The 53,696-nt window shown below is 59.4% G+C and carries 57 protein-coding genes (2 of these 57 only partly in view); 29 read left to right on the forward strand and 28 right to left on the reverse strand.

Features of this window, described 5'->3' with window-relative positions:
- The 5 genes from ACYZTZ_RS01250 to tldD form a co-directional block, all read left to right on the forward strand.
- Window positions 1-455, forward strand: partial view of a Maf family protein gene (locus ACYZTZ_RS01250; RefSeq protein WP_461996974.1) — the 3' portion only. Its footprint begins 142 nt before the window's first position; 455 of the gene's 597 nt are visible here — the last part of the coding sequence; the start codon falls outside the window, past its left edge; its stop codon occupies window positions 453-455.
- A 57-nt stretch (window positions 456-512) separates the two neighbouring features.
- Window positions 513-1,970: a ribonuclease G gene (gene rng, locus ACYZTZ_RS01255; RefSeq protein WP_033058026.1), complete on the forward strand. Its 1,458-nt coding sequence runs from the start codon at window positions 513-515 to the stop codon at window positions 1,968-1,970.
- 75 nt (window positions 1,971-2,045) lie between these two features.
- A complete protein-coding gene (locus ACYZTZ_RS01260) occupies window positions 2,046-5,849 on the forward strand; it encodes a YhdP family protein (protein WP_461996975.1) in 3,804 nt (1,267 codons plus the stop codon).
- An 89-nt stretch (window positions 5,850-5,938) separates the two neighbouring features.
- Entirely contained in the window at window positions 5,939-6,787 is an 849-nt protein-coding gene (locus ACYZTZ_RS01265) for a carbon-nitrogen hydrolase family protein (protein WP_461996976.1), read from the forward strand.
- Window positions 6,788-6,805: 18 nt separating this feature from the next.
- Complete coding sequence (gene tldD, locus ACYZTZ_RS01270) at window positions 6,806-8,248, forward strand: metalloprotease TldD (RefSeq protein ID WP_461996977.1); 1,443 nt, start codon at window positions 6,806-6,808, stop codon at window positions 8,246-8,248.
- Between the two features lie 48 nt (window positions 8,249-8,296).
- Here the strand turns inward: tldD and yjgA are convergent, their stop codons facing one another.
- Entirely contained in the window at window positions 8,297-8,821 is a 525-nt protein-coding gene (gene yjgA, locus ACYZTZ_RS01275) for a ribosome biogenesis factor YjgA (RefSeq protein WP_046045847.1), read from the reverse strand.
- A gap of 108 nt (window positions 8,822-8,929) precedes the next feature.
- Between yjgA and pmbA the strand changes: the two genes are divergently transcribed.
- The 6 genes from pmbA (at window position 8,930) to ACYZTZ_RS01305 (ending at window position 14,169) form a co-directional block, all read left to right on the forward strand.
- Entirely contained in the window at window positions 8,930-10,276 is a 1,347-nt protein-coding gene (gene pmbA, locus ACYZTZ_RS01280; protein WP_123365273.1) for a metalloprotease PmbA, read from the forward strand.
- Between the two features lie 135 nt (window positions 10,277-10,411).
- On the forward strand, window positions 10,412-10,819 hold the full coding sequence (locus tag ACYZTZ_RS01285) for a FagA protein (protein WP_461996978.1): 408 nt from the start codon (window positions 10,412-10,414) through the stop codon (window positions 10,817-10,819).
- The gene (locus ACYZTZ_RS01290) at window positions 10,800-12,176 is read left to right on the forward strand and encodes a class II fumarate hydratase (protein WP_461996979.1); all 1,377 of its coding nucleotides are present in this window, start codon (window positions 10,800-10,802) and stop codon (window positions 12,174-12,176) included. Before ACYZTZ_RS01285 ends, ACYZTZ_RS01290 begins: the two co-directional genes overlap by 20 nt.
- A gap of 27 nt (window positions 12,177-12,203) precedes the next feature.
- Entirely contained in the window at window positions 12,204-12,632 is a 429-nt protein-coding gene (locus tag ACYZTZ_RS01295) for a hypothetical protein (RefSeq protein ID WP_461996980.1), read from the forward strand.
- A 1-nt stretch (window position 12,633) separates the two neighbouring features.
- Entirely contained in the window at window positions 12,634-13,245 is a 612-nt protein-coding gene (locus ACYZTZ_RS01300; protein WP_309676064.1) for a superoxide dismutase, read from the forward strand.
- Window positions 13,246-13,275: 30 nt separating this feature from the next.
- Window positions 13,276-14,169, forward strand: coding sequence for a ZIP family metal transporter (locus ACYZTZ_RS01305; RefSeq protein WP_461996981.1), 894 nt, complete (start codon window positions 13,276-13,278; stop codon window positions 14,167-14,169).
- 7 nt (window positions 14,170-14,176) lie between these two features.
- Here the strand turns inward: ACYZTZ_RS01305 and ACYZTZ_RS01310 are convergent, their stop codons facing one another.
- The 10 genes from ACYZTZ_RS01310 to ACYZTZ_RS01355 form a co-directional block, all read right to left on the reverse strand.
- Window positions 14,177-14,452: an HPr family phosphocarrier protein gene (locus tag ACYZTZ_RS01310; protein WP_033058002.1), complete on the reverse strand. Its 276-nt coding sequence runs from the start codon at window positions 14,450-14,452 to the stop codon at window positions 14,177-14,179.
- 15 nt (window positions 14,453-14,467) lie between these two features.
- Window positions 14,468-15,325: an RNase adapter RapZ gene (gene rapZ / locus ACYZTZ_RS01315; protein ID WP_461996982.1), complete on the reverse strand. Its 858-nt coding sequence runs from the start codon at window positions 15,323-15,325 to the stop codon at window positions 14,468-14,470.
- Between the two features lie 2 nt (window positions 15,326-15,327).
- The gene (gene ptsN / locus ACYZTZ_RS01320) at window positions 15,328-15,792 is read right to left on the reverse strand and encodes a PTS IIA-like nitrogen regulatory protein PtsN (RefSeq protein ID WP_056742951.1); all 465 of its coding nucleotides are present in this window, start codon (window positions 15,790-15,792) and stop codon (window positions 15,328-15,330) included.
- Between the two features lie 12 nt (window positions 15,793-15,804).
- Entirely contained in the window at window positions 15,805-16,113 is a 309-nt protein-coding gene (gene hpf / locus ACYZTZ_RS01325) for a ribosome hibernation-promoting factor, HPF/YfiA family (RefSeq protein ID WP_007941242.1), read from the reverse strand.
- Between the two features lie 74 nt (window positions 16,114-16,187).
- A complete protein-coding gene (locus ACYZTZ_RS01330) occupies window positions 16,188-17,681 on the reverse strand; it encodes an RNA polymerase factor sigma-54 (protein WP_046045855.1) in 1,494 nt (497 codons plus the stop codon).
- 184 nt (window positions 17,682-17,865) lie between these two features.
- A complete protein-coding gene (gene lptB, locus ACYZTZ_RS01335; RefSeq protein ID WP_033057997.1) occupies window positions 17,866-18,591 on the reverse strand; it encodes an LPS export ABC transporter ATP-binding protein in 726 nt (241 codons plus the stop codon).
- On the reverse strand, window positions 18,591-19,139 hold the full coding sequence (gene lptA / locus ACYZTZ_RS01340; RefSeq protein WP_150658802.1) for a lipopolysaccharide transport periplasmic protein LptA: 549 nt from the start codon (window positions 19,137-19,139) through the stop codon (window positions 18,591-18,593). Before lptA ends, lptB begins: the two co-directional genes overlap by 1 nt.
- Window positions 19,126-19,698 (reverse strand): LPS export ABC transporter periplasmic protein LptC, encoded by a 573-nt coding sequence (lptC, locus tag ACYZTZ_RS01345; RefSeq protein WP_129438478.1) that lies wholly within the window; start codon window positions 19,696-19,698, stop codon window positions 19,126-19,128. Before lptC ends, lptA begins: the two co-directional genes overlap by 14 nt.
- Before the next feature lie 7 nt (window positions 19,699-19,705).
- Complete coding sequence (locus tag ACYZTZ_RS01350; RefSeq protein ID WP_033057989.1) at window positions 19,706-20,230, reverse strand: KdsC family phosphatase; 525 nt, start codon at window positions 20,228-20,230, stop codon at window positions 19,706-19,708.
- Window positions 20,230-21,204 carry a KpsF/GutQ family sugar-phosphate isomerase gene (locus ACYZTZ_RS01355; protein ID WP_461996983.1) on the reverse strand — a complete coding sequence of 325 codons (975 nt, stop codon included), beginning with the start codon at window positions 21,202-21,204 and terminating at the stop codon, window positions 20,230-20,232. Before ACYZTZ_RS01355 ends, ACYZTZ_RS01350 begins: the two co-directional genes overlap by 1 nt.
- A gap of 276 nt (window positions 21,205-21,480) precedes the next feature.
- On the opposite strand from ACYZTZ_RS01355, the gene ACYZTZ_RS01360 reads away from it, so the two are divergent.
- The 10 genes from ACYZTZ_RS01360 to hisC all read left to right on the forward strand — a co-directional run bounded on the left by ACYZTZ_RS01360 (window position 21,481) and on the right by hisC (window position 29,434).
- Complete coding sequence (locus ACYZTZ_RS01360; RefSeq protein ID WP_056742959.1) at window positions 21,481-22,290, forward strand: ATP-binding cassette domain-containing protein; 810 nt, start codon at window positions 21,481-21,483, stop codon at window positions 22,288-22,290.
- Window positions 22,290-23,087 carry a lipid asymmetry maintenance ABC transporter permease subunit MlaE gene (gene mlaE / locus ACYZTZ_RS01365; protein ID WP_008150745.1) on the forward strand — a complete coding sequence of 266 codons (798 nt, stop codon included), beginning with the start codon at window positions 22,290-22,292 and terminating at the stop codon, window positions 23,085-23,087. The genes ACYZTZ_RS01360 and mlaE overlap by 1 nt, the downstream gene beginning before the upstream one ends.
- The gene (mlaD, locus tag ACYZTZ_RS01370; RefSeq protein WP_046045861.1) at window positions 23,087-23,554 is read left to right on the forward strand and encodes an outer membrane lipid asymmetry maintenance protein MlaD; all 468 of its coding nucleotides are present in this window, start codon (window positions 23,087-23,089) and stop codon (window positions 23,552-23,554) included. The genes mlaE and mlaD overlap by 1 nt, the downstream gene beginning before the upstream one ends.
- 11 nt (window positions 23,555-23,565) lie before the next feature.
- The gene (locus ACYZTZ_RS01375) at window positions 23,566-24,222 is read left to right on the forward strand and encodes an MlaC/ttg2D family ABC transporter substrate-binding protein (RefSeq protein ID WP_056742961.1); all 657 of its coding nucleotides are present in this window, start codon (window positions 23,566-23,568) and stop codon (window positions 24,220-24,222) included.
- Window positions 24,219-24,524, forward strand: a complete 306-nt coding sequence (locus ACYZTZ_RS01380) for an STAS domain-containing protein (RefSeq protein ID WP_056742963.1) — start codon at window positions 24,219-24,221, stop codon at window positions 24,522-24,524. The genes ACYZTZ_RS01375 and ACYZTZ_RS01380 overlap by 4 nt, the downstream gene beginning before the upstream one ends.
- Window positions 24,525-24,637: 113 nt before the next feature.
- The gene (locus ACYZTZ_RS01385; RefSeq protein WP_046052891.1) at window positions 24,638-24,877 is read left to right on the forward strand and encodes a BolA family protein; all 240 of its coding nucleotides are present in this window, start codon (window positions 24,638-24,640) and stop codon (window positions 24,875-24,877) included.
- Window positions 24,878-24,899: 22 nt separating this feature from the next.
- Entirely contained in the window at window positions 24,900-26,165 is a 1,266-nt protein-coding gene (gene murA / locus ACYZTZ_RS01390; protein ID WP_046045865.1) for a UDP-N-acetylglucosamine 1-carboxyvinyltransferase, read from the forward strand.
- 126 nt (window positions 26,166-26,291) lie between these two features.
- Complete coding sequence (hisG, locus tag ACYZTZ_RS01395; RefSeq protein WP_007901570.1) at window positions 26,292-26,927, forward strand: ATP phosphoribosyltransferase; 636 nt, start codon at window positions 26,292-26,294, stop codon at window positions 26,925-26,927.
- Between the two features lie 126 nt (window positions 26,928-27,053).
- Window positions 27,054-28,379: a histidinol dehydrogenase gene (gene hisD, locus ACYZTZ_RS01400; protein ID WP_461996984.1), complete on the forward strand. Its 1,326-nt coding sequence runs from the start codon at window positions 27,054-27,056 to the stop codon at window positions 28,377-28,379.
- 2 nt (window positions 28,380-28,381) lie between these two features.
- The gene (gene hisC, locus ACYZTZ_RS01405) at window positions 28,382-29,434 is read left to right on the forward strand and encodes a histidinol-phosphate transaminase (protein ID WP_046045867.1); all 1,053 of its coding nucleotides are present in this window, start codon (window positions 28,382-28,384) and stop codon (window positions 29,432-29,434) included.
- 124 nt (window positions 29,435-29,558) lie between these two features.
- On the opposite strand, the gene algW is transcribed toward hisC, so the two are convergent.
- Complete coding sequence (algW, locus tag ACYZTZ_RS01410) at window positions 29,559-30,719, reverse strand: Do family serine endopeptidase AlgW (protein WP_046045868.1); 1,161 nt, start codon at window positions 30,717-30,719, stop codon at window positions 29,559-29,561.
- Window positions 30,720-30,821: 102 nt separating this feature from the next.
- On the opposite strand from algW, the gene ACYZTZ_RS01415 reads away from it, so the two are divergent.
- The 3 genes from ACYZTZ_RS01415 to cysN all read left to right on the forward strand — a co-directional run bounded on the left by ACYZTZ_RS01415 (window position 30,822) and on the right by cysN (window position 34,541).
- Window positions 30,822-31,580: a Nif3-like dinuclear metal center hexameric protein gene (locus tag ACYZTZ_RS01415; RefSeq protein ID WP_134421999.1), complete on the forward strand. Its 759-nt coding sequence runs from the start codon at window positions 30,822-30,824 to the stop codon at window positions 31,578-31,580.
- Between the two features lie 135 nt (window positions 31,581-31,715).
- Window positions 31,716-32,633: a sulfate adenylyltransferase subunit CysD gene (gene cysD / locus ACYZTZ_RS01420; RefSeq protein ID WP_131061189.1), complete on the forward strand. Its 918-nt coding sequence runs from the start codon at window positions 31,716-31,718 to the stop codon at window positions 32,631-32,633.
- 9 nt (window positions 32,634-32,642) lie between these two features.
- Window positions 32,643-34,541 carry a sulfate adenylyltransferase subunit CysN gene (gene cysN, locus ACYZTZ_RS01425; protein ID WP_461996985.1) on the forward strand — a complete coding sequence of 633 codons (1,899 nt, stop codon included), beginning with the start codon at window positions 32,643-32,645 and terminating at the stop codon, window positions 34,539-34,541.
- A 165-nt stretch (window positions 34,542-34,706) separates the two neighbouring features.
- Here the strand turns inward: cysN and ACYZTZ_RS01430 are convergent, their stop codons facing one another.
- Genes ACYZTZ_RS01430 through ACYZTZ_RS01440 form a run of 3 tightly spaced genes read right to left on the reverse strand, consistent with a single transcriptional unit; the run spans window position 34,707 to window position 38,111 of the window.
- Complete coding sequence (locus tag ACYZTZ_RS01430; protein WP_461996986.1) at window positions 34,707-35,612, reverse strand: acyltransferase; 906 nt, start codon at window positions 35,610-35,612, stop codon at window positions 34,707-34,709.
- Window positions 35,613-37,712 carry a phosphate acetyltransferase gene (pta, locus tag ACYZTZ_RS01435; RefSeq protein ID WP_008150719.1) on the reverse strand — a complete coding sequence of 700 codons (2,100 nt, stop codon included), beginning with the start codon at window positions 37,710-37,712 and terminating at the stop codon, window positions 35,613-35,615. It lies immediately after the preceding gene.
- A 60-nt stretch (window positions 37,713-37,772) separates the two neighbouring features.
- Window positions 37,773-38,111 (reverse strand): DUF3565 domain-containing protein, encoded by a 339-nt coding sequence (locus tag ACYZTZ_RS01440; protein WP_056742973.1) that lies wholly within the window; start codon window positions 38,109-38,111, stop codon window positions 37,773-37,775.
- On the opposite strand from ACYZTZ_RS01440, the gene ACYZTZ_RS01445 reads away from it, so the two are divergent.
- The 3 genes from ACYZTZ_RS01445 (at window position 38,080) to ACYZTZ_RS01455 (ending at window position 40,432) form a co-directional block, all read left to right on the forward strand.
- Entirely contained in the window at window positions 38,080-38,565 is a 486-nt protein-coding gene (locus ACYZTZ_RS01445; RefSeq protein ID WP_007901600.1) for an FKBP-type peptidyl-prolyl cis-trans isomerase, read from the forward strand. The two genes, ACYZTZ_RS01440 and ACYZTZ_RS01445, sit on opposite strands and share 32 nt — an antisense overlap.
- Window positions 38,566-38,689: 124 nt before the next feature.
- Window positions 38,690-39,172, forward strand: a complete 483-nt coding sequence (locus tag ACYZTZ_RS01450; RefSeq protein ID WP_056742975.1) for a glutathione peroxidase — start codon at window positions 38,690-38,692, stop codon at window positions 39,170-39,172.
- Between the two features lie 156 nt (window positions 39,173-39,328).
- The gene (locus ACYZTZ_RS01455; RefSeq protein ID WP_461996987.1) at window positions 39,329-40,432 is read left to right on the forward strand and encodes an NADH:flavin oxidoreductase; all 1,104 of its coding nucleotides are present in this window, start codon (window positions 39,329-39,331) and stop codon (window positions 40,430-40,432) included.
- Window positions 40,433-40,549: 117 nt separating this feature from the next.
- Here ACYZTZ_RS01455 and ACYZTZ_RS01460 read toward each other — a convergent pair whose 3' ends face one another.
- Window positions 40,550-41,749 carry a glycosyltransferase family 4 protein gene (locus tag ACYZTZ_RS01460; RefSeq protein WP_461996988.1) on the reverse strand — a complete coding sequence of 400 codons (1,200 nt, stop codon included), beginning with the start codon at window positions 41,747-41,749 and terminating at the stop codon, window positions 40,550-40,552.
- 40 nt (window positions 41,750-41,789) lie between these two features.
- Window positions 41,790-42,542: a sulfate transporter CysZ gene (gene cysZ / locus ACYZTZ_RS01465; RefSeq protein ID WP_461996989.1), complete on the reverse strand. Its 753-nt coding sequence runs from the start codon at window positions 42,540-42,542 to the stop codon at window positions 41,790-41,792.
- Between the two features lie 316 nt (window positions 42,543-42,858).
- Between cysZ and trxB the strand changes: the two genes are divergently transcribed.
- Entirely contained in the window at window positions 42,859-43,815 is a 957-nt protein-coding gene (gene trxB / locus ACYZTZ_RS01470; RefSeq protein ID WP_008150707.1) for a thioredoxin-disulfide reductase, read from the forward strand.
- A gap of 194 nt (window positions 43,816-44,009) precedes the next feature.
- Here the strand turns inward: trxB and ACYZTZ_RS01475 are convergent, their stop codons facing one another.
- The 11 genes from ACYZTZ_RS01475 to ACYZTZ_RS01525 all read right to left on the reverse strand — a co-directional run bounded on the left by ACYZTZ_RS01475 (window position 44,010) and on the right by ACYZTZ_RS01525 (window position 52,531).
- On the reverse strand, window positions 44,010-45,296 hold the full coding sequence (locus ACYZTZ_RS01475) for an NAD(P)/FAD-dependent oxidoreductase (protein WP_461996990.1): 1,287 nt from the start codon (window positions 45,294-45,296) through the stop codon (window positions 44,010-44,012).
- A gap of 63 nt (window positions 45,297-45,359) precedes the next feature.
- Window positions 45,360-46,187, reverse strand: a complete 828-nt coding sequence (locus ACYZTZ_RS01480; protein WP_461996991.1) for a transporter substrate-binding domain-containing protein — start codon at window positions 46,185-46,187, stop codon at window positions 45,360-45,362.
- A 46-nt stretch (window positions 46,188-46,233) separates the two neighbouring features.
- Window positions 46,234-47,025, reverse strand: a complete 792-nt coding sequence (locus tag ACYZTZ_RS01485; protein WP_056742988.1) for an amino acid ABC transporter ATP-binding protein — start codon at window positions 47,023-47,025, stop codon at window positions 46,234-46,236.
- Window positions 47,026-47,031: 6 nt separating this feature from the next.
- Window positions 47,032-48,006, reverse strand: a complete 975-nt coding sequence (locus tag ACYZTZ_RS01490) for an amino acid ABC transporter permease (protein ID WP_461996992.1) — start codon at window positions 48,004-48,006, stop codon at window positions 47,032-47,034.
- A gap of 131 nt (window positions 48,007-48,137) precedes the next feature.
- On the reverse strand, window positions 48,138-49,388 hold the full coding sequence (locus ACYZTZ_RS01495; protein WP_461996993.1) for a 2-aminoadipate transaminase: 1,251 nt from the start codon (window positions 49,386-49,388) through the stop codon (window positions 48,138-48,140).
- Between the two features lie 123 nt (window positions 49,389-49,511).
- Complete coding sequence (locus tag ACYZTZ_RS01500; protein WP_461996994.1) at window positions 49,512-49,850, reverse strand: HopJ type III effector protein; 339 nt, start codon at window positions 49,848-49,850, stop codon at window positions 49,512-49,514.
- Window positions 49,843-50,139 (reverse strand): DUF1244 domain-containing protein, encoded by a 297-nt coding sequence (locus ACYZTZ_RS01505; RefSeq protein WP_008150700.1) that lies wholly within the window; start codon window positions 50,137-50,139, stop codon window positions 49,843-49,845. Before ACYZTZ_RS01505 ends, ACYZTZ_RS01500 begins: the two co-directional genes overlap by 8 nt.
- Before the next feature lie 67 nt (window positions 50,140-50,206).
- Complete coding sequence (folX, locus tag ACYZTZ_RS01510) at window positions 50,207-50,578, reverse strand: dihydroneopterin triphosphate 2'-epimerase (protein ID WP_129438421.1); 372 nt, start codon at window positions 50,576-50,578, stop codon at window positions 50,207-50,209.
- Between the two features lie 2 nt (window positions 50,579-50,580).
- Window positions 50,581-51,156, reverse strand: coding sequence for a GTP cyclohydrolase I FolE (gene folE / locus ACYZTZ_RS01515; protein WP_461996995.1), 576 nt, complete (start codon window positions 51,154-51,156; stop codon window positions 50,581-50,583).
- A 22-nt stretch (window positions 51,157-51,178) separates the two neighbouring features.
- The gene (gene folM / locus ACYZTZ_RS01520; RefSeq protein WP_461996996.1) at window positions 51,179-51,889 is read right to left on the reverse strand and encodes a dihydromonapterin reductase; all 711 of its coding nucleotides are present in this window, start codon (window positions 51,887-51,889) and stop codon (window positions 51,179-51,181) included.
- Window positions 51,890-51,961: 72 nt separating this feature from the next.
- Window positions 51,962-52,531 carry an antibiotic biosynthesis monooxygenase gene (locus ACYZTZ_RS01525; RefSeq protein WP_461996997.1) on the reverse strand — a complete coding sequence of 190 codons (570 nt, stop codon included), beginning with the start codon at window positions 52,529-52,531 and terminating at the stop codon, window positions 51,962-51,964.
- Between the two features lie 211 nt (window positions 52,532-52,742).
- On the opposite strand from ACYZTZ_RS01525, the gene ACYZTZ_RS01530 reads away from it, so the two are divergent.
- Window positions 52,743-53,696, forward strand: the 5' portion of a protein-coding gene (locus ACYZTZ_RS01530) for a MerR family transcriptional regulator (RefSeq protein WP_461996998.1). The gene runs 6 nt beyond the window's last position; 954 of the gene's 960 nt are visible here — the first part of the coding sequence; the start codon lies at window positions 52,743-52,745; the stop codon falls past the right edge of the window.

Raw genomic sequence — 53,696 nt, forward strand, 5'->3', positions numbered from 1 at the left:
TGGCGCGCGGCAAAGCCGAGGCCGGGCGTGGGACTGTCGTGTCTGACGCAGATTTTTGCGTGCTGGGCGCCGACACCGCCGTGGTGCTGGACGGAAAAATTCTCGGCAAGCCGGTTGATGAAGCCGAGGCATGCGCCATGCTTATGATGTTGTCCGGGTGTGAACATGAAGTCCTGACGGCGATTGCGGTGCGAGAGGGCGAGCGTTGCGAGTCTCGGGTGGTGCGCAGTCTGGTGCGTTTTCGCAACATCAATCGCGATGAAGCGGTGGCCTACTGGGCCAGCGGCGAGCCGCAGGACAAGGCCGGCGGCTACGGCATTCAAGGACTGGGCGCGGTGTTTGTTGTCGGGCTCAATGGCAGTTACTCGGCGGTGGTCGGGTTACCGCTGTGCGAAACCGCTGAGCTGCTTGGCCATTTCGGCATACCCTGTTGGCAAACCCTTAACGCGCGTTGAGCGTCGTACTGACAAGATGCGGCCATTATCGTGAACATGCCTGAACGAGACCCTGCCATGAGTGAAGAGATCCTGATCAACATCACGCCGATGGAATCGCGCGTGGCGGTGGTTGAAAACGGTGTTCTGCAAGAGGTCCACGTCGAGCGCACGCAAAAGCGCGGGATCGTCGGCAACATCTATAAAGGCAAGGTCGTGCGGGTATTGCCCGGCATGCAGGCGGCATTCGTCGACATTGGTCTGGACCGCGCCGCGTTCATTCATGCCTCGGAAATCTCCCTGCGCGAAGGCCCGGCGGTCGAGAGCATCAGCGCTCTGGTTCACGAGGGTCAGAGCCTGGTGGTGCAAGTCACCAAGGACCCGATCGGCTCCAAAGGCGCCCGCCTGACGACTCAATTGTCGATTCCATCGCGTTATCTGGTGTACATGCCGCGCACCGCGCACGTTGGCATTTCGTTGAAGATCGAAGACGAAGCCGAGCGTGAACGTCTCAAGCAAGTGGTCACCGATTGCGTGGCCAAAGAAGGCATTCAAGAGGCCGGTGGCTTCATCCTGCGTACTGCTGCCGAAGGTGCCGGTGCCGATGAAATCCTCATGGACATCCGTTACCTGCGTCGCCTCTGGGATCAGATCAACGAGCAGATCAAAACCATCAGCGCGCCGAGTGTGATCTACGAAGACCTCGGCCTGGCGCTGCGCACCTTGCGTGACCTGGTGAGCCCGAAGATCGAGAAGATCCGCATCGACTCCCGGGAAACCTTCCAGAAAACCACGCAGTTCGTCGCCGAACTGATGCCGGAAATCGCCGATCGTCTTGAGCATTACCCGGGTGAGCGGCCGATTTTCGACCTGTACGGCGTCGAAGACGAAATCCAGAAAGCGCTGGAGCGCAAAGTCCCGCTGAAGTCCGGCGGTTATCTGGTGGTCGATCCGGCGGAAGCCATGAGCACCATCGACGTCAATACCGGGGCGTTCGTCGGTCATCGCAACCTCGAAGAAACCATCTTCAAGACCAACCTCGAAGCCGCGACCGCCATCGCTCGCCAGCTGCGCCTGCGCAACCTGGGCGGGATCATCATCATCGACTTCATCGACATGGAAGATGAAGAGCACCAGCGTCAGGTGCTGCGCACGCTCGAGAAACAACTGGAACGCGATCACGCCAAGACCAACATCATCGGCATCACCGAGTTGGGCCTGGTGCAGATGACTCGCAAGCGCACCCGTGAAAGTCTCGAACAAGTGCTGTGCGAACCGTGCAGCAGCTGCCAGGGCCGCGGCAAGCTCAAGACGCCTGAAACCGTTTGCTACGAGATTTTCCGCGAAATCCTCCGAGAGGCTCGCGCCTATCAGGCGGAAGGCTATCGTGTATTGGCGAACCAGAAAGTGGTCGACCGTTTGCTCGATGAAGAATCGGGCAATGTCGCCGAGCTCGAAGGTTTTATCGGACGCACCATCCGGTTCCAGGTGGAAACCATGTATTCCCAGGAACAATACGACGTGGTGCTGCTCTGAATCGCTGTATTTCAACCCTGTTAGAACGGCTGGCCTCAGCTTTTTGCAGCATTTTTGCCATGGGAGCCAACTGACATGGAACGTCTGACACGCATTTTGGCCGCACTGACCCGCTGGGGGCTGGGGCTGTGTGCGTTGGTGTTGGTGTTGTTGGCGTTATACGTCAGCCTCGGCCGAGAGCTGACCCCGCTGGTGGCCGAGTACCGTGCCGAAGTCGAAGCCAAAGCCAGCGCTGCCTTGGGCATGCCGCTGAATATCGGCGAACTGGAAGGTAACTGGAGCGGCTTTGCGCCGATCATGCTGGCTCACGACGTGATGGTCGGCGAGGGCGCCAATGCCCTGCGTCTGGATCAGGTGCGCGCGGTGCCGGATCTTTGGGCCAGTCTGATGGCTCGCGAAGTGCGCATCGCTCACCTGGAACTCAGCGGGCTGAAGATCAGCCTCAAGGAAGGCGAGGACGGGACTTGGGCGCTGGAAGGTTTGCCGGTGCAGCAGGATCAGCCGCTGGATCCTGAACAAATGCTCAATCGCATGCAGATGGTTCAGCAACTGTCGGTACTCGATAGCCAGGTCACTTTGCAGCCACTGCAAGAGCAGCCTCTGACATTGACTTACGTCGGTCTGAATCTGAAAACCGGAGTGTCGCGTCAGCGACTCGACGTTCGTCTGACCCTGCCCGACGGTCAGCCGGTGGCCATGAGTCTGCGCACCCGTCTGCGTGCCAGCGAGTGGAAGGACGGCGAGGCCGAAGCTTATTTGAGCCTGCCGCAAAGCGACTGGTCAAAATGGTTGCCTGAGCGCCTGACCCAACAATGGAATTTCTCCGAGATCAAGGCGGGTGGCGAGCTCTGGGTGAACTGGGACAAAGGCGCCCTGCAAAGCGCCGCGATTCGCTTGAATGCGCCGCAACTCAAAGGTGCCTACGCCGAGCGCAAGCCGATCCAGATCAACAATCTGGCGCTCAACGGCTATTTCCAGCGCAGTTCCGAAGGCGTCCTGATCACCCTGGACTCGCTGGCCATGAACCTCGGCGAGACCCGCTGGGAATCGCATCTGCAACTCAAACAAAACGCGGCGACCGACAAGACTGAAGAGCTTTGGCATCTGCAAGCCGACCGTCTCGATCTTACCCCGATCACTCCGATACTGAATGCGTTGGGGCCGCTGCCCGAAGGCGTTGCTACGGCCGTCGAGCGACTCAAAGTGACCGGTGGCCTGCGCAACGTGCTGATCGACGTCCGGCCCAATGCCACCGACGACAGCAAATTCAGCTTTGCCGCCAACCTGGATCGGGTCGGCTTCGATGCCTATCACGGCGCTCCGGCGGCGCGAAATGTCAGTGGCAGCATCAGCGGTGATCTGGGCGGTGGCGAGCTGCGCATGGACAGCAAGGATTTTTCCCTGCACCTGGACCCGATTTTCGCCAAGCCATGGCAGTACATTCAGGCCAATGCCCGACTGACCTGGAAACTCGATAAAGAAGCCTTCACCTTGATCGCGCCGTACCTGAAGGTGCTGGGCGAGGAGGGCAAGATTGCCGGCGACTTCCTGATCCGCCTGCATTTCGACCACACCCAGGAAGACTACATGGACCTGCGGGTCGGTCTGGTGGACGGCGACGGGCGCTACACCGCCAAGTACTTGCCGACAATGCTCAGCCCGGGGCTGGACGAATGGCTGCGTACGGCGATTCTCAAAGGTGCGGTGGACCAAGGCTTCTTCCAGTACCAGGGGTCGCTGAATCACGGGGCCGACGAGACTGCCCGCAGCATCAGCCTGTTCTTCAAGGTTCACGACGCCGAACTGGCCTTCCAGCCAGGCTGGCCACATGTCAGCAAGGTCACGGGTGACGTGTTTGTCGAAGACAGCGGGGTGCGGATCCTGGCCAGCAAGGGGGAATTGCTCAATACCCAGGTCAACGACATTTACGTCAATATTCCCCATGTGCCAGCGGGGCAAAGCGTCCATCTGTTCCTTGACGGTGGATTCGCTGGCGGGTTGGGCGATGGCCTGAAGATTCTCCAGGAAGCGCCGATCGGCACCGCCGCGACCTTTGCCGGATGGGAAGGCGAAGGCGATCTGCAAGGCAAACTGAAACTGGATATTCCGCTGGTCAAAGGCGAGCAGCCGAAGATCCTCGTCGACTTCAAGACCGCCAAGGCCCGTCTGAAACTGGCCGAGCCACCCCTGGAGCTGACTCAGCTCAAGGGCGATTTCCGATTCGACAGCACCAAGGGTTTGAGCGGGCAAAACATCACTGCGCGCGCCTTCGATAAACCGGTTACTGCACAGATTTTCGCCGATGGCGGCCCCGGCAACCTCAAGACTCGCGTCGCCGCCTCGGGCCAGGTCGAGGTCAAGAAACTGACTGACTGGCTGAGTGTGACTCAGCCGTTGCCAGTGTCCGGTGTGATCCCTTATCAGCTGCAACTGAACCTTGATGGGGCCGACAGTCAATTGACGGTCAACTCCAACCTCAAAGGCGTAGCAATCGATTTACCGGCGCCGTTCGGCATGGCAGCCGACGTCGGCCGTGACACCACGTTCCGCATGACCTTGCAGGGGGCGGAGCGGCGCTACTGGGTCAATTACGGTGAGCTGGCTAATTTCACGTTTGCGGCACCGCCCGGCAATTTTGCCGACGGTCGTGGCGAGTTGTTCCTGGGTGGCGGTAATGCCGTGCTACCCGGCGCCAAAGGCCTGCGGGTGCGCGGCGTGCTGTCGGAACTGGACGTCGGCCCCTGGAAGGACCTGGTAGACAAGTACGCCGGCCAGGATCCGGGCGGCAACGCCAAACAGTTGCTCAGCGGTGCGGATTTCAAGATTGGAAGGCTCAGCGGTGTCGGCACTACGCTCGATCAGGCTTCCGTACAGTTGAACCGCAAACCTGCCGCGTGGGCCTTGCAACTCGACAGTCAGCAGGTGAAGGGCAGTGCCAGCATCCCCGATGCGAAAGCCGCGCCGATTGCGATCAATCTGCAATACGTGCGTTTACCGGCGCCAGACCCGAAGGTCCTGGCCGACGAAAATTCGCCAGATCCGCTGGCCTCGGTCGATCCGACGAAGATCCCGGCACTGGATATCACCATCAATCAGCTGTTCCAGGGCCAAGACCTCGTCGGGGCCTGGTATCTGAAAGTTCGTCCGACCGCCAAGGGCATTGCGTTTACCACGCTGGATTTGGGCCTCAAGGGCATTCTCCTGCAGGGCAGCGGCGGTTGGGAAGGTGTGCCCGGTTCCAGCAGCAGTTGGTACAAGGGCCGGATCAGCGGCAAGAATCTCGCCGATGTACTGAAGGGCTGGGGCTTTGCGCCGAGTGTCACCAGTGAAGATTTTCATATGGATGTCGATGGTCGCTGGCCCGGTTCGCCGGCCTGGCTGGCCACCAAGCGCTTCTCTGGAACCCTCGATGCTTCGCTGAATAAAGGCCAATTTGTTGAAGTTGAGGGCAGCGCCCAGGCATTGCGAGTGTTTGGCTTGCTGAACTTCAACTCCATCGGCCGCCGGCTGCGTCTGGACTTCTCCGACCTGTTCGGCAAAGGCTTGAGTTACGACCGGGTCAAAGGCCTGCTGGTCGGGACCAACGGCGTATATGTGACGCGTGAGCCGATCCGGCTGACCGGTCCGTCGAGCAATATCGAACTCAACGGGACGCTGGACCTGGTGGGCGATAAGGTCGATGCCAAGTTGCTGGTGACGTTGCCTGTGACCAACAACCTGCCGATTGCCGCGCTGATCGTCGGTGCACCGGCTATCGGCGGCGCGCTGTTCCTGATCGATAAGCTCATCGGTGACCGTGTGGCGCGTTTCGCCAGCGTCCAATACACCGTCAAGGGGCCCTGGAAAGAGCCGAAAATCACCTTCGACAAGCCTTTTTGACTTTCTTTTTGAAAAGCCACGTCTCGGGCCGATGGAGTAGCATGGCCGTAAGTCTCCTGTATGTGTTGATTCCAGATTAGGGAAAGGCCATGTCTGTAGCGGTGATTCAAATGGTCAGCCAGAGCGATGTGCTGGCCAATCTGGCCCAGGCCCGTCGGCTGCTTGAGCAAGCGGCAGCCGGTGGCGCGCAGCTTGCCGTACTGCCGGAAAACTTCGCCGCCATGGGCCGTCGCGACATTGCCGACATCGGCCGCGCCGAGGCGTTGGGCGAAGGCCCGATCCTGCCATGGTTGAAACAGACCGCCCGCGACCTCAAGTTATGGATAGTGGCCGGCACCTTGCCGTTGCCGCCGGTGGATCAACCGACGGCCAAAGTGCATGCCTGCTCGCTGCTGGTGGATGACCGCGGCGAAACCGTTGCACGGTATGACAAGTTGCACCTCTTCGACGTCGATGTGGCGGACAATCGCGGGCGTTATCGCGAATCCGATGACTATGCTTATGGCAGTGGGGTAGTCGTGGCGGACACGCCCGTCGGTCGAGTCGGGCTGACGGTGTGTTACGACCTGCGCTTCCCGGAGCTGTACAGCGAATTACGCGCTGCCGGTGCGGAGTTGATTACCGCGCCGTCGGCCTTTACCGCGGTGACCGGCGCGGCGCATTGGGATGTATTGATTCGCGCGCGGGCCATCGAAACTCAATGTTATGTGCTCGCGGCTGCCCAGGGTGGGACGCATCCGGGGCCACGGGAAACCTATGGCCATGCCGCGATTATCGACCCGTGGGGACGTGTGCTGGCGCAACAGGATCAAGGCGAGGCCGTGCTGCTGGCCGAACGCGATAGCAGCGAACAGGCGTCCATCAGGGCGCGGATGCCGGTGTCCAGTCACCGGCGCTTTTTCTCGCAGGGCGCCCGGCGACCTGCCTCAGAACGATGAATTTAAGGCGTAAAGCATATGAGCGAGTTGTTGTCCTCAGTCAGTGAACACCTCCTGGCGCCCGGCGGCGTAACGATCGAGAGCCTGCAAGGTGTGCTCGGCGATCTGGCCGGCCCGGGCATCGATGCCGCCGACCTGTATTTCCAGGGGCAGATTTCCGAGTCCTGGGCGCTGGAAGACGGGATCGTCAAGGAAGGCAGCTTCAACCTCGACCAAGGTGTCGGCGTGCGCGCGCAATCGGGTGAAAAAACCGGCTTTGCCTACAGCAATGCCATTACCCTCGAAGCCCTCGGCGCCGCAGCCCGTGCGGCGCGTTCGATCTCCCGCGCCGGTCAGAACGGCACGGTGCAAGCCTTCACGACTCAGGATGTCGCCCAGTTGTACGGGCCGGACAATCCGTTGGAAGTGATGACCCGTGCCGAGAAGGTCGAACTGCTCAAACGCATCGACGTCGCGACTCGCGCCCTCGACCCGCGTATCCAGCAAGTTACCGTGAGCATGGCCGGTGTCTGGGAACGAATCCTCGTCGCTTCCACCGACGGCGGCCTGGCAGCCGATGTACGGCCGTTGGTGCGCTTTAACGTCAGCGTGATCGTCGAGCAGAACGGTCGCCGTGAGCGTGGCGGTCATGGCGGTGGCGGTCGTACCGATTACCGTTATTTCCTCAGCGATGACCGTGCCATGAGCTACGCCCGTGAAGCGCTGCGTCAGGCGTTGGTGAATCTGGAAGCCATCCCGGCACCGGCCGGTACGTTGCCGGTGGTATTGGGCTCGGGCTGGTCCGGTGTGTTGCTGCACGAAGCGGTCGGCCACGGTCTGGAAGGCGACTTCAACCGCAAGGGCAGTTCGGCCTACAGCGGGCGCATGGGCCAGATGGTTGCGTCCAAGCTTTGCACCATCGTCGATGACGGCACGCTGGCCGGTCGTCGCGGTTCCCTGAGCGTCGATGATGAAGGCACCCCGACCGAGTGCACGACGCTGATCGAAAACGGCGTACTCAAAGGCTACATGCAGGACAAACTCAACGCCCGTCTGATGGGCGTGGCCCGTACCGGTAACGGTCGTCGCGAATCCTATGCGCACCTGCCGATGCCGCGCATGACCAACACCTACATGCTGGCGGGCGAAAGCGACCCGGCAGAAATCATCGCCTCGGTGAAGCGCGGTATTTACTGCGCCAACCTCGGCGGTGGTCAGGTGGACATCACCAGCGGCAAATTCGTGTTCTCCACCAGCGAGGCGTACCTGATCGAAGACGGCAAAATCACGGCCCCGGTCAAAGGCGCGACGTTGATCGGCAACGGGCCGGAGGCCATGAGCAAGGTGTCGATGGTCGGTAACGATCTGGCGCTGGACAGCGGCGTGGGGACGTGTGGCAAGGATGGGCAGTCGGTGCCGGTGGGTGTCGGCCAGCCAACGCTGAAAATCGATGCGATCACTGTGGGTGGCACAGGATCGTAAAGGATGGAGCTTCGGGTGAGTTGCGAGGCAACTCACCCGATTCGGGACTTAACGCAGACCGCGTTGAGTCTCGTCCAGCTCACGGATGTACTTGAAGATTTTACGGCTCGATGCCGGTGGCTTGTTGGTCGCCAGTTCGTGCTGGGCCTGACGGATCAGGGAGCGCAATTGCTGACGATCAGCCTCCGGGTAGTCGACCACGAACTTCTCCAGGACCGCATCGTCGCCCGCGATCAAGCGATCGCGCCAGCGTTCCAGGCCATGGAAACGTTCGTTGTACTGCCGAGTGGAGGCATCGAGTTGATCGAGCAGAGTCAGAATGGCGTCAGTGTCCTGATCGCGCATCAGTTTGCCGATGAACATAAGGTGCCGTTTACGCGCGATATTCGCGGTGTGCTTGGGCGCATCGGCCAGGGCCCGGCGCATAGCGTCGGTCAACGGCAGTTTTGCCAGCAAGTCAGGCTTGAGCGTTGTAAGGCGCTCGCCAAGGTCAACCAGAGCATGAAGCTCGCGTTTAACCTGGGTTTTGCTTTTTTCTCCCGTATCGAGGGAGTCGTCGTAAGAATCAACCATGGTGGCCGTCCGCAAAGAAACGCCGCCATGATAACCAGTCGGGGGCCGCTTGTCCGGCCCGGTCGCTCGAAGGCCCTAGCCGAAAGCAGAATTTGAGTGGAGAACAGCATGAGTGCAGTTGAAAGCGTCGGCCCACAAGCGTTGCCGGCACTGCAAGAACAAGTCGAGCAGATCATCGCTGAAGCCAAGCGCCAAGGTGCCAGTGCCTGTGAAGTGGCGGTGTCCCTGGAGCAGGGCCTGTCCACCTCGGTACGTCAGCGTGAAGTCGAAACCGTCGAATTCAACCGCGATCAGGGCTTCGGCATCACCTTGTACGTTGGCCAGCGCAAGGGCTCGGCCAGCACGTCCGCCAGCGGTCCTGAAGCCATTCGCGAAACCGTCGCTGCGGCGCTGGCCATCGCCAAACACACCTCCGAAGACGAAGCCTCGGGTCTGGCAGATGCGGCGCTGATGGCCAAGGATCTGCAGGATTTCGACCTATTCCACGAATGGGACATCACCCCGGAGCAAGCCATCGAGCAGGCCCTGGCCTGTGAAGCGGCGGCGTTTGCCACCGACAGCCGGATCAAGAACGCCGACGGCACCACCCTCAGCACCCATCAGGGCTGCCGTGTTTACGGCAACAGCCACGGTTTTATCGGCGGTTACGCGTCGACCCGGCACAGCCTGAGCTGTGTGATGATCGCCGAGGCCGATGGCCAGATGCAGCGCGATTACTGGTACGACGTGAACCGTCAGGGCAATTTGCTGGCCTCTCCGGAGAGCATCGGCCAACGTGCCGCGCAACGGGCGGCGAGCCGTCTGGGCGCGCGTCCGGTGCCGACTTGCGAAGTGCCGGTGCTGTTTTCCGCGGAACTGGCCGGTGGTTTGTTCGGCAGTTTCCTCTCGGCGATTTCCGGCGGCAGTCTGTATCGCAAATCCTCGTTCCTTGAAGGCACGCTCGGGCAGAAACTGTTCCCGGAATGGCTGACCATCGATGAGCGTCCGCACTTGATGCGCGCCATGGGCAGTTCGGCGTTCGATGGTGATGGTCTGGCCACTTACGCCAAACCGTTCGTCGAAAAAGGCGAGTTGGTGTCGTACATTCTCGGCACGTACTCGGGCCGTAAGCTCGGGATGCCGAGCACTGCCAACGCTGGTGGCGTGCACAACCTGTTCGTCACCCATGGCGACGAAGATCAGGCAGCCTTGCTGCGCCGCATGGGCCGCGGCCTGTTGGTGACTGAATTGATGGGTCAGGGCCTGAACATGGTCACCGGCGATTACTCCCGTGGCGCGGCGGGTTACTGGGTCGAGAATGGCGAAATCCAGTTTGCGGTTCAGGAAGTGACCATCGCCGGCAACATGCGTGACATGTTCAAACAGATCGTTGCCGTCGGTAATGACCTGGAACTGCGCAGCAACATTCGTACAGGTTCGGTGCTGATCGAGCGGATGACAGTAGCCGGCAGCTAACGCTTAACCGTTACACAAAAAGGCGCGCCACCCATCGTTGGGTGGCGCGCCTTTTTTGTGGGTTGATTTTCGCGGGGTTGTTTTGGTTCTCATTATCATCTAATAATAAATCTCATTACCGAATGGGCCCGGATCATGAGTTCTGCCTTGCACGAGCAGCCTTACCTCGAAAGCTGGCGCTGGATGAGTCGCCAGATCCGTTGCGCGATGGACCCTGACGAGCCTCGCCTGATCGAACATTACCTGGCCGAAGGTCGGTATCTCGCCTGTTGCACGGCAACCTCTCCCTGGACCATCGCCGAAACTTCTTTCCGTCTGTTGCTCGACACCGCCGCCGATGTCGCGCTGCCTTGGCACTGGCGCACCTACTGCCTGGACCAGGCCTGGCGCCCATTGCGCGAACTCGAACGCCTATCTCTGTGCAAATGCCGCCTCAAGCGCTGGCAGAGCTACACCTGGCAGCTGGCAACCTGCGAGTTGCAGCCCTCGATTCCTCTCATAGAACTGGTGCAAGGATTTACAGATGACCAAGACACGTATTGAGCGCGACAGCATGGGTGAGCTTCAAGTCCCGGTGGACGCCCTCTACGGCGCACAGACTCAACGTGCAGTGGATAACTTCCCCATCAGCGGCAAACCGATGCCCGTGCAGTTCATTCGCGCGCTGATCCTGGCCAAGGCCGCCGCTGCCCGAGCCAACATCGAGCTCGAACAAATCAGCGAATCCCAGGGCACAGCCATTGTCGATGCGGCGCTGGGCCTGCTCCAAAGCGACTTCATGCAGCATTTTCCGGTGGATATCTTCCAGACCGGTTCCGGCACCAGTTCGAACATGAACGCCAACGAAGTGATCGCCACCCTGGCCAGCCGCCTGCTCGGCGAGCCGGTGAACCCCAACGATCACGTCAATTGCGGCCAAAGCAGCAACGACATCATCCCGACCACCATCCACGTCAGTGCGGCGTTGGCGTTGCACGAGCAATTGTTGCCGGCGCTGGTGCGTCTGGTTCAGGTGATCGATCGCAAGGCCGAAGAGGTTCATCACCACGTCAAAACCGGTCGCACTCACTTGATGGACGCCATGCCGGTGCGCATGAGCCAGGTGCTCAACGGTTGGGCGCAGCAGCTCAAGGCCAACATCGGTCATCTGCAGGATCTGCTGCCGAGTCTGCAATCCCTGGCTCAGGGCGGCACGGCAGTGGGCACCGGCATCAACGCTCATCCGCAATTCGCGGCGCGTTTCAGTGAGCAACTGAGCAAGCTGACTCAAGTGCAATTCAAGCCGGGCGTGGATCTGTTTGCGCTGATCGGCTCTCAGGACACGGCGGTCAGTGTTTCCGGTCAGCTCAAGGCCACGGCCGTTTCGCTGATGAAAATCGCCAACGACCTGCGCTGGATGAACTCCGGCCCGCTGGCCGGTCTTGGTGAAATCGAACTCGAAGCCTTGCAGCCGGGTTCTTCGATCATGCCTGGCAAGGTCAACCCGGTGATCCCGGAAGCGACCGCCATGGTCGCCGCTCAGGTCATCGGCAACGACACGGTTATCACCATCGCCGGTCAGTCGGGCAATTTCGAGCTGAATGTCATGCTGCCGATCATCGCCCAGAACCTGCTGAGCAGCATCGAGTTGCTGGCCAACTCCAGCCATCTGCTGGGTGAAAAGGCGATCGCCAGCTTCAAGGTCAACGAAGCCAGGCTTAAGGAAGCGCTGTCGCGTAACCCGATCCTGGTCACCGCGCTCAACCCGATCATTGGTTACCAAAAAGCCGCGGAGATCGCCAAGAAGGCCTATCAACAGGGCCGTCCGGTGATCGATGTCGCTCTCGAACACACCGACCTGACCCGCCGCCAGCTTGAGGTTTTGCTGGACCCGGAAAAACTCACCGCAGGCGGCGTGTAACCACCGCAACCGCTTTGGAGGCTCACCATGGAACACTGGAAACGCACGATCGAACGGGCAAATCGTTGTTTCATGCAGGGCGAATATGTAGATGCCCGCGAGGCTTACTTGCAGGCATTGGCCCTGGCCCAGGTGTTGTTCGAGCGCTGGGCGGATGCCGACGAAGCGGTGGCTGCCTGCGTGATTTCCCACCACAACCTGGCGGATCTGCATTTGCGTCTGAACCAGCCTGAGGAGAGCGCCGAGTACCTGTGCGCCATCCATCAGCGGTTGTTGCAGACCATGCAGGACCCACGGCTGGCGCCGGCCCTGCGTGAAGCAGCGTTGCGCCAAAGCAGCAAAACCTACGTCGAGCTGCTGAATTTCATCAGCGAACACGGCGAATATCCGCGCACCCATCGTCTGCTGCACATCGATGCCGCCCCGTCTGCGCCCCTACATCATGGAGTTCATTGAAATGGCTTTTACCTTGCCTGCCTTGCCCTACGCATACGACGCCCTGGAACCGCACATCGATGCGCAGACCATGGAAATCCACTACACCAAGCATCACCAGACCTACATCAACAACCTCAACGCTGCGGTGGAAGGCACCGAGTTTGCCGAGTGGCCGGTGGAGAAGCTGGTGTCAGCTGTCCAGCAACTGCCGGAGAAGTTGCGCGCGGCGGTAATCAATCAGGGCGGCGGGCATGCCAACCATTCGCTGTTCTGGGAAGTGATGGCGCCCAACGGCGGCGGCAATCCTGAAGGTTCCTTGGCTGAGGCGATCGATGAGCAACTGGGCGGCCTGAGCAGTTTCAAGGAAGCCTTCACCAAAGCCGCGCTGACTCGTTTCGGCAGCGGCTGGGCGTGGCTCAGTGTGACGCCGCAAAAGACGCTGGTCGTTGAAAGCAGCGGCAATCAGGACAGTCCATTGATGAACGGTAATACGCCAATCCTCGGCCTGGATGTCTGGGAGCACGCGTATTACCTGCAATACCAGAACCGTCGCCCGGAATACATCAACGCGTTTTACAACGTGATCAATTGGCCTGAAGTCGCTACGCGCTATCAGGCTGCACTGGTTTAAGACTTCTGCAAAAACAATCCAAGGCTGGCTATGGGCACTGAAACACTGGCGATCGGAAGTGGACGAATGTTTCGTTACGCATTCGGATCGCTGTTACTGCTGGCAGGCATGACGTTAATGGTTGCCCAAGGCTTGGCGTGGCTGGACCTCGAGCCGAAACTGCTGCGCGCGCTGCAAGGCGGGGCGATCTGCGCTCTGGGTACAGCCTTGGGCGCGGTGCCCGTGCTGGTGATTCGACGGATGCCTCAGGCGGTCAGCGATACGCTGCTCGGTTTTGGGGCCGGGGTGATGCTCGCGGCGACAGCGTTTTCGTTGATCGTTCCGGGGATCTCTGCCGCTGAATACCTGGGGCTGACGCCTTGGGCGGCCAGCGGACTGATCAGTTTCGGCATCATGCTGGGTGCGTTCGGATTGTTCCTGGTTGATCGCAAGGTGTCAGGTGCGTCGCCGGAAATGCTCGTAGGCACGCTGGAGCGACCGGTCATCCCGCCGCGAATCTGGTTGTTTGTGTTTGCGATCATTGCCCACAACATCCCCGAAGGCATGGCGGTCGGTGTGTCGGCGGGGGGTGGCATGCCCGACGCCGATAGCCTGGCCATGGGCATCGCCTTGCAGGATGTGCCGGAAGGTCTGGTGATCGCGCTGGTATTGGCCGGGGCAGGGATGTCGCGGGTCAAGGCGTTCCTGATGGGTGCTGCGTCAGGTCTGGTCGAGCCGCTCTTCGCGTTGTTGTGCGCCTGGCTAGTGAGCCTGGCCGAATTGTTGTTGCCCTTGGGGTTGGCGCTGGCGGCCGGGGCAATGTTGCTGGTGGTCACCCATGAAGTCATCCCCGAGTCGCGCCGCAATGGTCACGACAAGCTTGCAAGTCTTGGGTTGCTGATCGGGTTTTGCTTGATGATGGTGATGGATACAGCGCTCGCTTAGGCGAGCGTTATTCGCCTTCGCCGAAGTAGTCATTGATCAAATTCACCAATGCCTGCAGCGCCTCATCAGCTTGTTCACCTTCGGTGCTCAGGTGGATTTTGGTGCCCTTGCCCGCAGCGAGCATCATCATTGCCATGATGCTTTTTCCGTCGACCGTGGATTCCGGCGTGCGTCCTACTCTGATCGTGCAATCCTTGAACTCACCGGCGACGCCAACGAATTTTGCAGAAGCGCGGGCATGCAGGCCCAGCTTGTTGATGATTTCAATTTCCAGAGCAGGCATCGCGGTGTGAATCCTTTAGCTGAGGTCGCGGTGGCGAACCTGGACATTCTTCAGGGATTTTTGCAGGGCCTGGCCCAGACGTTCGGTCAGGTAGACGGAGCGGTGATGGCCGCCGGTGCAGCCAATGGCAATGGTGACATAAGCGCGGTTGCTGGCGGCAAAGCGTGGTAGCCACTTGAACAAGTAGGTGGATATGTCCTGGAACATCTCTTCGACGTCCGGCTGTGCCGCCAGGTACTCGGCAACCGGTTGGTCGAGCCCGGACTGATCGCGCAACTCTGGCTTCCAGTAAGGGTTCGGCAGGCAGCGCACGTCGAACACCAGATCAGCGTCCACCGGCATGCCACGCTTGAAGCCGAAAGACTCCACCAGGAACGCCGTACCGGGTTCGGGCTGGTTCAGCAGGCGCAGCTTGATGGTATCTCGCAGCTGATACAGGTTCAGGTTGGTGGTGATTACTTTGAGATCGGCGAGGTCGGCAATCGGCCCGAGCAGGGCGGTCTCATCGTTGATGGCCTCGGCCAGCGAGCGATTGGCATTGCTCAGCGGGTGACGACGGCGGGTTTCCGAGAAGCGTTTGAGCAAGGTTTCTTCGTCGGCGTCCAGATAAAGCACATCACACTGGATATGCCGGCTGCGCACTTCTTCCAGCAGTTCGGGAAACCGCGACAAGTGACTCGGCAAGTTGCGCGCATCGATGGATACGGCAACCAGCGGTTGTGCCAGCTCGGTGTGAATCAACGCGCGTTCGGCCAGTTCCGGCAGCAGGCCGGCGGGCAGGTTGTCGATGCAGTAGTAGCCGTTGTCCTCGAGAACATCGAGTGCGGTACTTTTACCTGAGCCGGAGCGGCCACTGACGATGATCAAGCGCATGATTAATGACCGTTTTGCTCGTCCAGGACAACCTGATACAAGGCTTCATTGCTCGGGGCGCTGCGCAGTTTTTCGCGCACTTCCTTGCGGTCGAGCATGCTGGCGATCTGGCGCAGTAACTCCAGGTGCGCATCGGTAGCGGCTTCCGGGACCAGCAGAACGAACAGCAGGTCAACCGGGGCACCGTCGATGGCGTCGAAATCAATGGGTGCATCAAGGTGCATCAGGGCGCTGATGGGCGAGGTGCAGCCCTTCAGGCGGCAGTGGGGAATGGCGATGCCGTTGCCAAAACCGGTTGAGCCGAGTTTTTCACGGGCAATCAGAGCCTCGAAGACATCTTGCATCTCCAGATCCGGCACTTCTTTGTGGATAAGGTTGGCAATTTGCTCGAGGGCTTTCTTTTTACTGCCGCCCGGCACGTTCACGAGGGAACGGCCGGGGGTCAGGATGCTTTCAAGTCGGATCATGGGTTGGGAGTGTTAACGACCGGTCGCGCCCTGGAGGAGGCTTTGGGTCTTTTCCTTATGCTTTTTGAGTTGTTTATCCAGCTTGTCGGTCAGTGCGTCGATCGCCGCGTACATATCGGTATGCTCCGCGTTTGCGACCACTTCATTGCCGGGAATATGCAGCGTGGCTTCGATTTTCTGCTTGAGCTTTTCGACCGTCATCGTGACTTGCACGTTGGTGATTTTGTCGAAATGCCTCTCTAATCGTTCGAGTTTTTCGCCGATGTAGGTGCGAAGAGGTTCGGTCACTTCCAGTTGGTGTCCACTGATGTTGACTTGCATACAGCTTCTCCTTCGTTGCCAGTGCATAAAGCGGCAGGCAGAAATGCCTGCCACTGGAACGCTGTGGCGTGGCTCTACATCAACCGCTTACGTTCGCTCGAAGGCGCGATCCCGAGGGATTCGCGGTACTTGGCGACGGTGCGGCGAGCCACCTGAATGCCTTGTGCCTCCAGTAAACCAGCGATCTTGCTGTCACTCAACGGCTTTTTCTGATTTTCCGCGGCAACCAGTTTTTTGATGATCGCGCGGATCGCCGTGGACGAGCATTCACCGCCCTCGGAGGTGCTGACGTGGCTGGAGAAAAAGTATTTCAGTTCATATATGCCCCGTGGGGTATGCATGAATTTCTGCGTGGTCACCCGTGAAATCGTCGACTCGTGCATGCCCACCGCTTCGGCGATGTCATGCAGGACCAGCGGTTTCATGGCTTCGTCGCCGTATTCAAGAAAACCGCGCTGATGCTCGACGATCTGAGTGGCTACTTTCATCAGGGTTTCGTTGCGGCTTTGCAGGCTCTTGATGAACCAGCGGGCCTCTTGCAACTGATTGCGCATGAAGGTGTTGTCGGCGCTGGTGTCGGCGCGGCGCACGAAACCGGCGTATTGAGCGTTGACCCGCAGTCGTGGCACGGATTCCTGGTTCAGCTCGACCAGCCAGCGCTCGTTGTCCTTGCGTACGATCACGTCGGGAACGACGTATTCGGCTTCGCTGGACTCGATCTGCGAGCCTGGGCGCGGGTTGAGGCTCTGCACCAGTTCAATCACTTGGCGCAGTTCGTCTTCCTTGAGCTTCATGCGACGCATCAGCTGGCTGTAATCGCGGCTGCCGAGCAGGTCGATGTAATCGGTGACCAGGCGTTTGGCCTCGACCAGCCAAGGCGTCTTGGCGGGCAACTGACGCAATTGCAGCAGCAGGCATTCGCCCAGGTTGCGGGCGCCGATGCCAGCGGGTTCGAATTGCTGGATGCGGTGCAGGACGGCTTCGATTTCGTCCAGTTCGATGTCCAGTTCCGGGTCGAAGGCTTCGAGAATCTCCTCGAGGGTTTCGTCCAGGTAGCCCTGATTGTTGATGCAGTCGATCAGGGTCACGGCGATCAGGCGATCAGTGTCGGACATCGGTGCCAGATTCAGTTGCCACAGCAGGTGGCTTTGCAGGCTTTCGCCGGCCGATGTACGGGTGGTGAAATCCCACTCGTCATCATCGTTGCTCGGCAGGCTGCTGGCGCTGGTCTGGTAGACGTCTTCCCACGCGGTATCGACGGGCAGTTCGTTGGGGATGCGCTCGTTCCAGTCGCCTTCCTCGAGGTTATCAACCGTCGGGGCGGTTTCCTGATAGGAGGGTTCCTGAATGTCGACGTTGGGTTGCTGTTCGGCTTTGTCGGCCAAGGGGTCGGCGTTATCGAAGTCGTCGCCTTCTTCCTGGCGTTCGAGCATCGGATTGGACTCCAGGGCCTCCTGGATTTCCTGTTGCAGGTCCAGGGTCGACAATTGGAGCAGGCGGATGGCCTGTTGCAGCTGCGGTGTCATCGTCAGCTGCTGGCCCATTCTCAAGACTAGCGATGGTTTCATGGCAGGGGCTTAACACCTTATTCGCCGGCGCACATGCGCCATCCACTACAGGGCGCCGGAGCGCCAAACATAAGCAAATTATATGCCCGAAACTGCAGCGTTTGCCTAGAGCGCTGTAACAATAAAAAAATGTTGATTTTTTATCGAGACAAGCGCCCGAGCAACCAGCCAGACACCTCAGTGCTTACAGGCGGAACTCATGGCCCAGATACACTTCCTTGACCAGGTCGTTGGCCAGGATGGTGGCAGAGTCACCTTCGGCGATCAGCTGGCCATCGTTGACGATGTAGGCGGTTTCGCAGATATCCAGGGTTTCACGGACGTTGTGGTCAGTGATCAGCACGCCAATGCCCTTGGCCTTGAGGTGATAGATGATCTGTTTGATATCGCCCACCGAAATCGGGTCCACGCCGGCGAACGGTTCGTCGAGCAGGATGAATTTCGGGTTGGTAGCCAGTGCCCGGGCGATTTCCACGCGGCGGCGTTCACCACCGGACAGGCTCATCCCGAGGTTGTCGCGGATGTGGCTGATGTGGAATTCCTGCAGCAGGCTTTCCAGCTCTTTGCGACGACCGGCCTTGTCGAGTTCCTTGCGGGTCTCGAGGATCGCCATGATGTTGTCGGCTACCGAGAGTTTGCGGAAGATCGATGCTTCTTGCGGAAGATAGCCGATGCCGGCCTTCGCACGACCGTGCATAGGCTGGTGGCTGACATCCATGTCGTCAATCAGTACGCGGCCCTGATCGGCCTGTACCAGACCGACAATCATGTAAAAGCAGGTGGTCTTGCCGGCGCCGTTGGGACCCAGCAGGCCGACGATCTGACCGCTGTCGATCGACAGGCTGACGTCACGCACGACCTGGCGGCTCTTGTAGCTCTTGGCCAGATGCTGAGCTTTCAGAGTTGCCATTACTGGGCCTTTTGCTCGTCGGTTTTCTTCTTCGGCTGGATCACCATGTCGATGCGCGGACGCGACTCGGTGACCTTGTTGCCCGTCGCGCGACCGGCGCTCGCAAGCTTTTTGACCGTGTCGTAGACGATTTTCTCGCCTTGGGTGACGTTGTTGTCCTTGTCGATGACTTTCGCCTTGTCGATCAGCACAACGCGGTTTTGCGAGGCGTGGTACTGAATAGTCACTCCCCAGCCCTGAACGGGCTTGGTGTCGCCCTGGGTTTGCATTTGCTCGAAATAGGCGAGGTTGCCCACCGAAGTCACCACGTCGATGTCGCCGGTCGGGGTGCGGGTGATGGTCACAGTATTGCCTTTAACGATCATCGAGCCCTGAGTGATGATCACGTCACCTTTATAGGTGGCAATGCCATTCTTGTCGTCCAGCTGGGCGTCGTCGGCCTGGATGCGGATAGGCTGCGCTTGATCGGTCGGCAGAGCCCAGGCGCTCACGCTTCCCAGTGCTGCGCTCAGACCGAGCAAAATAGGGAGGGTTTTAACGAGCCTCATACTGTCCTCTTACGTTAGATAGCAGGTGTATCCTGCTTTCTTTCAAATACGCTTTCATTCCCTTGCCAGTCGACACACCACCAGCGCCGTCGATTCTAACGGGTTGCTCGGTCTGCGCATATTGCTGCTGCGGGAACACTGTCATGCGGGTGCTGGTAATCAGGGTCTTGCGGTTTTTCTCGTCGAAGCGCGTGATGCGCACCGAGTCAATCAGTTCGACCTGGGTGCCGTCGGGATTCACTTCGCCGTGCTCGCTCTGGATATGCCACGGAAACTCGGTGCCGCGGAACATGTTCAGGTCGGGATTGGTCAACAGCGTCACTTCGGTGGCTTTCAGGTGTTCAACCTTGTCGGACGTCATTTCGTATTGCAGTTTGCCGTCCGGCAGGTATTGCACGCTGTGGGCGTTGATCGCGTAATAGTCGATCGCGGTTTCATCGATCTTTGCCACCGGCTGATCGAGGAAGCGTTCCGGGCTGATGTTCCAGTAGCCGACCGCCGCGAATATCGCTGCGATGCAACCGAACACCAGGAATTTGCGAAACTTTTTGCTCAGCATAGTTGGCTCACAGGTACGCGGCGTTTGCCGCATCAAGGCGGCCCTGCGCGCGCAGGATCAATTCGCAGAATTCTCGAGCGGCACCCTCGCCACCGCGGGCCTGGGTGATGCCGTGGGCGTGTTCACGGACGAAACTGGCAGCGTTTGCCACCGCCATGCCCAGGCCGACGCGGCGAATCACCGGCAGGTCCGGCAGGTCGTCGCCGAGATAGGCAACTTGCTCATAGCTTAGGTTGAGTTGGGCAAGAAGCTCGTCGAGCACCACCAGTTTGTCTTCGCGCCCCTGGTACACGTGTGGAATACCGAGGTTCTTCGCTCGTCGCTCGACCACCGGGGTCTTGCGGCCGCTGATGATAGCGGTCTGCACACCGGCTGCCATCAACATCTTGATGCCTTGGCCGTCGAGGGTGTTGAATGTCTTGAATTCGCTGCCGTCTTCGAGGAAGTACAGGCGTCCGTCGGTCAGTACGCCATCGACGTCGAAAACCGCCAGTTTGATGTTCTTGCCGCGTTGCAGCAGGTCGGTGCTCATCACATTACTCCTGCGCGCAGCAGATCGGACAGGTTGAAGGCGCCGATCGGACGGTCCTCCTTGTCCACCACTACCAGCGCGTTGATTCGATGGTCTTCCATGATTTTCAGGGCTTCGGCTGCCAGCATATCGGCCCGGGCGGTCTTGCCATGAACAGTCATGACCTCATCGATGGTCGTATGGTGGATGTCGATGGTCCGGTCAAGGGTGCGGCGCAAGTCGCCGTCGGTGAAGATCCCGGCCAGTTTGCCGTCGGCCTCCACAATCGCGGTCATGCCCAGGCCCTTGCGGGTCATTTCCATCAAGGCGTCCTTGAGTAGCGTGCCACGTTGCACCTGGGGCAGCTCTGCGCCGGCGTGCATGACGGTTTCCACTTTCAGCAGCAGGCGTCGGCCAAGCGCGCCGCCGGGGTGGGAAAAGGCGAAATCTTCAGCGGTAAAACCGCGGGCTTCCAGCAGCGCAACGGCCAGGGCGTCGCCCATGACCAGCGCGGCAGTGGTCGACGAGGTCGGTGCCAGGTTTAGCGGGCAGGCTTCGTGCTCGACGTGCACGTCGAGGTTGACTTCGGCAGCCTTCGCCAGCGGTGAGTCAGGGTTGCCGGTCATGCTGATCAATTGAATGCCCAGGCGCTTGATCAGCGGCAGCAGGGTGACGATTTCATTGGTGGAGCCGGAGTTCGACAGCGCCAGGATGATGTCGTCGCGGGTGATCATGCCCATATCGCCGTGGCTGGCTTCGGCCGGGTGCACGAAAAAGGCCGTGGTGCCGGTGCTGGCCAGGGTGGCGGCGATCTTGTTGCCGATGTGCCCGGATTTGCCCATGCCGACCACGACTACGCGGCCTTTGCTGGCCAGAATCATCTCGCAAGCGCGTACGAAATCTGCGTCGATACGGGGCAACAAGCCTTGTACGGCTTCCAGTTCGAGGCGGATGGTGCGTTGTGCTGATTGAATCAGGTCGCTGGATTGGCTCATGTCAGAAATCGTATAGCCTGATGAAAAGGCGGCGATTATAGCGGTAATGATCAAAACCCTCACGCAAGTTCGTCGCGCTTTGTCATTGCCGGTTACCGAATACCCTTAAATATAAGCTTTTACCCCGTCATGTTGCTGAACATGGCCCGGCTTGGGCCTTGGGCGCTTGGCCATTGCGGTGATATAGTTCGCCGCCAGTTCGGCCTGCCCGGGAGGTATGTGCTTTCGCCAGAAAGTCAGGCGTCCGAGTGAGAGGCTGCATCGCAAGGAGTTTAGATGAGTGCCGATAAAGCCTACGCGGTCGAGCTGAAGGGACTGTCCTTCAAGCGCGGAACGCGCAGCATTTTCAATAACGTCGATATACGCATCCCGCGCGGCAAGGTCACCGGCATCATGGGGCCTTCCGGGTGTGGCAAGACTACGCTGTTGCGGCTGATGGGCGCACAGTTGCGGCCCACCAAAGGCGAAGTCTGGGTCAATGGACAGAACCTGCCGAAACTGTCGCGCAGTGATCTGTTCGATGCGCGAAAGCACATGGGCGTGCTGTTTCAGAGTGGCGCACTGTTCACCGATCTCGATGTGTTCGAGAACGTCGCCTTTCCGCTCCGCGTCCATACCGAACTGCCGGAAGAAATGATCCGGGACATTGTCCTGCTCAAATTGCAGGCTGTGGGCTTGCGTGGCGCCATCGACCTGATGCCTGACGAGTTGTCCGGCGGCATGAAACGTCGCGTCGCGCTGGCCCGGGCGATCGCCCTCGATCCGCAGATCCTCATGTATGACGAGCCCTTTGTCGGCCAGGACCCTATCGCCATGGGTGTGCTGGTGCGTCTGATCCGCCTGCTCAACGATGCGCTGGGCATTACCAGTATCGTGGTCTCCCACGACCTGGCCGAGACCGCGAGCATTGCCGATTACATCTATGTCGTCGGCGAAGGCCAGGTGTTGGGGCAGGGCACTCCCGAGGAGCTGATGAACTCGCAGGAGCCACGCATCCGTCAATTCATGACAGGCGAGCCCGACGGTCCGGTCGCCTATCACTTTCCAGCGACGGATTACCGCGCAGATCTTCTGGGGCAGCGTTGATGCGCAAGATTTCACTAATAGAACGGGTTCGCCGGTTCGGCCACTCTGGCATTGACGTGCTGGGGGTGTTCGGCCGTTCGGCGATATTCCTGTTTCATGCCTTGCTTGGCCGTGGGGGCATTGGCGGCGGTTTTGGCTTGCTGATCAAGCAACTGCATTCGGTGGGCGTAATGTCCCTGGTGATCATCGTGGTCTCCGGGGTATTCATCGGCATGGTGCTGGCGCTGCAAGGCTTCAATATTCTATCCAGCTATGGTTCGGAGCAGGCGGTCGGCCAGATGGTTGCGCTGACGCTGTTGCGCGAACTGGGGCCCGTGGTCACGGCATTGTTGTTCGCCGGGCGCGCCGGTTCGGCATTGACTGCCGAAATCGGCAACATGAAGTCCACCGAGCAGTTGTCCAGTCTGGAAATGATTGGCGTCGACCCGCTCAAGTACATCATTGCCCCGCGCCTGTGGGCCGGCTTCATTTCCCTTCCCGTGCTGGCAATGATCTTCAGCGTGGTGGGCATCTGGGGTGGTTCGTGGGTGGCCGTCGACTGGCTGGGTGTCTATGAAGGTTCCTACTGGTCCAACATGCAGAACAGCGTGACCTTTGCAGACGATGTGCTCAACGGCATCATCAAAAGCATCGTTTTCGCCTTTGTCGTGACCTGGATTGCCGTATTCCAAGGCTATGACTGCGAGCCCACTTCCGAGGGGATCAGTCGTGCCACTACCAAGACCGTGGTGTATGCCTCTTTGGCTGTACTCGGCCTGGACTTTATTCTGACCGCCTTGATGTTTGGAGATTTCTGATGCAAAACCGCACCCTGGAAATCGGTGTCGGCCTTTTCTTGCTGGCTGGCATCCTGGCTTTGCTGTTGCTGGCGTTGCGGGTAAGTGGCCTGTCCCCGAGCGCAACCACCGACACTTATAAACTTTATGCGTATTTCGACAATATCGCCGGTTTGACTGTCAGAGCTAAAGTGACCATGGCCGGTGTGACCATCGGCAAGGTTACGGCGATCGATCTGGATCGCGACAGTTTCACCGGTCGAGTAACCATGCAGCTGGAAAAGCGCGTAGATAACCTGCCGACTGACTCCACTGCATCTATCCTGACCGCTGGACTGTTGGGCGAGAAGTACATCGGTCTCAGCGTGGGCGGCGAAGAAGGCTTGCTCAAGGATGGTGGAACCATCCACGACACGCAGTCGTCGCTGGTACTCGAAGACCTGATCGGTAAGTTTCTGCTCAATACCGTTAGTAAAGACGCTAAATGAGGAGCTTTTAAATGATCTCTACCTTGCGACGTGGCCTGTTGGTATTGCTCGCGGCCCTGCCGTTGATGGCTAACGCCGTGGCGGCGCCTTCCGCGCACGAACTGGTACAGGACACCACCAATCGGTTACTTGCCGATCTGGCGACCAATAAAGAGAAGTACAAGCAGGATCCGAAAGACTTTTACACCGCGCTGGACACGATCGTCGGACCTGTTGTGGATGCCGAGGGCATTTCCAAGAGCATCATGACGGTCAAATACTCGCGCAAAGCCACGCCTGCGCAAATGAAGACCTTTGAAGAAAACTTCAAAAAGGGTCTGTTCCAGTTCTATGGCAATGCTTTGCTCGAATACAACAATCAGGGGATCGTCGTCGACCCTGCCAAGGATGAGTCGGGAGATCGTACAAGCGTCGCCATGACGGTCAAAGGTAGCAACGGCGCGATTTATCCTGTGTCTTACACACTCGAAAAGATCAATGGCGAGTGGAAACTGCGCAACGTGATCATCAACGGCATTAACATCGGCAAGCTGTTCCGTGATCAGTTCGCTGATGCGATGCAGCGCAATGGCAACGACCTGGACAAGACCATCAATGGTTGGGCCGGGGAAGTCGCCAAAGCCAAGGAAGCCAGTCAGAAGCAAACAACCGAGACAAAAGCTCAATGAGTGTGTCGGCCATTCGCATGAGCGAATCCGGCGAGCTGACGCTTAGCGGCATGCTGGATTACCGCACTGGCCCCGGTTTGCGTAAGCAGGGGCAGGCGCTGATCAAATCCAGCAAGGCCGCTGCACTGGTGGTCGATTGCTCGGCAGTGTTGAAGTCCAGCAGTGTCGGCTTGTCGCTGCTGCTGTGCTTCATGCGTGATGCAGAGTCGGCCGGCAAGGCGTTGAGCATCCGTGGGATGCCAGAAGACATGCGCGAAATCGCTCAGGTCAGCGAATTGACCGAGCTGTTGGCGCATCCCTAATCGCATCTATTAAGAAGCCCCCCGTCAGAGTCCTGCTTCGCGGGGTTCGCAGGCGCGGGGCTTTTTTGTATGATGTCCGACCCGCGCGCACAGGGCGCCGATTGAGGTTGAGCATGCAGGCCGTAGAAGTGAAGAGCTTCCTTGAAGGAAAGCTGCCCGGAACTCAAGTTGAAGTTGAGGGCGAAGGCTGCAACTTTCAGCTGAACGTGATTAGCGATGAACTGGCGGCGTTGAGCCCGGTGAAGCGTCAGCAGCAGATCTATGCCCATTTGAACCCATGGATCACCGATGGCAGCATCCATGCGGTCACTATGAAATTTTTCAGCAGCGCGGCCTGGGCCGAGCGCACCTGAGCCCAAGGGCGTCGAGATTCTTATGGATAAATTGATAATTACCGGTGGCGTTCGTCTTGATGGCGAAATCCGCATCTCCGGGGCAAAGAACTCTGCCCTGCCGATCCTGGCTGCAACCTTGCTGTGCGATGGCCCGGTGACTGTTGCCAACCTGCCGCACCTGCACGACATCACCACCATGATCGAGCTGTTCGGTCGTATGGGCATCGAGCCGGTGATCGACGAGAAACTCAGCGTCGAAATCGACCCGCGCACCATCAAGACCCTGATCGCTCCGTACGAACTGGTTAAAACCATGCGTGCGTCGATCCTGGTGCTGGGCCCGATGGTTGCCCGTTTCGGTGAAGCCGAAGTCGCACTGCCTGGCGGTTGCGCCATTGGTTCGCGTCCGGTTGACCTGCACATCCGTGGCCTCGAAGCCATGGGCGCGGTCATCGACGTCGAAGGCGGCTACATCAAGGCCAAGGCGCCTGAAGGTGGCCTGCGCGGCGCGCACTTCTTCTTCGACACCGTCAGTGTGACCGGTACCGAAAACATCATGATGGCGGCCGCTCTGGCCAAGGGTCGCAGCGTTCTGGCAAACGCCGCTCGCGAACCTGAAGTCATCGACCTGGCGAACTTCCTGATCGCCATGGGTGCCAAGATCACTGGTGCCGGCACCGACACCATCACCATCGATGGCGTCGAGCGTCTGCACCCGACCACTTACAAAGTGATGCCTGACCGTATCGAAACCGGCACCTACCTGGTCGCAGCGGCTGTGACCGGCGGTCGTGTGAAGGTCAAGGACACCGATCCGACCATCCTCGAAGCCGTTCTTGAGAAACTCAAGGAATCGGGTGCCGAAATCACCTGCGGCGAAGACTGGATCGAGCTGAACATGCACGGCAAGCGGCCAAAAGCCGTTAACGTGCGCACCGCTCCGTACCCGGCGTTCCCGACCGACATGCAAGCGCAGTTCATCTCGCTCAACGCCATTGCCGAAGGCACCGGTGCCGTGATCGAGACGATCTTCGAAAACCGCTTCATGCACGTTTACGAACTGCACCGCATGGGCGCCAAGATCCAGGTCGAAGGCAACACTGCCATCGTCACCGGTACCGAAAAGCTCAAGGGCGCGCCAGTCATGGCCACCGACCTGCGTGCTTCGGCCAGCCTGGTGATCTCGGCGCTGATCGCTGAAGGTGACACCCTGATCGACCGCATCTACCACATCGACCGTGGTTACGAGTGCATCGAAGAGAAACTGCAGATGCTCGGCGCCAAGATCCGCCGCGTACCGGGCTAGTTTCTGCTGCATGGGCGCAGGGACGCGCCCGTTGATTTGTTGAAGTCGAGCCGGTTTCCGGCTCGATGTGTGTCCGGCGCCATTTGCGACCGGGCATGAGTACCTTGATAAGGACTGACGTTTCCCATGTTGACCATCGCACTGTCCAAGGGCCGCATCCTTGACGACACCTTGCCGCTTCTGGCTGAAGCGGGCATCGTGCCGACCGAGAATCCGGACAAGAGCCGCAAGCTGATCATCCCCACGACTCAGGCCGATGTGCGCCTGCTGATCGTGCGTGCCACCGATGTGCCGACTTACGTCGAACATGGTGCCGCTGACCTGGGCGTCGCCGGTAAAGATGTGCTGATGGAATATGGCGGCCAGGGTTTGTATGAGCCATTGGACCTGCGAATTGCCCTCTGCAAGCTGATGACCGCTGGCCGTGTCGGCGATGTCGAGCCCAAGGGCCGCCTGCGTGTGGCGACCAAGTTCGTCAACGTTGCCAAGCGCTACTACGCCGAACAGGGCCGTCAGGTCGACATCATCAAGCTCTATGGCTCGATGGAACTGGCGCCGCTGATCGGTCTGGCAGACAAGATCATCGACGTGGTCGACACCGGCAACACCCTGCGCGCCAATGGCCTGGAACCCCAGGATTTCATTGCCGACATCAGCTCCCGGCTGATCGTGAACAAAGCTTCGATGAAAATGCAGCACGCCCGTATCCAGGCGTTGATCGACACCCTGCGCAAGGCAGTGGAGTCTCGACACCGCGGCTGATTCACCTGCGCGACGTTAAGTCGCGCCCGTCTATCCGCCTCATAGCCAGAATTCTCAGGTGCCCAAGCGGAAACGACTGCTAAGTTAGGGCGCCTGAGTTTTCGCCATTCCTATGAGGCTCTCGCTATGATCGCACCGACTGCAATTCGCCGACTCAACGCTGCTGACCCGGATTTCGCACATCATCTGGATCATCTGCTGAGCTGGGAAAGTGTGTCTGACGACTCGGTCAATCAGCGGGTGCTGGACATCATCAAGGCCGTGCGCGAGCGTGGCGATGCGGCGCTGGTGGAGTTCACCCAGAAGTTCGACGGCCTGCAGGTCGCGTCCATGGCGGACCTGATCCTGCCTCGTGAGCGCCTGGAACTGGCCCTGACCCGAATCACCGTGCCTCAGCGTGAAGCGCTGGAAAAAGCCGCGTCCCGAGTACGCAGCTATCACGAGAAACAGAAGCAGGATTCCTGGAGCTACACCGAAGCCGACGGCACCGTGCTGGGCCAGAAGGTTACGCCGCTGGATCGCGCCGGCCTGTACGTGCCGGGCGGCAAGGCGTCTTATCCTTCCTCGGTGCTGATGAACGCGATTCCGGCCAAGGTGGCCGGTGTGACCGAAGTGGTCATGGTGGTGCCGACGCCTCGTGGTGAAATTAACGAGCTGGTGCTGGCTGCGGCTTGCATCGCCGGCGTCGACCGCGTGTTCACCATCGGCGGCGCTCAAGCGGTCGCCGCGCTGGCTTACGGCACCGAAAGTGTGCCGAAGGTCGACAAGGTGGTCGGTCCGGGCAACATCTACGTCGCCACCGCCAAGCGCCACGTGTTCGGCCAGGTCGGCATCGACATGATCGCCGGCCCATCCGAAATCCTCGTGGTCTGCGATGGCCAGACTGATCCGGACTGGATCGCCATGGACCTGTTCTCCCAGGCCGAGCACGACGAAGACGCCCAGGCGATTCTGGTCAGCCCGGACGCCGAGTTCCTCGACAAGGTCGCCGCCAGCATCGCCAAACTGCTGCCCACCATGGAACGCGCCGAGATCATCGAAACGTCGATCAATGGCCGTGGTGCGCTGATCAAGGTCCGCGACATGGACCAAGCCATCGAAGTGGCCAACCGCATCGCGCCGGAACACCTTGAGTTGTCAGTTGCTGATCCGCAGGCCTGGCTGCCGAAGATTCGCCATGCTGGCGCGATCTTCATGGGCCGTCACACCTCCGAAGCCCTGGGCGACTATTGCGCCGGTCCGAACCACGTGTTGCCAACCTCCGGCACCGCGCGTTTCTCCTCGCCGCTGGGTGTGTACGACTTCCAGAAACGTTCGTCGATCATCTTCTGCTCCGAGCAGGGTGCGTCGGAACTGGGCAAAACCGCTTCCGTGCTGGCCCGTGGCGAGTCGCTGACCGCTCACGCGCGCAGCGCCGAATACCGCATCGTTGACGACAAGAAGGGCAACTGAACATGAGTAAATTCTGGAGTCCCTTCGTCAAGAATCTGGTGCCTTACGTACCGGGCGAGCAGCCTAAACTGGCGAAACTGGTGAAGCTCAACACCAACGAAAACCCATACGGTCCATCGCCAAAAGCCTTGGCGGCGATGCAGACCGAACTGAATGACAATTTGCGTCTGTACCCGGACCCGAACAGTGATGTGCTCAAGCAAGCCGTCGCCAAGTACTACGGCGTGCAGAGCAATCAGGTGTTTCTCGGCAACGGTTCCGATGAAGTCCTGGCGCACATCTTTCACGGTTTGCTGCAACATGATAATCCGGTCCTGTTCCCGGACATCAGCTACAGCTTCTATCCGGTTTACTGCGGCTTGTACGGCATCGCCTTCGACGCGGTGCCGCTGGACGAGCAGTTCCAGATCAACCCGGCGGACTACGCCAAGCCGAACGGCGGGATCATCTTCCCGAATCCGAACGCACCGACGGGCTGCCTGTTGGCGCTGGATGCGGTGGAGCAAATCCTCAAGGCCAGCCCGGATTCGGTGGTCGTGGTGGATGAGGCTTACATCGATTTTGGCGGTGAGACGGCGATCAGCCTGGTGGACCGTTATCCGAACCTGCTGGTGACTCAGACCTTGTCCAAGTCCCGTTCACTGGCTGGCCTGCGGGTTGGTTTGGCGGTGGGGCATCCGGACTTGATCGAGGCGCTGGAGCGGATCAAGAACAGCTTCAACTCCTATCCGCTGGATCGTCTGGCGAATGTCGGTGCAGCCGCAGCGTTCGAAGATCGTGAGTACTTCGACAAGACCTGCCGGTTGGTCATCGAGAATCGTGAATGGGTCGTAACGCAATTGGAAGCGAAGGGCTTTGAAGTGTTGCCGTCGGCGGCGAACTTCATTTTCGCCCGTCATCCGAAACACGATGCGGCGGGGCTGGCGGCGAAGTTGCGCGAGCAAGGCGTGATCGTTCGGCACTTCAAGCAGGAGCGGATTGCCCAGTTCCTGCGGATCTCGATTGGCACGCCGGAGCAGAATCAGGCGTTGATCGACGGCTTGGGCACTCTCTAAAGCATCCCCCGATCCTGTGGGAGCGAGCCTGCTCGCGATGAGGCCATAACATTCAACATCATCGTTGACTGTTAAACCGCTATCGCGAGCAGGCTCGCTCCCACAGTGGTTTTGTGTTGGTTGCTTACTCTTCTTCTTTCTCTTTAACCGGCGCAGGTGGCGGACGCAAACCGATCTCGGCGGTGAGCTTGAGCTCTTTGCCGTTGCGCATCACCTGGATCGTGACGTGGTCGGTGGGCTTGATCCGCGCGACCTGGTTCATCGAACGACGACCATCGCCGGCCGGCTCGCCGTCGATGCTGAGAATCACGTCACCCAGTTGCAGGCCGGCCTTCTGCGCCGGACCGTCACGGAAAATCCCCGCGACCACAATGCCGGGGCGCCCCGACAGACCAAACGATTCCGCCAGTTCCTGGCTCAACGGCTGCACTTCGATGCCGAGCCAGCCGCGAATCACCTGGCCGTGTTCGATAATCGACTTCATCACTTCCATGGCCAGTTTCACCGGGATTGCGAAACCGATGCCCTGCGAACCGCCGGACTTGGAGAAAATTGCCGTGTTGATGCCGGTCAGGTTGCCGTTGGCATCCACCAGCGCACCGCCGGAGTTGCCGGGGTTGATCGCCGCGTCGGTCTGAATGAAGTCTTCGTAGTTGTTCAAGCCCAGCTGATTGCGCCCGGTGGCGCTGATGATGCCCATGGTCACGGTCTGGCCGACACCGAACGGGTTGCCGATGGCCAGAGCTACGTCGCCAATGCGGATGTTGTCGGAACGCCCGACAGTGATCGATGGAAGATTCTTCAAGTCGATCTTCAGGACCGCGAGGTCGGTTTCCGGGTCGCTGCCGATCACTCGAGCCAGGGTTTCACGACCGTCCTTGAGCGCCACCACGATCTGGTCGGCACCGGTGGTCACGTGGTTGTTGGTCAGCAGGTAACCTTCCGGGCTCATGATCACGCCTGAACCGAGGCTCGACTCCATGCGCTTCTGCTTGGGCGAGTTGTCGCCGAAGAAGCGGCGAAACTGCGGATCTTCGAACAGCGGATGGTTCGGTTTGTTGATGACTTTGGTGGTGTACAGGTTGACCACCGACGGCGCAGCCGTGGTCACTGCGTCGGCATAGGACACAGGGCCTTGTTGCATGGTGGTGGTTTGCGGGGCTTGCTGCATGTTGACGTCAAGGCTCGGGAGCCCGACCCACTGCGGGTAACGCTGGATGATTAACAGAGCGATAAGCACGCCGGCCAACAGCGGCCAGCCGGAAAAACGCAGCGCTTTGAGCATTAAGCACGTCCTGAGAGGTTGCAGGCGGTATGAGACCGCCCATAATGTCGCGCATTATACGAGGCGAAGCTTGCCTCTGAACGGGATATTTAGGAGTCTTTTATGGCCGTTGCCTTGAGCACCCTGGTTGAAGAAGCCGACCGTTACCTTAACAGTGCAAAGATTGCCGATTACTGCCCCAACGGGTTGCAGGTCGAAGGCCGGCCGCAGGTCATGCGCATCGTCAGTGGCGTCACCGCCAGCCAGGCGTTGCTCGACGCTGCGGTGGAAGCCAGTGCCGACCTGGTGCTGGTGCATCACGGTTATTTCTGGAAAGGCGAGAATCCGTGCATCACCGGCATGAAGCAGCGTCGGTTGAAAACCCTGCTCAAGCACGATATCAGCCTGTTGTCCTACCATCTGCCGTTGGATCTGCACCCGGAAGTCGGCAATAACGTGCAGCTGGCACGTCAGCTCGATATCACCGTGGAAGGCCCATTGGACCCGGATAACCTCAAAGTTGTCGGCCTGGTCGGTTCATTGAGCGAGCCGGTGACGGCCCGCGATTTTGCCCGTCGCGTACAAGAAGTCATGGGTCGCGAGCCGTTGCTGATCGAAGGCAGCGAGATGATCCGCCGCGTTGGCTGGTGCACCGGTGGCGGTCAGGGTTATATCGATCAGGCCGTGCTGGCTGGCGTCGACTTGTACCTCAGCGGTGAGGCGTCCGAGCAGACCTTCCACAGCGCCCGGGAAAACGACATCAGCTTCATCGCCGCCGGCCATCACGCCACTGAGCGCTATGGCGTGCAGGCACTGGGGGATTATCTGGCGCGGCGTTTTGCCCTTGAGCACATCTTCATCGATTGCCCGAATCCCATCTGATTGCCCAAACGCGGGGGTATATTCATATACCCTTTCGATCTAGCTCACGTCCTGATTAGAAGAGGTCGCTGTGCTAGGATTCCTCGCTCGAACACGGCCCGCTGGCCGTCCATAAGATCGTTTTCGTGAGTAGCCATGGTCGACAAACTGACGCATCTGAAACAGCTGGAGGCCGAAAGCATCCACATCATCCGCGAGGTCGCCGCCGAGTTCGATAACCCGGTGATGCTGTACTCCGTCGGTAAAGACTCCGCCGTGATGCTGCACCTTGCGCGCAAGGCATTCTTCCCGGGCAAACTGCCGTTCCCGGTGATGCACGTCGACACCCGGTGGAAGTTCAAGGAAATGTACGCGTTCCGCGACCGCATGGTCGAAGAACTCGGCCTGGACCTGATCGTGCACGTGAACCCCGATGGCGTTGCTCAGGGCATCAACCCGCTGACCCACGGCAGCGCCAAGCACACCGATATCATGAAAACCGAAGGCCTCAAGCAGGCCCTCGACAAGTACGGTTTCGATGCTGCTTTTGGTGGTGCCCGTCGTGACGAAGAGAAATCCCGTGCCAAAGAGCGCGTGTATTCCTTCCGCGATACCAAGCACCGCTGGGACCCGAAAAACCAGCGTCCCGAGTTGTGGAACGTCTACAACGGCAAGGTCAACAAGGGCGAATCGATCCGTGTTTTCCCGTTGTCGAACTGGACCGAACTGGACATCTGGCAGTACATCTACCTCGAAGGCATCCCGATTGTGCCGCTGTATTTCGCCGCCGAGCGCGACGTTATCGAGATGAATGGCACCTGGATCATGATCGACGACGAACGCCTGCTCAATCACCTGAGCGATGAAGACAAGGCGCGCATCGTCAAGAAGAAGGTCCGTTTCCGCACACTGGGTGACTACCCGTTGACCGGTGCGGTCGAGTCCGAGGCCACCAGCCTGACCGACATCATTCAGGAAATGCTCCTGACGCGAACTTCCGAACGCCAGGGCCGGGTCATCGATCACGATGGCGCAGGCTCGATGGAAGAAAAGAAACGTCAGGGTTATTTCTAAGGGGTTGTCATGTCGCACGCATCTGATTTGATCAGCGAGGACATCCTCGCCTATCTGGGCCAGCACGAACGCAAGGAAATGCTGCGCTTTCTAACCTGTGGCAACGTCGACGACGGCAAGAGCACCCTGATCGGGCGCCTGCTGCACGACTCCAAAATGATCTACGAAGATCATCTGGAAGCCATTACCCGCGACTCGAAAAAAGTCGGCACCACCGGCGATGACATCGACCTGGCATTGCTGGTCGACGGCCTGCAGGCCGAGCGTGAGCAGGGCATCACCATCGATGTCGCTTACCGCTACTTCTCCACCGCCAAGCGCAAATTCATCATCGCCGACACCCCTGGCCATGAGCAGTACACCCGCAACATGGCCACCGGTGCATCCACCTGTGACCTGGCGATCATCCTGGTCGACGCCCGTTACGGCGTGCAGACCCAGACCCGTCGCCACAGCTTCATCGCCTCGTTGCTGGGCATCAAGCACATCGTTGTCGCCATCAACAAGATGGACCTCAACGGCTTCGACGAAACCGTCTTCGAGTCGATCAAGGCCGATTACCTGAAGTTCGCCGAAGGCATCGCCTTCAAGCCGACCACCATGGCCTTCGTGCCGATGTCGGCGCTGAAAGGCGACAACGTGGTGAACAAATCCGAGCGCTCGCCGTGGTACACCGGCCAGTCGCTGATGGAAATTCTTGAAACCGTCGAAATCGCCAACGACCGCAACTACACCGACCTGCGTTTCCCGGTGCAGTACGTCAACCGTCCGAACCTGAACTTCCGTGGTTTCGCCGGCACCCTGGCCAGCGGCGTCGTGCACAAGGGCGACGAAGTCGTTGTGCTGCCGTCGGGCAAGAGCAGCCGCGTGAAATCCATCGTCACCTTCGAAGGTGAGTTGGAGCACGCCGGTCCTGGTCAAGCGGTGACGCTGACCATGGAAGACGAGATCGACATCTCTCGCGGCGACTTGCTGGTGCATGCCGACAATCTGCCGCAAGTGACTGACGCGTTCGACGCCATGCTGGTGTGGATGGCCGAAGAACCGATGCTGCCGGGCAAGAAATACGACATCAAGCGCGCGACCACCTACGTGCCGGGTTCGATCACCAGCATCGTCAACCGCGTTGACGTGAACACCCTGGAAGAAGGTCCGGCCAGTTCGTTGCACTTGAACGAAATCGGTCGGGTCAAGATCAGCCTCGACGCGGCCATCGCGCTGGACGGTTACGCGAGCAACCGCACCACTGGTTCGTTCATCGTCATCGATCGTTTGACCAATGGCACCGTTGCGGCCGGCATGATCATCGCTCAGCCGTTGAGCCACGGCACCAGCACGCATCACGGCAAACTGGCGCACGTCGCCACCGAAGAACGCGCTCAGCGCTTCGGCCAGCAACCGGCCACCGTGTTGTTCAGCGGCTTGTCGGGCGCCGGCAAAAGCACTCTGGCTTACGCCGTTGAACGCAAGCTGTTCGACATGGGCCGCGCGGTGTTTGTACTCGATGGCCAGAACCTGCGTCACGACCTGAACAAAGGTCTGCCACAGGATCGCGCCGGGCGTACCGAGAACTGGCGTCGTGCGGCGCACGTTGCGCGTCAGTTCAACGAAGCCGGTTTGCTGACACTGGCAGCCTTCGTTGCGCCGAGTGCCGAAGGTCGTGAACAGGCCAGGGAGCTGATTGGCAAGGAGCGTCTGCTGACGGTCTACGTCCAGGCCTCTCCGACGGTCTGTGCCGAGCGTGACCCACAAGGCTTGTACGCGGCGGCCGGGGATAACATCCCGGGTGACTCCTTCCCGTACGACGTGCCGCTGGACGCCGACCTTGTGGTCGACACCCAGTCGCTGTCGCTGGAAGAAAGCGTCAAGCAAGTGCTGGAACTGCTGCGCAAGCGTGGCGCGATCTAAGCGTTAGCCGTTAATAAAAAACCCGCCGATGAGTGATCATCGGCGGGTTTTTTTGTGCCCCTGAAACCGCCTTCGCGAGCAGGCTCGCTCCCACAGTGGATCTTCGGCGAACACTGAACTTGTGGGAGCGAGCCTGCTCGCGAAGGGGCCAGTACAGGCTCCTGATTACTTGGCTGGATACTCCCGATGCATCTGCCCAAGTAGCGCATCCTTGTCCTGCCACAACTGGTTGATCCAACCCTGAAACTGCAATCGATACTCGCCGTCCTGGTCGTAGTTCTTGCCGATGAACTGCGGCGGAATCTTCAGCTCCTGAAAGTGCACCACCACATCCTTCACGTTCCCACAGAGCAAATCCCAATAACCGGGACGGCCAGCCGGGTAGTGAATGGTCACGTTGACGATGGCTTCCAGCTGCTCACCCATGGCATCCAGCACAAACGCAATGCCGCCCGCCTTCGGTTTGAGCAAGTGACGGAACGGCGATTTCTGCTGGGCATGCTTGCCTTCGGTGAAACGCGTGCCTTCGACGAAGTTGAAAATCCCCACCGGGTTATGGCGAAACTTGTCGCAGGTCTTGCGGGTGGTTTCCAGATCTTTGCCTTTCTTCTCCGGGTGCTTTTCCAGGTAGGCCTTGGAGTAGCGCTTCATGAATGGAAAACCGAGCGCCCACCACGCCAGACCAATCACCGGCACCCAGATCAGTTCCTGTTTGAGGAAGAACTTCAGCGGGCGAATCTTTCGGTTCAGCACGTACTGCAACACCATGATGTCGACCCAGCTCTGGTGGTTGCTGGTGATCAAATACGAGTGCTGATAGTCCAGGCCTTCCAGGCCGCTGAGCGTCCAGCGCGTGTGGCCGAGCAAGTCCATCCAGGCCTTGTTGTTGCTGATCCAGGCTTCGTGGATGTGGCTCATCAGCCAATCGGTAAAACGCTGGGCGGCGGAGAAGGGCAGCAGCAGTTTGAAGATCGCCACGATGAACAACGGTGTGCAACAGGCAATGGTGTTCAGCGCCAACAGCAGCGAGGCAATCACGCCTCGCAGCGGTGCAGGTAGGGAATCCAGCATTTAAAGATCCAAAGGTCGGTTGGCAGCTTGAATCGCGGTCAACGCGATGGTGTAGACGATGTCGTCAACTTGCGCGCCGCGCGGCAGGTCGTTCACCGGTTTGCGCAGGCCTTGCAGCATCGGCCCGAGGCTGACGCAGTCGGCGCTGCGCTGCACGGCTTTGTGGGTGGTGTTGCCGGTGTTCAGGTCGGGGAACACGAACACTGTGGCGCGACCGGCGACCTGGCTGTTTGGCGCCAGTTGCCGGGCAACGGTTTCGTTGGCAGCGGCGTCGTACTGCAATGGGCCGTCGATCAGCAGCGAGTTCTGTTGTTCATGGGCGAGCAACGTCGCTTCGCGGACCTTCTCGACTTCTTCACCGCTGGCCGATTCACCGCTGGAGTAGCTGATCATCGCCACGCGCGGAGTGATGCCGAAGGCGGCTGCCGAGTCGGCGCTTTGCAGGGCGATCTCGGCCAGTTCGCTGGCGCTCGGGTGCGGGTTCATTACACAGTCGCCGTAGACCAGCACTTCCTCGGGGAAGAGCATGAAGAACACCGATGACACCAGCGTGCAGCCCGGCGCCGTTTTAATCAGCTGCAGGGCCGGGCGGATGGTGTTGGCGGTGGAGTGAATGACGCCGGACACCAGGCCGTCCACTTCATCCAGCGCCAGCATCATGGTGCCGATCACCACGGTGTCTTCCAGTTGCTGCTCGGCCATCGGCGCGTTGAGGCTTTTGGTTTTGCGCAGGGCAACCATCGGCTCGACGTAGCGCTCGCGAATCAGGTCCGGGTCGAGGATTTCCAGCCCTGGCGGCAGCTCGATGCCTTGAGCGCGAGCGACGGCTTCGACGTCCGCCGGTTTCGCCAGCAGTACGCAACGGGCGATACCACGCGCCTGACAGATGGCCGCGGCTTGCACGGTCAACGGCTCGCTGCCTTCGGGCAGGACGATGCGCTTGTTGGCAGCCTGGGCGCGCTGGATCAATTGATAACGGAACACGGCGGGCGACAGGCGCATTTCCCGTGGCGTGCCGCAGCGTTGGTGCAGCCACTTGGCGTCGAGGTGGCTGGCAACGAAATCGGTGATGATCTCCGCGCGCTCGCGGTCGTCGATCGGGATTTCCTTGTTCAAACCGTTCAACTGGTTAGCGGTGTCGTAGGAACCGGTGCTCACCGACAACACCGGCAGGCCCGCCTGCAACGCACCTCGACAGAGGTCCATGATGCGCGGGTCGGGCAGGGTGTCGCTGGTCAGCAACAGGCCGGCCAGCGGCACGCCGTTCATGGCGGCTAGGCTGACGGCGAGGATGATGTCGTCGCGATCACCGGGCGTCACCACCAACACGCCGGGCTTGAGCAGCTCCACGGTGTTACGCACGGTGCGGGCGCAGATGATGATGTTGGTCATGCGTCGGGTTTCGTAATCACCGGCATTGAGAATCTGCGCGCCCATCAGGTCGGCGACGTCGCGGGTGCGCGGGGCGTTCAATTCCGGCTGGAACGGAATGCAACCCAGCAGACGGAAATCGCCACTGCGCAGTAACGGTGAGTGTTCCTTCAAACGCGAAGCGAAAGCCTCCATGCTTTCATCGGTTTTGACCTTGTTGAGGATCACACCGAGGACCTTCGGGTCTTTCGGGCCGCCGAACAATTGCGCCTGCAATTCGACTCGGCCGGACAGTTCGGTCAGCACTTCGTTTTCCGGTGCCGAGACCAGGATCACTTCGGCGTCGAGGCTTTTCGCCAAATGCAGATTGACCCGCGCGGCGTAACTGGCGCTGCGGGTCGGGACCATACCTTCGACGATCAGCACGTCTTTGCCGACTGCAGCCTGCTGATAGAGGGTGATGATTTCTTCGAGCAACTCGTCCAGCTGACCGTCGCCGAGCATGCGCTCGACGTGCGCCAGACCAAGCGGCTGAGGCGGTTTCAAACCGTGAGTGCGGGCCACCAGTTCGGTGGACCGTTCAGGCCCGGTGTCACCCGGATGCGGCTGGGCAATCGGTTTGAAAAAGCCGACCTTGAGGCCGGCCCGCTCAAGAGTACGCACCAGCCCGAGGCTGATGGAGGTCAGACCCACACCAAAATCGGTGGGCGCGATAAAAAAAGTTTGCATGCGAATTCTCTGGAGGTGCATGGCAATGGTGACGACCTATGTCTGGCCGTTTACCGAAATTCAGTCGCCAAGGTTATCGCTAACCGAGCCTTGTGCGCACCAACCGCAATCAAAGGGCTGGCCTATTTTTTCAATACGTTGCGCGGGGTCCAGGACCCAGGCGCGCGATTGCCACGGTGGCTGGTGGCGCAGGTGCTGGGTGTGACCGCAGGAAAGCTCGGCCACCCAGTGCCCGTCCTCATCCTGATGGAAGCCTGTGACCGTCGAGCCTTTCGCCGCCACCCGTCTGTCCGGGTTGTGTTCGCTTTCGGGCGATTGCTTCGCTAAACTTGGCCATTCTTCATTCTTATGCAAAAGGTCTCGCCCCATGCTGATCGCCGCCAATAAGGCTGTCTCCATCGACTATACCCTGACCAACGACGCTGGTGAGGTCATCGACAGTTCCGCCGGCGGCGCGCCGCTGGTCTACCTGCAAGGCGCAGGTAACATCATTCCGGGCCTGGAAAAGGCTCTGGAAGGCAAAGCAGTCGGTGACGAACTGACTGTCGCCGTAGAACCTGAAGATGCCTACGGCGAATACGCTGCCGAACTGGTCAGCACATTGAGCCGCAGCATGTTCGAAGGCGTCGACGAGCTGGAAGTGGGCATGCAGTTCCACGCATCCGCTCCGGACGGCCAGATGCAGATCGTCACCATTCGCGATCTGGACGGCGACGATGTCACCGTCGACGGCAACCACCCGTTGGCTGGTCAGCGCCTGAATTTCCAGGTCAAGATAATCGACATCCGTGACGCCAGCCAGGAAGAAATCGCTCATGGTCACGTCCATGGCGAAGGTGGCCATCACCACTGATTTTCTGCGCTAAGCTTTCGAGAACTGGAGAGGCGCCCGAGGGGCGCCTTTTTAGTCCGCGGCTGTCCCTGGTGACACCGCCAAGTGGCTGTTTCGAGAAGAACACGGGAATTTGGAGTTCGTCATGAGTGCTTTTCACGACCTTAAATTGACAGGCCTGGATGGTCAGGAGCTACCGCTGGCGCCTTTCAAGGGGCGTGTCGTGCTGGTGGTCAACGTTGCCTCCAAATGCGGCTTGACCCCACAGTACGCGGCGCTGGAAAACCTCTACCAGCAATACAAGGACAAAGGCTTCAGCGTGCTGGGCCTGCCGTGCAACCAGTTTGCCGGTCAGGAACCGGGCTCCGAGCAAGAGATCCAGGATTTCTGCAGCCTCAACTATGGCGTGACCTTTCCGTTGTCCAGCAAGCTGGAAGTCAACGGTCACGATCGTCATCAGCTGTACCGTCTGCTGGCGGGCGAGGGTGCTGAATTTCCCGGTGACATTACCTGGAACTTCGAAAAATTCCTGCTGGGCAAGGACGGTCGCGTGCTGGCGCGGTTCTCGCCGCGTACGGCGCCGGATGATCCGACTGTCGTTCATGCGATCGAAAAAGCCCTGAGCTGAACCAAAAAAATCGCAGCCACTGAGCTGCGATTTTTTATGCCTGCCTTTTGAACCTTAATCACCGCAATCAATAGTGCTGTGCATCGCTTGCCGCTCCGCATATTATCGCCGTCATAAAACATCTATCCCGTCGATACCGTTTTCGTGGAGCGCCCCATGCCCGTCAAAGCCCTGTTCAAACCGTTCCACCTCGGCACCCTCGAATTGCCGACCCGCGTCGTCATGGCGCCGATGACCCGTTCGTTTTCGCCGGGTGGCGTTCCCAATTCCAAAGTGATCGAGTACTACCGTCGTCGCGCCGCTGCGGGTGTTGGCTTGATCATCACCGAAGGCACCACCGTCGGCCATAAGGCTTCCAACGGTTACCCGAACGTGCCGCATTTCTACGGTGAAGCAGCGCTGGCCGGCTGGAAGAAAGTGGTCGACGCGGCTCACGCTGAAGGCGGCAAGATCGTTCCGCAGCTGTGGCATGTCGGCAGCGTGCGCCGCATCGGCACCGAACCGGATGCCAGCGTGCCGGGTTATGGTCCGTCGGAGAAATTGAAGGACGGTCAGGTCGTGGTTCACGGCATGAGCAAGCAAGATATCCAGGACGTGATCGCCTCGTTTGCCCAAGCCGCCAAAGATGCCCAGAGCATCGGCATGGACGGCGTGGAGATTCACGGTGCCCACGGCTACCTCGTGGACCAGTTCTTCTGGGAAGGCAGCAACCAGCGCACCGACGAATACGGTGGCAGCCTGGCTAACCGTTCGCGTTTTGCCATTGAACTGATCCAGGCGGTGCGTGCAGCGGTCGGCGAGGGTTTCCCGATCATCTTCCGTTTCTCTCAGTGGAAGCAGCAGGATTACACCGCGCGTCTGGTGCAAACACCGGAGGCACTGGGTGAATTTCTCAAGCCATTGTCCGACGCCGGCGTGGATATTTTCCACTGCTCGACGCGCCGTTTCTGGGAGCCGGAGTTCGACGGTTCCGAGCTGAACCTGGCCGGCTGGACCCGCAAACTCACTGGCAAGCCGACCATCACCGTGGGCAGTGTCGGCCTGGACGGCGAGTTCCTGCAGTTCATGGTCAACACCGACAAGATCGCGCAGCCGGCCAGCCTGGAAAAACTGCTGGAGCGTTTGAACAATGATGAGTTCGACCTGGTGGCCGTCGGTCGTGCGTTGCTGGTGGACCCGGACTGGGCGCAGAAAGTGCGTGACGGCCGTGAAGAAGACATCCTGCCGTTCAGCCGTGAGGCGTTGATGACCCTGGTTTAAGCGGCGTCTGAGTGGACCCTATCGCGAGCAGGCTCGCTCCCACAGGTTTTGTGCACGACACAGAACCCCTGTGGGAGTGAGCCTGCTCGCGATGACTGATCTGATGTCACCCAAAAACTAGGGGACAGTCGATGCATTCGGCACCACCAACTCCCCCATACAAGCCCCGCGCAACTGCCCTTCAAACTGCTCGATAATCGCTGCCCAGCCCTGGCGACTCGCATGCTGACGCGCATTAAGCCGTACGCAGCGCAAGGTTTCGCGCTCCTCCAACAGCCAACACGCCGCATCGCAGAACGCCTCTTCGTCCCCCGGCATCGCCAGTACGCCGTTGTAGCCATGGCGGATGTGCTGAGCCGCCGCCGCTTGATCGTAGGCCACCACACCCAGTCCCGAGGCCAGCGCCTCGAGCACCACGTTGCCGAAAGTCTCGGTCAGGCTTGGAAACAGAAACACATCCCCCGACGCGTAGTGACTGGCCAAGGCTTCGCCGCGTTGTGAGCCACAGAAAATCGCCTCGGGCAGTTCTTTCTCCAGGACCACTCGTTGCGGGCCGTCGCCGATCACGATTAACTGAATTTTGCGCTGTGGATAAGTGGCTTTCAGTGTGTCGAAGCAGCGTTTGAGCAGGCCAAGATTTTTCTCCGATGCCAGACGTCCTACGTGGATGACCGCGATGTCGTCGTTACCCAGCCCCCAACTCTCCCGCAGGGCGTTAATCCGCTTGGTCGGGTGAAACAACTGGCTGTCGACCCCGCGCGACAGCAACGCCAGGCGCTCGAAATGCCGGCGCTCCAGTTCCAATCTTTGGCTCACGCTCGGCACCAGGGTCAGCGTCGAACGATTGTGAAACCAGCGCAGGTAGTGGGTCAGCAATCGCGTCAGCAGTCCAAGCCCATACTGGCTGGAGTACTGCTGGAAATTGGTGTGAAAGCCGCTGACCACGGAAATCCCCAAGCGCCGCGCCGCGCGCAACGCGGACAATCCCAGCGGTCCTTCCGTGGCGATATACAGCACGTCCGGTCGATGACGCTTCCAGCGCCGCAGCAGCTTGTGCATCGACGACTGACCCCATTGCAGACCCGGATAGCCCGGCAGCGGCCAGCCTCGACACAGCAACAACGCATCGTCGCTGCCCAGCTGCTGATCGCAACCCTGACGCGGTCGCACCAATTCCACCTGATGCCCGCGCGCGCGCAAGCCGTCACACAAGCGGCCGAGGGTATTGGCCACTCCGTTGATTTCGGGAGGGAAGGTTTCGGTGATCAGGGTGATATGCAGAGCTGTCGTCATGACCTCAGTGTCGGCTGAGGCCATGTCGTCAGTGTGACGGTGGGATGATGGATTTGTGACCGGGTCAGCGCTGGGCCACCAGGTTTTCTGCGCCGCGTTCACGCACCCAGAACAGCGTCGCACCCGCCACGGCGGCCGGCATCATCAGGATATTGACCACCGGAATCAGCAGCACCAGATAAACACTGCCGCCGAAACTCATGCTCTGCCAGCGCTTCTCGCGCAGCCAGGCGAGCATCTCGTTCCAGCCCAGTTTGTGGTTATCCGCCGGGTAGTCGATGTACTGGATCGCCATCATCCACACCCCGAACAGCAGCCACAGTGGCGCCGCGATGATGTTCACCACCGGGATGAACGAGAGAATGAACAACCCGATCGCCCGCGGCAGGAAGTAGCCGAGTTTGCGCATCTCCCGGGCCAGGGTGCGGGGGATCATTTCGATCAGTTCACCCCAACTGAAGGACGGGAAGTCGTCGGTGCCGCGCACCACCACTTCGACTTTTTCCGCGAGGAAACCGTTGAATGGCGCGGCGATGACGTTGGCCAGCATGGTGAAGGTGAAGAACACCATCAACACCACCAGCACCACGAACAACGGCCAGAGCACATAACTGAGAAAACTCAGCCAGTCGGGCAGGGACGGCATCAACGTATCGACCCACAGGCTGAATTGATGGCTGGCCAGGTAGATCAATCCGACGAACAGCACCAGGTTGATCACCAGCGGCAACAGCACAAACAAACGCAGGCTTGGGCTCAGGACCAGCTTGAGGCCTTCGCGCAGGTATTGCGGGCCGGACAGAACGGGGGCGGGCATAACGTGCTCCGAGCAAAGGGGAAACGCGCCGACCTTACCGGCTTTGCCTGACGGGCGAAAGCGCGGTAGCAGCATCGACATTAACTGTAACAAAGGCGCCTATGTCTCCATCGTGATGGGATAGAGACCGCCTATGAGCTGGATTGTTAAACCGTATTTCCTTAATCTTCGCCCCCTCGATACGCTGCACCCAATCTTTTTTACAGGACTGTCGAGCTCAAGCCTTCCCCAAGTGCTTTCAACGGTCCTTTTTTATTCCCGCCGGCAACCCGGCGTTCCGTGCCAGATATTTCGGGCCGGTCAACAGGAGCAGGTCATGTCTGAAGTCCGTCATTCGCGAGTGATTATTCTCGGTTCCGGCCCTGCCGGTTACAGCGCCGCGGTCTATGCCGCCCGTGCCAACCTCAAGCCACTGCTGATCACCGGCATGCAAGCCGGCGGTCAACTGACCACCACCACCGAAGTCGACAACTGGCCTGGCGACGTCCACGGCCTGACCGGCCCGGCGCTGATGGACCGCATGAAAGAGCACGCCGAGCGCTTTGAAACCGAAATCGTCTTCGATCACATCAATGCCGTGGACTTCGCTGCCAAGCCGTACACCCTGACCGGCGACAGCGCGACCTACACCTGCGACGCGCTGATCATCGCCACCGGCGCCAGCGCTCGTTACCTGGGTCTGCCGTCGGAAGAAGCGTTCATGGGCAAAGGCGTTTCGGCCTGCGCGACCTGCGACGGTTTCTTCTACCGCAACAAGCCAGTGGCCGTGGTCGGTGGCGGCAACACCGCCGTTGAAGAGGCGTTGTACCTGGCCAACATCGCCAGCAAGGTCACCCTGATCCACCGTCGCGAAACCTTCCGCGCCGAGAAAATCCTGATCGACAAGCTGAATGCCCGGGTTGCCGAAGGCAAGATCGTCTTGAAGCTGAACTCGACTCTGGACGAAGTCCTGGGCGACAACATGGGCGTGACCGGTGCCCGCCTGAAGAACAACGATGGCAGCTTCGACGAGCTGACAGTTGACGGCGTGTTCATCGCCATCGGCCACACCCCGAACACTTCGCTGTTCGAAGGTCAGCTGACCTTGAAAGACGGCTACCTGGTTGTGCAGGGCGGCCGTGACGGCAACGCCACTGCCACCAGCCTCGAAGGTATCTTTGCTGCCGGTGACGTGGCTGACCACGTTTACCGTCAGGCCATCACCTCGGCCGGCGCCGGTTGCATGGCGGCACTGGACGCCGAGCGCTACCTCGACGACCTGCAGAACGCTTGATTCTGATTCTGTAGAAAGCAAAAAAACCGGCCTCGGCCGGTTTTTTTGTGTCCGCGATTCCACGGCCAATACAGGACGAGTGTGGGAGCGGGCTTGGTCCGGGCGGCGTTCCGACGAAAGCTGTTTGTCAGTCGACATCAATGTTGAATGTAACGACCTCTTCGCGAGCAAGCCCGCTCCCACAGGATTTGTGGTTAGCCACGAAACCGCTCCTGAACAAAGTCCATGACCTTCAACGATTGATAGATGGCATTGGCGGCAATCCGTCCGAATGGCCCGCCGTTCCAGTCCAGCAGGTACGGTTTGAACAGCTGATAACGCGTACTTTCCCCACACACCGCTTCGGCGATGACCCTGCCGCCAATCGAGCCGGTGTTCAAGCCATGGCCACCAAACGAGGTGCAGGCCCAGACGCCCGGTTCCAGCAATCCCAGGTTGGGCATCTTGTTGGTGGAGTAACCCATCAGGCCGGACCAGGCCAATTCGATTTTGACCGGGGCCAGTTGTGGATAGACCGAGACCATGTCGGCCTTGAGCATGGTGGCGAGGGCTTTTTCGTTCTGTTCGTTGCGGGTGGTGATGCGTCCGCCCCAGAGCAGGCGATCGCCTTCGACCACGCGGTAATAGTCCGAGGCGCGGCGGTCGTCGGAGAACGCGGCGCTGGAGTCGAGTACGTTTTTGATCGAGTCGCCCAGGTGTTCGGTCAGCACCACATAAGTAGCAATGGGCAGGTAGGCGCGGCTGAGTTTTTGCAACTCCGGGCCGCCGTAACCGCCGGCGCAGAACACCAGGTCCTGGCAGCACACGGTGCCGTTGGCGGTCTGGACGATTTTGTCGGCGCTGTCGCGCCGCCAGGCCAGCATTTTTGATTGTTCGAAAATCCGGCCTCCCGCTGCTTCGATGGCGAGGGCCAGTCCCAGGCAATAATTCAGTGGATGAAAGTGCAGGGCGTTGGGATCTTCGATGCCTTGGAAATAGCGCAGGGTGTGGGCCCGCTCGCGGACCTGAGGGGTGTCGAGGTAGTTGAGTTCATAGCCGAAGTCCCGGCGCATCGTGTCGATGTGGTTTTTCACACCAGCACTGTCGTCGTAACGCTTGACCTGAATCGTGCCAGCGGATGGATCGCAGCCAGTCAGTGCCAGTTCGGTGATGTTGCGGCGGACAATCTCCACACCCTCGGCCGACATTTGAAACAGCGCCTTGGCCTGTTCCAGTCCCAGCTTCTTGCGGATCGCTCCCGAACCCTGAGCCCAGCCCGGCGAGACCACGCCGCCATTTCGACCGGACGCGCCCCAGGCAACTTGCCGGTCTTCGAGGATGATCACGCGTTTGCCGCGCCGGGTCAGCTCCAGGGCAGCGGTAAGGCCCGCGATCCCGGCGCCGATGATGCAGACGTCGCAAGTTTCGTCAGTGCTCAGTTCGGGCCTGGCCGCTCGGGGTAGCGAAGTTTGGGAATACCAGGTGGTGGGGATGTTGTGCATGGTGAATCCTTAAAAGATCGCAGCCTGCGCAAGTGCGCCAGGCATGCGATCTGGGGGATTGGCTTACTTGACGGTCGAATAATCCACGCCGTACCACTTGGTCGACAGCTTGGTCAGCGTGCCGTCCTTGTGCATCGCGCCGATGATTTCACCGAGCTTGGCCTTCAATTCCGCGTCACCCTTGTCGGTGGCAATGGCCAGGGGTTCGTAGAACACCACGTCGTTATCGACGGCACGCAGCGGGTAGTTTTTCTTGATGGCCGCTTCCAGCGTGCTGCGCTGAGTGAGGATGCCGTCGAGACGAACGCCGTCACCCAGACGCAAGTCATCCAACGGCCCGAGGGAACCGGCATAGGTCTTCATCTTCTTGGTCTGTACGTCGTAGGCGACGGGCGGCATGTCAGTCGCTTCGATGGCCAGTGCCTGGTTCAGGTAATCCTCGGACGTGGTGCCGCCTTCGACACCGATCGTTTTGCCATTGAGCGCTTTGTGGTCGGTGAGTGTGGATTTGTTGTGAACCGCAAATACGTAGGGCACGTAGTAATAGGTCGCGGGGAAGTCGAGAATTCGCGCGCGACTTTTAGTGGCGGTCATCGAGCCCACGGACATGTCCCAGCGCCCGTTCCACTTGCCGGCGGTGATCACGTCCCAGTCGGGGGTAATGAACTTGACCTCGACGCCGAGACGCTTGGCGATCTCTTTGGAAACGTCGATATCAAACCCGTCGATTTCATTCTTGTCGTTGATAAACCCTTGGGGTGGCCAGGTCGCGGACGTGGCGACGGTCATTGTTTTACTGCTCTGGATTTTGTCCAGTACGGCTCCGGCGTTGGCGGCGCCGACGAACACCAGCGACATTGCGGCTGCGATTACGTGTTTTTTGCTGACCATGTCCATCTCCACTTATCGTTATTGTTATGAAGGGGCAAAGCGGTGCTCAGTGACCAATGATCTGTGACAGGAATTTCTGTGCGCGTTCGGTTTGCGGGTTGTTGAAAAACTCGGAAGGGGTGGCTTGTTCTATGACCTGGCCCTGGTCCATGAACAGCACGCGGTCGGCGACCTTGCTGGCAAAACCCATTTCGTGGGTTACGCAAATCATGGTCATGCCGTCGGTGGCCAACTCACCCATCACGTCCAGCACTTCGTGGACCATTTCCGGATCGAGGGCCGAGGTGGGTTCGTCGAACAGCATCACTTTGGGGTTCATGCACAGCGCCCGGGCAATCGCCACGCGTTGCTGCTGGCCACCGGACAGTTGCGAAGGGTACTTGTCGGCGTGTTCGGCAATTCGCACCCGCTCCAGGTAGACCTGAGCGCGCTTTTTCGCTTCGGCAGATGTCACGCCTTGCACCAGTTGCGGGGCCAGGGTCAGGTTGTCCATCACGCTTAAGTGTGGGAACAGGTTGAAGCTCTGGAACACCATGCCGATTTCCCGGCGTACCGCGCTGACACTTTCGGCCTCGCTGGTGAGGGTGATGCCGTTGACCTGAATATGACCTTTCTGGAAATTCTCCAGATGGTTGATGCAACGAATCATCGTCGATTTACCCGAGCCTGATGGCCCGCACACCACCAGGATTTCGCCCGTGGCGACGTTCAGGTCCACATCGCGCAACGCGTGAAAATCGCCGTACCACTTGTTCAGGCCGGTGATGGAAATCATTGACTGGCGGGGTTGCGCTGCAGGCGCAAGGTTGAGTTGTTCAGCGGTATTGGTTCGAGTCATCACGCATCAACCCCTGGCAATGGATCGGTTGACCCGTTTTTCGATTCGCGCCTGCACCCGTTCGAGAATGAACGACAGGGCCCAGTAAATCATTGCGGCGGTGATCAGCATTTCCAGGTGGCGGAAGTCCGCGCGGCCCTGGGTCTTGGCCAGGTACATCAGTTCCCAGACGCCGATCACCGACACCAGCGAACTGTCCTTGAGCATGGCGATGAACTGGTTGCCGGTGGGCGGGATGATCACCCGCAAGGCTTGCGGCATGATCACCCGGCTCAGGGTCTTGAGCGGGCTGATGCCCAGGGCTCGTGAGGCTTCCCATTGGCCCACCGGAATGCTCTGGATGCCCGCACGAAAAATCTCGGTCATGTAGGCGCCGTAGCACAGCGACAACGCGAAGATGCCGGCCGGCACTGCGTCCACCACATAACCCAGTTGCGGCAGTCCGAGGTAAATCAGGTAGATCTGGATCAGCAGCGGAACACCGCGAAAGAACGAGGTGTAGAACGAGGCGATGGCGTTGGCCAGGCCGTTGTTCGACAGCTTGGCTACGGCACCGATCAACGCCAGCACGAAGGCAATCACGATCGCCACGGCGGAGATGTACAGCGTGGTCGCCGCGCCCTGGATGATCAGGAAACCGATCTTGTCGAGGATGAAGCTGTAGGAGAGGTCGAAGGTGTCGAAGAACGCCAGGAACAGGATCAGCAGTTCGATCCATACCACGGTGGTCTGCACCTTGAACTTCAAGCGTCCGAGGACGTGAAAGTTCAGTGTGCCCAGTGCGGCAATCGCCAGGCCGAAGGCGATATTGCGAGCGGTCAGGCTGTCCGGGGCATTGCCCAACAACGGATGCAGGAAATGACTGAGGGCGCTGTTACCCAGGTTCATCAGGTAGGAGCCGAGAAACAGCACCACGGCTACGCCAAGCAGGAATTGAGGATCATTGGACTTTTTTTTATAAATTATATTGTCGTGATACATGAATGCCTCAGGCTTGTAGGTGGTAGTGATCTCGCTTGGTAAAAGGGGTATTTGGCCAGTATTGCGACGCAAAATCGGGGACTACAAGCGAACATAATTCGCTATGTCAGTCCCTGATCGTAGTTTGCTTTTCAGGAAAGGTTCGCCAGGCAGGTCTCAAGGATATCCAGCCCTTCTTCCAGCACCGCGGCCTCGGTAGTCAGCGGTGCCAGCAGCCGAATGATGTTTCGCGACTTGCCGCTGGGCATCAGCAGCAAGCCCGCGTCGCGGGCCAGGGCCAGCAGCTGCGTCAATTGCGCCGAGGCCGGTGTGCCGTCGGCATTGGTCAGCTCGATACCGCGCATCGCGCCAACGCCGGTCAAGCGGCCCAGAAACGGAGAAAGCTTGTTGGCGCGCCAGGCTTCGTAGCGGCTGACGATGGCCTCTTCCTGTTGCGAGCCCCAGGCGTGCAGGTTCGCATCGGTCATCTCGTCCAGGGTTGCCAGTGCCGCGGCGCAGGCAATCGGGTTGCCTGAATAGGTGCCGCCCAGTCCGCCTTTGGGCAAGGTGTCGAGCAGCGACTTGCGCCCGACCACCGCGCCCAGCGGTACGCCACCGGCGATGCTTTTAGCGAGCAGGATCAGATCGGGTTCAATACCCAGTCGCGAAAACGCAAAACGCTGGCCGGTGCGACCGAAGCCGGACTGGATTTCATCAGCGATCAGCAAGATGTTTTTTTCATCACAGAAACGACGTAGCGCCTGGGCGAACTCCACGTCCATCGCCAGGAAGCCCGCTTCACCTTGCACCGGTTCGACGATGAAACACGCCACGTCTTCGACATCGATTTCGACGCTGAACAGTCGATCCATGGCCTTCAATGCCTCGGAGCAGGTCACGCCGTTGTCCTTGCTCGGGAAGGGCAGGTGAAAAACCGGACCCGGTAGCACGCCGACTTTCTGTTTGTAGGGCGCGACTTTGCCGTTGAGGTTGAGCGTGGCGAGGGTGCGGCCATGGAAGGCGCCGTCAAAGGCGATGACGGCCGTGCGACCGGTGGCGCCACGGACGATCTTCAGGGCGTTTTCCGCCGCTTCCGCGCCGCTGTTGGTGAGCATGCCGCTGACCGGGTAGTCCACCGGAATAAACGCGGTGAGACGATCCATCAGTTCGATGTAGGGCACATGCGGGGCGGCGTTGAACGCGTAGTGGGTCAGCCGGGTGGCTTGTTCGCGAATGGCCTCGACGATGCGTGGATGGCAATGGCCGAGGTTCAGTACACCGATGCCACCGACGAAGTCGATGTAGCGTTTGCCATCGGTGTCCCAGACCTCGGCATTTTTGCCGTGGCTTAGTGTGACGGGATGAACGATGTTGATCGACTGGCTGATGGTTTCGCTGCTCATGGATACCTGACTCAGAAGAAGGGATGCTTCTTTTTATCTAAGCCGTGAGCAGCGGTACCCGGCAAACGAAATAAAGTTGCCGGGTCAATCTTAAAAGTCGGGATGTGTTTGGAAGGTGTTGAATCAGCGGCGAGTCAGCGGCTGTTGAGTGAACTTCACACCGGCTAATCCATGAGCAATCAACGCGCGGATATTGCCGTGATCGCTGCCTTCAGGCGTGGCCACCACCGAACGATAATGTTCGCCGAACGCCAACAGCGCTTCTTCATCGCTCAAGCCTTCCAACAGCGCCAGACCCAGGGTCTTGGACGAGCCTTCATTCTGCCCGGCTGCGTTTTCCACGCCGCCATTGTTGAAAGCCTGAGGCTGATAGTCGTAGCCGGCGGCGATGAAGGCCAGGGTGTCGGCAAAAACGTGTTCGCCGCTCTTGAGGCTGGCGCGCAGGGTGTTCAAATCACTCATTGGGTTTTCCTTTGGCGAACGCCGCTTGTTGTTCGGCGTTGGCTTCTTGCTGGTATTGGGCTTTCCACTCGGCGTACGGCATGCCGTAAACCACTTCGCGGGCGTCATCGAGGCTGACCTCGATCTGGCGTTCATCGGCAGCGGCCTTGTACCACTTGGACAAGCAGTTACGGCAGAAACCGGAGAGGTTCATCAGGTCGATGTTCTGCACATCCTTGCGGCTGTCCAGGTGGGCGACCAGCCGGCGAAAGGCGGCGGCTTCGAGTTCCAGGCGTTGTTGATCGGTCATGGCGGGCTCTGTGCAATCAAATCGTGCGCGGATGATAAAAGTCTGACGAACAATGTGCCAGACGTGGTCAGCGGCTCGCTGCAAGCGTAATAGACACCGACTCTGCGAATCGCAGGGCGTGGGGCTTGTCGACTTCGACCTCGGCGTACAACACCGACTCGTTGGCCATGACCAGATCGAGAATTTCCTGAGTCAGGCGTTCGAGCAGGGCGAAGCGATTGCCTTCCACGTGGGCGATGATCGCCTTGGTGATGGTGCGGTAGTTCAGCGCGTGATCGATGTCGTTGTCACGCACCGCTTCCTGAGCGGCATACAGGATGGTCAGGTTGATCAGCACATCCTGCTTGTTGAGGATTTCATCCTCGTTGATCCCGATGAAGGTCCGCAGGCACAGGTCCTTGACCCGGATGCGTGCCGTTCCTGGTTGAAGTTGTGGCATTGCTACTTGCTCCGTCCAATCAATTGCAGGAACTCCTGGCGGGTGTTGCTCGACTCGCGGAAGGCGCCGAGCATCACCGAGGTGTTCATGGTCGAATTCTGTTTCTCGACGCCGCGCATCATCATGCACATGTGCTTGGCTTCGATGACCACTGCGACGCCCGCCGCACCGGTCACTTGCTGTACCGCTTCGGCGATTTGCCGAGTGAGGTTTTCCTGGATTTGCAGGCGACGGGCGAACATGTCCACCAGTCGCGCAATCTTCGACAGGCCCAGCACCTTGCCCGTTGGAATATAAGCCACATGCGCCTTGCCGATGAAGGGCAGCATGTGATGTTCGCAGAGCGAATACAGCTCGATGTTGTCGACGATGATCATTTCATCGTTGTCGGAAGCGAACAGCGCGCCGTTGACGATCTCTTCGACACTTTGTTCGTAACCATGGCAGAGGTACTGCATGGCTTTTGCCGCGCGAGCCGGGGTGTCTTGCAACCCTTCACGGTCCGGGTTTTCACCGAGGCCGATGAGGATCTCGCGGTAGCTCTGGGACAGGGCGTTCTGGGGCAGGGATAACGTCATGGAACATCCTCGCGGGGGCCGCTTATTTGATGTGCCGTCCGCCGTTGACGGTCAGGGTCGTGCCGGTGACATAAGGGTTGTCGAGCAAATAACGCAGGCTCTGGTAGATCACTTCGCAGCCGGGTTCGATACCCAGCGCGGACTTGGCCAGTGCCTTGGCGCGGTACGCCGCGTCGTCGTCGGGGTTGAACATTAGCAGGGCTGGCGCGATGCCGTTGACCTTGATTGTCGGCGCGTATTTCGCGGCGAAGGACAGGGTGAGGCTGTCGAGCCCGGCTTTGCTGGCGCAGTAGCCAATGTGCTTGCTGCTGCCCTTGCGGGTCACGTCGTCGCTGATGTGCACGATGTCGGCGGGACTTGAGCGCTGCAGCAAGTCGACACAATGCAGGTTGATCAGGTAGGGCGCCAGCATGTGGACGTTGAACATGCGGGTGAAGGCGGTGGCGTCGGTGTCCGGGGTTTCGGCCAGCCATTCGGAGGCGTTATGGACAATCGCCCGCAGGCTGTCGGTGTGGTTTTTCAGTTCGCTGATGAACGCGAAGATTCCGGCTTCAGTGGAGAAGTCGGCAAACACCGCGGTCGCCCCCAGGTCGCGCAGGGTTTGCACGCCGGGGCGTTCACTGCGGTAGCTGAAGATCACCGGCTGGCCATCCTCGAGCAAACGCTGCGCACAGTGCAGGCCGACACGTTGGCCGGCACCGGTAATGAGAATCGGGGCTACGAAAGAGGTCATGAACGGCTCGCGTCGCGGTAAGAGCAAAACTATACCAGCGACGAGAGGCGTACACCTATTGTGGTAGCAGGCTTAGCGATTCTGCGTTGAAGGCTCGGCAGGCAGCGGCCGTTGCGGCGCGGTGTTCAGCCAGCTGGCCAGCAGGCGGGTCGACAGCGGAATGAAGAAGTAGACCATCAGTGGGGTCAGGCACAAGGTGCTGATGAACACCCGGCTCAGCAGACCCATGTCGCTCAGCAACGGCCCGAGGACAAAGTTGAACAGCAGGGAAACCGGAAAGAATGCCAACCAGATCGCCACGGCCTGTTTCCAGCGTGGTGGGCGCTGGCCGGCCGCGCCGAACCAGCCTTCGATGCCGCTGACACGATGTTCCGTTGGATGGGCAAACAAGTCACTGCCGCGAGCCAGCCAGGCGGTGCGCGAGGCGGAATGCTCCCAGGCGTGCAGCGTCTGCTCGTCGGCGAAGCGGAAAATAATCTGGAATTCGTCATCGTCGGGCGGCGGAGCGAGCACGCCAGAGCCGAGATAGCCGGGAAAATCGGTGGCCAGTTGTTCGCCTTCGCGCAACCAGGCGATCAGGTCTTGATAACGCCCATCGGCGACGCGGCGCGCAACCATCAGCGTGACGGGTGAGGTAGACATTGTGTATCTCCGTATGACAATCGCGTCGCTCCGGATAGGAGTTTCGCCAGGCGCAGCGCCGGGGTGGTGGGCTGCGTCTTGGAACAAGCAAGGATTATTCCTGATTCTGCCTGGAACGTCAGTGATATTCGTCGCCATCAACGTCTTGTAGGGCGTGGGGGCAGGAGAGTTAGAATGGGATCCAATTTATACATGGACGTAGAATTATAAAATGCCTGTCCTGACTGACGTTGTCCCTGGCTTGCAGCCTGGTCTTCCTCTCGAGCAGGAAGAACTGTTTCCGATTCGTGAAGTGGCGCGCCTGACCGGGGTCAACCCGGTCACGCTACGTGCATGGGAACGCCGCTATGGGCTGATACAGCCCGCGCGCACTGAAAGTGGGCACAGACTGTATTCGATGACCGATATCGATCGGGTCCGCACCATCCTTGGCTGGATCGAACGCGGCGTTGCTGTCAGTAAAGTCGGCAAGATACTGGCCAGGATTGCACCGCTTCAGACCCTGGCGCACATCATCCCGAATGAACTAGTGCACGCTGACTACACGCAATGGCAGCAACAGGTTCAGGCGGCGGTGAATGTCTTTGACGAGGTTCAACTGGAGCAGGTCTATGGACAGATCTTTTTCAGTTATCCGCTAACTGTCGTATTTCAGGACATTTTGCTTCCACTCTGGAAGCAATTACTGCAGCGTCATGAGGCGTTCGGTCAGGCCAGCGAGTGGTTTTTCCTGGATGGTTTTCTACGTTCTCGAGTGTTGCAACGCCTGCTGCTGGTGCGTGTCTTGCAGCCGCGACGGGTGATTGTCTGCGGCCTGAATGATCAGTGTCGTGAACTCGAAGTGCTGGTAACCGCGCTGTTTCTGAGCAGTGTCGATTCGGCTATTCAAGTGTTGGCTATCGGTCAGCCATTCGACGAATTGGCCCTGGTCTGCGAGCGGATCAAGCCTCAGGCGCTGGTGCTATTTTCCAATCACGCGCCTGCGCCCGAGTTGCCACGGCGGTTGAAGCGCCTGGCCTTGAGCCTGGATTGTCAGTTGATGCTGGCGGGGGATGCGTCCGATCTGGTGCAGGAAAGCCTGGCTGGATCGTCGATTGGATGTCTGGGTAACGAAGGATTGGTCATGCGTCAGCGTTTGAAACAGTTCCTGACAGGTAACCTGGAT

Source organism: Pseudomonas sp. LB3P58 (assembly GCF_054897895.1).

What these genes read in the sequence shown, in the direction of transcription:
- ACYZTZ_RS01495 (WP_461996993.1), bottom strand. Translation starts at nt 49,388, where the DNA reads ATGAGCAGCGAAACCATCAGCCAGTCGATCAACATCGTTCATCCCGTC.
- folE (WP_461996995.1), bottom strand. Translation starts at nt 51,156, where the DNA reads ATGACGTTATCCCTGCCCCAGAACGCCCTGTCCCAGAGCTACCGCGAG.
- ACYZTZ_RS01295 (WP_461996980.1), top strand. Translation starts at nt 12,204, where the DNA reads ATGGAACACTGGAAACGCACGATCGAACGGGCAAATCGTTGTTTCATG.
- ACYZTZ_RS01310 (WP_033058002.1), bottom strand. Translation starts at nt 14,452, where the DNA reads ATGCCTGCTCTGGAAATTGAAATCATCAACAAGCTGGGCCTGCATGCC.
- mlaE (WP_008150745.1), top strand. Translation starts at nt 22,290, where the DNA reads ATGCGCAAGATTTCACTAATAGAACGGGTTCGCCGGTTCGGCCACTCT.
- tldD (WP_461996977.1), top strand. Translation starts at nt 6,806, where the DNA reads ATGAGCGAGTTGTTGTCCTCAGTCAGTGAACACCTCCTGGCGCCCGGC.
- ACYZTZ_RS01505 (WP_008150700.1), bottom strand. Translation starts at nt 50,139, where the DNA reads ATGACCGATCAACAACGCCTGGAACTCGAAGCCGCCGCCTTTCGCCGG.
- ACYZTZ_RS01445 (WP_007901600.1), top strand. Translation starts at nt 38,080, where the DNA reads ATGCTGATCGCCGCCAATAAGGCTGTCTCCATCGACTATACCCTGACC.
- lptB (WP_033057997.1), bottom strand. Translation starts at nt 18,591, where the DNA reads ATGGCAACTCTGAAAGCTCAGCATCTGGCCAAGAGCTACAAGAGCCGC.
- yjgA (WP_046045847.1), bottom strand. Translation starts at nt 8,821, where the DNA reads ATGGTTGATTCTTACGACGACTCCCTCGATACGGGAGAAAAAAGCAAA.
- ACYZTZ_RS01455 (WP_461996987.1), top strand. Translation starts at nt 39,329, where the DNA reads ATGCCCGTCAAAGCCCTGTTCAAACCGTTCCACCTCGGCACCCTCGAA.
- folX (WP_129438421.1), bottom strand. Translation starts at nt 50,578, where the DNA reads ATGCCACAACTTCAACCAGGAACGGCACGCATCCGGGTCAAGGACCTG.
- hisG (WP_007901570.1), top strand. Translation starts at nt 26,292, where the DNA reads ATGTTGACCATCGCACTGTCCAAGGGCCGCATCCTTGACGACACCTTG.
- murA (WP_046045865.1), top strand. Translation starts at nt 24,900, where the DNA reads ATGGATAAATTGATAATTACCGGTGGCGTTCGTCTTGATGGCGAAATC.
- ACYZTZ_RS01490 (WP_461996992.1), bottom strand. Translation starts at nt 48,006, where the DNA reads ATGTATCACGACAATATAATTTATAAAAAAAAGTCCAATGATCCTCAA.
- ACYZTZ_RS01450 (WP_056742975.1), top strand. Translation starts at nt 38,690, where the DNA reads ATGAGTGCTTTTCACGACCTTAAATTGACAGGCCTGGATGGTCAGGAG.
- ACYZTZ_RS01415 (WP_134421999.1), top strand. Translation starts at nt 30,822, where the DNA reads ATGGCCGTTGCCTTGAGCACCCTGGTTGAAGAAGCCGACCGTTACCTT.
- pmbA (WP_123365273.1), top strand. Translation starts at nt 8,930, where the DNA reads ATGAGTGCAGTTGAAAGCGTCGGCCCACAAGCGTTGCCGGCACTGCAA.
- ACYZTZ_RS01385 (WP_046052891.1), top strand. Translation starts at nt 24,638, where the DNA reads ATGCAGGCCGTAGAAGTGAAGAGCTTCCTTGAAGGAAAGCTGCCCGGA.
- ACYZTZ_RS01285 (WP_461996978.1), top strand. Translation starts at nt 10,412, where the DNA reads ATGAGTTCTGCCTTGCACGAGCAGCCTTACCTCGAAAGCTGGCGCTGG.
- ACYZTZ_RS01265 (WP_461996976.1), top strand. Translation starts at nt 5,939, where the DNA reads ATGTCTGTAGCGGTGATTCAAATGGTCAGCCAGAGCGATGTGCTGGCC.
- ACYZTZ_RS01290 (WP_461996979.1), top strand. Translation starts at nt 10,800, where the DNA reads ATGACCAAGACACGTATTGAGCGCGACAGCATGGGTGAGCTTCAAGTC.
- hisD (WP_461996984.1), top strand. Translation starts at nt 27,054, where the DNA reads ATGATCGCACCGACTGCAATTCGCCGACTCAACGCTGCTGACCCGGAT.
- mlaD (WP_046045861.1), top strand. Translation starts at nt 23,087, where the DNA reads ATGCAAAACCGCACCCTGGAAATCGGTGTCGGCCTTTTCTTGCTGGCT.
- ACYZTZ_RS01350 (WP_033057989.1), bottom strand. Translation starts at nt 20,230, where the DNA reads ATGAGCACCGACCTGCTGCAACGCGGCAAGAACATCAAACTGGCGGTT.
- cysD (WP_131061189.1), top strand. Translation starts at nt 31,716, where the DNA reads ATGGTCGACAAACTGACGCATCTGAAACAGCTGGAGGCCGAAAGCATC.
- ACYZTZ_RS01260 (WP_461996975.1), top strand. Translation starts at nt 2,046, where the DNA reads ATGGAACGTCTGACACGCATTTTGGCCGCACTGACCCGCTGGGGGCTG.
- ACYZTZ_RS01355 (WP_461996983.1), bottom strand. Translation starts at nt 21,204, where the DNA reads ATGAGCCAATCCAGCGACCTGATTCAATCAGCACAACGCACCATCCGC.
- lptA (WP_150658802.1), bottom strand. Translation starts at nt 19,139, where the DNA reads ATGAGGCTCGTTAAAACCCTCCCTATTTTGCTCGGTCTGAGCGCAGCA.
- ACYZTZ_RS01380 (WP_056742963.1), top strand. Translation starts at nt 24,219, where the DNA reads ATGAGTGTGTCGGCCATTCGCATGAGCGAATCCGGCGAGCTGACGCTT.
- hisC (WP_046045867.1), top strand. Translation starts at nt 28,382, where the DNA reads ATGAGTAAATTCTGGAGTCCCTTCGTCAAGAATCTGGTGCCTTACGTA.
- hpf (WP_007941242.1), bottom strand. Translation starts at nt 16,113, where the DNA reads ATGCAAGTCAACATCAGTGGACACCAACTGGAAGTGACCGAACCTCTT.
- ACYZTZ_RS01360 (WP_056742959.1), top strand. Translation starts at nt 21,481, where the DNA reads ATGAGTGCCGATAAAGCCTACGCGGTCGAGCTGAAGGGACTGTCCTTC.
- ACYZTZ_RS01460 (WP_461996988.1), bottom strand. Translation starts at nt 41,749, where the DNA reads ATGGCCTCAGCCGACACTGAGGTCATGACGACAGCTCTGCATATCACC.
- rng (WP_033058026.1), top strand. Translation starts at nt 513, where the DNA reads ATGAGTGAAGAGATCCTGATCAACATCACGCCGATGGAATCGCGCGTG.
- ACYZTZ_RS01375 (WP_056742961.1), top strand. Translation starts at nt 23,566, where the DNA reads ATGATCTCTACCTTGCGACGTGGCCTGTTGGTATTGCTCGCGGCCCTG.
- ptsN (WP_056742951.1), bottom strand. Translation starts at nt 15,792, where the DNA reads ATGATCCGACTTGAAAGCATCCTGACCCCCGGCCGTTCCCTCGTGAAC.
- ACYZTZ_RS01525 (WP_461996997.1), bottom strand. Translation starts at nt 52,531, where the DNA reads ATGTCTACCTCACCCGTCACGCTGATGGTTGCGCGCCGCGTCGCCGAT.
- ACYZTZ_RS01500 (WP_461996994.1), bottom strand. Translation starts at nt 49,850, where the DNA reads ATGAGTGATTTGAACACCCTGCGCGCCAGCCTCAAGAGCGGCGAACAC.
- folM (WP_461996996.1), bottom strand. Translation starts at nt 51,889, where the DNA reads ATGACCTCTTTCGTAGCCCCGATTCTCATTACCGGTGCCGGCCAACGT.
- ACYZTZ_RS01475 (WP_461996990.1), bottom strand. Translation starts at nt 45,296, where the DNA reads ATGCACAACATCCCCACCACCTGGTATTCCCAAACTTCGCTACCCCGA.
- cysZ (WP_461996989.1), bottom strand. Translation starts at nt 42,542, where the DNA reads ATGCCCGCCCCCGTTCTGTCCGGCCCGCAATACCTGCGCGAAGGCCTC.
- ACYZTZ_RS01430 (WP_461996986.1), bottom strand. Translation starts at nt 35,612, where the DNA reads ATGCTGGATTCCCTACCTGCACCGCTGCGAGGCGTGATTGCCTCGCTG.
- ACYZTZ_RS01305 (WP_461996981.1), top strand. Translation starts at nt 13,276, where the DNA reads ATGGGCACTGAAACACTGGCGATCGGAAGTGGACGAATGTTTCGTTAC.
- ACYZTZ_RS01300 (WP_309676064.1), top strand. Translation starts at nt 12,634, where the DNA reads ATGGCTTTTACCTTGCCTGCCTTGCCCTACGCATACGACGCCCTGGAA.
- trxB (WP_008150707.1), top strand. Translation starts at nt 42,859, where the DNA reads ATGTCTGAAGTCCGTCATTCGCGAGTGATTATTCTCGGTTCCGGCCCT.
- ACYZTZ_RS01480 (WP_461996991.1), bottom strand. Translation starts at nt 46,187, where the DNA reads ATGGTCAGCAAAAAACACGTAATCGCAGCCGCAATGTCGCTGGTGTTC.
- rapZ (WP_461996982.1), bottom strand. Translation starts at nt 15,325, where the DNA reads ATGCGCTTGATCATCGTCAGTGGCCGCTCCGGCTCAGGTAAAAGTACC.
- pta (WP_008150719.1), bottom strand. Translation starts at nt 37,712, where the DNA reads ATGCAAACTTTTTTTATCGCGCCCACCGATTTTGGTGTGGGTCTGACC.
- algW (WP_046045868.1), bottom strand. Translation starts at nt 30,719, where the DNA reads ATGCTCAAAGCGCTGCGTTTTTCCGGCTGGCCGCTGTTGGCCGGCGTG.
- ACYZTZ_RS01330 (WP_046045855.1), bottom strand. Translation starts at nt 17,681, where the DNA reads ATGAAACCATCGCTAGTCTTGAGAATGGGCCAGCAGCTGACGATGACA.
- cysN (WP_461996985.1), top strand. Translation starts at nt 32,643, where the DNA reads ATGTCGCACGCATCTGATTTGATCAGCGAGGACATCCTCGCCTATCTG.
- ACYZTZ_RS01485 (WP_056742988.1), bottom strand. Translation starts at nt 47,025, where the DNA reads ATGACTCGAACCAATACCGCTGAACAACTCAACCTTGCGCCTGCAGCG.
- lptC (WP_129438478.1), bottom strand. Translation starts at nt 19,698, where the DNA reads ATGCTGAGCAAAAAGTTTCGCAAATTCCTGGTGTTCGGTTGCATCGCA.
- ACYZTZ_RS01440 (WP_056742973.1), bottom strand. Translation starts at nt 38,111, where the DNA reads ATGGAGACAGCCTTATTGGCGGCGATCAGCATGGGGCGAGACCTTTTG.